39 protein-coding genes (1 of these 39 running past the window's edge) are annotated in these 57,671 nt (G+C 40.7%); 17 read left to right on the top strand and 22 right to left on the bottom strand.

Annotated features, from left to right (window positions below):
- From ADHAQ_RS0114580 to ADHAQ_RS0114550, 7 genes are all read right to left on the bottom strand, one after another.
- Positions 1 to 689: the 5' end (the start) of an ABC transporter permease gene (locus ADHAQ_RS0114580; protein ID WP_026463563.1), read on the bottom strand. Its footprint begins 1,669 nt before the window's first position; 689 of the gene's 2,358 nt are visible here — the first part of the coding sequence; it begins with the start codon at positions 687 to 689; its stop codon lies beyond the left edge, outside the window.
- Between the two features lie 114 nt (positions 690 to 803).
- Positions 804 to 3,227 (bottom strand): ABC transporter permease, encoded by a 2,424-nt coding sequence (locus ADHAQ_RS0114575; protein ID WP_026463562.1) that lies wholly within the window; start codon positions 3,225 to 3,227, stop codon positions 804 to 806.
- A 6-nt stretch (positions 3,228 to 3,233) separates the two neighbouring features.
- Positions 3,234 to 3,995 (bottom strand): DUF4097 family beta strand repeat-containing protein, encoded by a 762-nt coding sequence (locus ADHAQ_RS0114570; RefSeq protein WP_026463561.1) that lies wholly within the window; start codon positions 3,993 to 3,995, stop codon positions 3,234 to 3,236.
- Between the two features lie 41 nt (positions 3,996 to 4,036).
- Entirely contained in the window at positions 4,037 to 6,424 is a 2,388-nt protein-coding gene (locus ADHAQ_RS0114565) for an ABC transporter permease (protein ID WP_026463560.1), read from the bottom strand.
- Between the two features lie 68 nt (positions 6,425 to 6,492).
- On the bottom strand, positions 6,493 to 8,943 hold the full coding sequence (locus ADHAQ_RS0114560; protein WP_211240588.1) for an ABC transporter permease: 2,451 nt from the start codon (positions 8,941 to 8,943) through the stop codon (positions 6,493 to 6,495).
- A 126-nt stretch (positions 8,944 to 9,069) separates the two neighbouring features.
- Entirely contained in the window at positions 9,070 to 9,759 is a 690-nt protein-coding gene (locus ADHAQ_RS0114555; RefSeq protein WP_026463558.1) for an ABC transporter ATP-binding protein, read from the bottom strand.
- Between the two features lie 199 nt (positions 9,760 to 9,958).
- Positions 9,959 to 11,221 (bottom strand): efflux RND transporter periplasmic adaptor subunit, encoded by a 1,263-nt coding sequence (locus tag ADHAQ_RS0114550; protein WP_026463557.1) that lies wholly within the window; start codon positions 11,219 to 11,221, stop codon positions 9,959 to 9,961.
- A gap of 315 nt (positions 11,222 to 11,536) precedes the next feature.
- On the opposite strand from ADHAQ_RS0114550, the gene ADHAQ_RS0114545 reads away from it, so the two are divergent.
- The 6 genes from ADHAQ_RS0114545 (at position 11,537) to ADHAQ_RS0114520 (ending at position 22,673) form a co-directional block, all read left to right on the top strand.
- A complete protein-coding gene (locus ADHAQ_RS0114545; RefSeq protein ID WP_026463556.1) occupies positions 11,537 to 12,916 on the top strand; it encodes a sigma-54-dependent transcriptional regulator in 1,380 nt (459 codons plus the stop codon).
- Positions 12,906 to 14,258 (top strand): sensor histidine kinase, encoded by a 1,353-nt coding sequence (locus ADHAQ_RS0114540; protein WP_026463555.1) that lies wholly within the window; start codon positions 12,906 to 12,908, stop codon positions 14,256 to 14,258. Before ADHAQ_RS0114545 ends, ADHAQ_RS0114540 begins: the two co-directional genes overlap by 11 nt.
- An 87-nt stretch (positions 14,259 to 14,345) precedes the next feature.
- Positions 14,346 to 14,846 (top strand): MOSC domain-containing protein, encoded by a 501-nt coding sequence (locus tag ADHAQ_RS0114535; protein WP_084523854.1) that lies wholly within the window; start codon positions 14,346 to 14,348, stop codon positions 14,844 to 14,846.
- 456 nt (positions 14,847 to 15,302) lie between these two features.
- The gene (locus tag ADHAQ_RS27300; protein ID WP_051359943.1) at positions 15,303 to 18,404 is read left to right on the top strand and encodes a PAS domain S-box protein; all 3,102 of its coding nucleotides are present in this window, start codon (positions 15,303 to 15,305) and stop codon (positions 18,402 to 18,404) included.
- A 3-nt stretch (positions 18,405 to 18,407) separates the two neighbouring features.
- Complete coding sequence (locus ADHAQ_RS25815; RefSeq protein WP_026463553.1) at positions 18,408 to 22,163, top strand: ATP-binding protein; 3,756 nt, start codon at positions 18,408 to 18,410, stop codon at positions 22,161 to 22,163.
- 114 nt (positions 22,164 to 22,277) lie between these two features.
- Positions 22,278 to 22,673, top strand: coding sequence for a response regulator (locus ADHAQ_RS0114520; RefSeq protein WP_026463552.1), 396 nt, complete (start codon positions 22,278 to 22,280; stop codon positions 22,671 to 22,673).
- Positions 22,674 to 22,835: 162 nt separating this feature from the next.
- On the opposite strand, the gene ADHAQ_RS0114515 is transcribed toward ADHAQ_RS0114520, so the two are convergent.
- From ADHAQ_RS0114515 to ADHAQ_RS0114500, 4 genes are all read right to left on the bottom strand, one after another.
- Entirely contained in the window at positions 22,836 to 23,411 is a 576-nt protein-coding gene (locus ADHAQ_RS0114515; RefSeq protein WP_051359942.1) for a hypothetical protein, read from the bottom strand.
- Positions 23,412 to 23,437: 26 nt separating this feature from the next.
- Entirely contained in the window at positions 23,438 to 25,834 is a 2,397-nt protein-coding gene (locus ADHAQ_RS0114510; RefSeq protein ID WP_071781119.1) for a TonB-dependent receptor, read from the bottom strand.
- 167 nt (positions 25,835 to 26,001) lie between these two features.
- Positions 26,002 to 26,328 (bottom strand): hypothetical protein, encoded by a 327-nt coding sequence (locus tag ADHAQ_RS27295; protein WP_051359940.1) that lies wholly within the window; start codon positions 26,326 to 26,328, stop codon positions 26,002 to 26,004.
- 395 nt (positions 26,329 to 26,723) lie between these two features.
- Positions 26,724 to 27,965, bottom strand: a complete 1,242-nt coding sequence (locus ADHAQ_RS0114500; RefSeq protein ID WP_026463549.1) for a serpin family protein — start codon at positions 27,963 to 27,965, stop codon at positions 26,724 to 26,726.
- A gap of 326 nt (positions 27,966 to 28,291) precedes the next feature.
- Between ADHAQ_RS0114500 and ADHAQ_RS0114495 the strand changes: the two genes are divergently transcribed.
- Positions 28,292 to 30,436, top strand: a complete 2,145-nt coding sequence (locus ADHAQ_RS0114495) for an outer membrane protein assembly factor BamB family protein (protein WP_026463548.1) — start codon at positions 28,292 to 28,294, stop codon at positions 30,434 to 30,436.
- Positions 30,437 to 30,470: 34 nt separating this feature from the next.
- Positions 30,471 to 31,376 (top strand): sugar phosphate isomerase/epimerase family protein, encoded by a 906-nt coding sequence (locus ADHAQ_RS0114490; RefSeq protein WP_026463547.1) that lies wholly within the window; start codon positions 30,471 to 30,473, stop codon positions 31,374 to 31,376.
- Positions 31,377 to 31,399: 23 nt separating this feature from the next.
- Here ADHAQ_RS0114490 and ADHAQ_RS0114485 read toward each other — a convergent pair whose 3' ends face one another.
- Positions 31,400 to 32,680, bottom strand: a complete 1,281-nt coding sequence (locus ADHAQ_RS0114485; protein WP_245590617.1) for an alkaline phosphatase family protein — start codon at positions 32,678 to 32,680, stop codon at positions 31,400 to 31,402.
- 233 nt (positions 32,681 to 32,913) lie between these two features.
- On the opposite strand from ADHAQ_RS0114485, the gene ADHAQ_RS25805 reads away from it, so the two are divergent.
- Both ADHAQ_RS25805 and ADHAQ_RS0114475 read left to right on the top strand, forming a co-directional pair.
- Positions 32,914 to 35,073: a response regulator gene (locus ADHAQ_RS25805; protein ID WP_051359939.1), complete on the top strand. Its 2,160-nt coding sequence runs from the start codon at positions 32,914 to 32,916 to the stop codon at positions 35,071 to 35,073.
- A gap of 175 nt (positions 35,074 to 35,248) precedes the next feature.
- Entirely contained in the window at positions 35,249 to 37,126 is a 1,878-nt protein-coding gene (locus tag ADHAQ_RS0114475) for a M1 family metallopeptidase (protein ID WP_034256835.1), read from the top strand.
- A gap of 197 nt (positions 37,127 to 37,323) precedes the next feature.
- Here the strand turns inward: ADHAQ_RS0114475 and ADHAQ_RS0114470 are convergent, their stop codons facing one another.
- The gene (locus ADHAQ_RS0114470; RefSeq protein WP_157433426.1) at positions 37,324 to 37,788 is read right to left on the bottom strand and encodes a hypothetical protein; all 465 of its coding nucleotides are present in this window, start codon (positions 37,786 to 37,788) and stop codon (positions 37,324 to 37,326) included.
- A gap of 643 nt (positions 37,789 to 38,431) precedes the next feature.
- Between ADHAQ_RS0114470 and ADHAQ_RS25800 the strand changes: the two genes are divergently transcribed.
- Positions 38,432 to 39,259 (top strand): polysaccharide deacetylase family protein, encoded by an 828-nt coding sequence (locus tag ADHAQ_RS25800; protein ID WP_051359938.1) that lies wholly within the window; start codon positions 38,432 to 38,434, stop codon positions 39,257 to 39,259.
- A gap of 101 nt (positions 39,260 to 39,360) precedes the next feature.
- Positions 39,361 to 40,596, top strand: a complete 1,236-nt coding sequence (locus ADHAQ_RS25795; RefSeq protein WP_071781118.1) for a T9SS type A sorting domain-containing protein — start codon at positions 39,361 to 39,363, stop codon at positions 40,594 to 40,596.
- Between the two features lie 16 nt (positions 40,597 to 40,612).
- Here ADHAQ_RS25795 and ADHAQ_RS0114455 read toward each other — a convergent pair whose 3' ends face one another.
- The 4 genes from ADHAQ_RS0114455 to ADHAQ_RS0114440 all read right to left on the bottom strand — a co-directional run bounded on the left by ADHAQ_RS0114455 (position 40,613) and on the right by ADHAQ_RS0114440 (position 45,189).
- A complete protein-coding gene (locus ADHAQ_RS0114455) occupies positions 40,613 to 41,095 on the bottom strand; it encodes an OsmC family protein (protein WP_026463543.1) in 483 nt (160 codons plus the stop codon).
- A gap of 51 nt (positions 41,096 to 41,146) precedes the next feature.
- A complete protein-coding gene (locus ADHAQ_RS0114450) occupies positions 41,147 to 42,253 on the bottom strand; it encodes a DNA alkylation repair protein (RefSeq protein ID WP_026463542.1) in 1,107 nt (368 codons plus the stop codon).
- A gap of 159 nt (positions 42,254 to 42,412) precedes the next feature.
- Positions 42,413 to 43,951 (bottom strand): alpha-N-arabinofuranosidase, encoded by a 1,539-nt coding sequence (locus tag ADHAQ_RS0114445; protein ID WP_026463541.1) that lies wholly within the window; start codon positions 43,949 to 43,951, stop codon positions 42,413 to 42,415.
- Between the two features lie 35 nt (positions 43,952 to 43,986).
- On the bottom strand, positions 43,987 to 45,189 hold the full coding sequence (locus ADHAQ_RS0114440; protein ID WP_051359937.1) for an aldose epimerase family protein: 1,203 nt from the start codon (positions 45,187 to 45,189) through the stop codon (positions 43,987 to 43,989).
- A gap of 296 nt (positions 45,190 to 45,485) precedes the next feature.
- On the opposite strand from ADHAQ_RS0114440, the gene ADHAQ_RS0114435 reads away from it, so the two are divergent.
- Positions 45,486 to 46,190 carry an NUDIX hydrolase gene (locus ADHAQ_RS0114435; protein ID WP_026463539.1) on the top strand — a complete coding sequence of 235 codons (705 nt, stop codon included), beginning with the start codon at positions 45,486 to 45,488 and terminating at the stop codon, positions 46,188 to 46,190.
- Positions 46,191 to 46,260: 70 nt separating this feature from the next.
- Positions 46,261 to 47,070, top strand: a complete 810-nt coding sequence (locus ADHAQ_RS0114430) for an Fpg/Nei family DNA glycosylase (protein ID WP_026463538.1) — start codon at positions 46,261 to 46,263, stop codon at positions 47,068 to 47,070.
- Between the two features lie 18 nt (positions 47,071 to 47,088).
- Here ADHAQ_RS0114430 and ADHAQ_RS0114425 read toward each other — a convergent pair whose 3' ends face one another.
- Complete coding sequence (locus ADHAQ_RS0114425; RefSeq protein WP_026463537.1) at positions 47,089 to 47,622, bottom strand: DUF4142 domain-containing protein; 534 nt, start codon at positions 47,620 to 47,622, stop codon at positions 47,089 to 47,091.
- 298 nt (positions 47,623 to 47,920) lie between these two features.
- Here ADHAQ_RS0114425 and ADHAQ_RS0114420 point away from each other — a divergent pair, with 298 nt between their 5' ends.
- Positions 47,921 to 50,857, top strand: a complete 2,937-nt coding sequence (locus ADHAQ_RS0114420) for an outer membrane beta-barrel protein (RefSeq protein WP_026463536.1) — start codon at positions 47,921 to 47,923, stop codon at positions 50,855 to 50,857.
- A 92-nt stretch (positions 50,858 to 50,949) separates the two neighbouring features.
- On the opposite strand, the gene ADHAQ_RS0114415 is transcribed toward ADHAQ_RS0114420, so the two are convergent.
- The 3 genes from ADHAQ_RS0114415 to ADHAQ_RS0114405 all read right to left on the bottom strand — a co-directional run bounded on the left by ADHAQ_RS0114415 (position 50,950) and on the right by ADHAQ_RS0114405 (position 52,773).
- Positions 50,950 to 51,450 carry an Mpo1 family 2-hydroxy fatty acid dioxygenase gene (locus ADHAQ_RS0114415; RefSeq protein WP_051359936.1) on the bottom strand — a complete coding sequence of 167 codons (501 nt, stop codon included), beginning with the start codon at positions 51,448 to 51,450 and terminating at the stop codon, positions 50,950 to 50,952.
- 180 nt (positions 51,451 to 51,630) lie between these two features.
- On the bottom strand, positions 51,631 to 52,080 hold the full coding sequence (locus ADHAQ_RS0114410; protein ID WP_026463534.1) for a GNAT family N-acetyltransferase: 450 nt from the start codon (positions 52,078 to 52,080) through the stop codon (positions 51,631 to 51,633).
- A gap of 315 nt (positions 52,081 to 52,395) precedes the next feature.
- Entirely contained in the window at positions 52,396 to 52,773 is a 378-nt protein-coding gene (locus ADHAQ_RS0114405) for a hypothetical protein (RefSeq protein WP_026463533.1), read from the bottom strand.
- 541 nt (positions 52,774 to 53,314) lie between these two features.
- Here ADHAQ_RS0114405 and ADHAQ_RS0114395 point away from each other — a divergent pair.
- Together ADHAQ_RS0114395 and ADHAQ_RS25790 are read left to right on the top strand one after the other, a co-directional pair.
- Entirely contained in the window at positions 53,315 to 56,233 is a 2,919-nt protein-coding gene (locus ADHAQ_RS0114395) for a PAS domain S-box protein (RefSeq protein ID WP_084523850.1), read from the top strand.
- Positions 56,234 to 56,258: 25 nt separating this feature from the next.
- Positions 56,259 to 56,621, top strand: a complete 363-nt coding sequence (locus ADHAQ_RS25790) for a response regulator (RefSeq protein WP_051359935.1) — start codon at positions 56,259 to 56,261, stop codon at positions 56,619 to 56,621.
- Positions 56,622 to 57,448: 827 nt separating this feature from the next.
- Here the strand turns inward: ADHAQ_RS25790 and ADHAQ_RS28350 are convergent.
- Positions 57,449 to 57,671 (bottom strand): hypothetical protein (locus ADHAQ_RS28350; RefSeq protein ID WP_034256834.1); only part of this gene is annotated, 223 nt, incomplete at its 5' end.

Raw genomic sequence — 57,671 nt, 5'->3', positions numbered from 1 at the left:
TTATTGGCGTCGCGCCGGAGCATGACATACGTACGCGGGCCATTATTTTTCCAGTTATTCAGCCACTCATGGCCAGGCTGTTTAATAAGGTCGGCGGCCGGCATTACAAAAGAAAATTCTAGCGATGAGTTTTGCGGCACGTCTTTTACTACCCCACTAACCTTATAGCTATCCTTATTGTCAACTTTAAAAAGTTTACCAAATGCACTGCTGTTACCAAAATATTTTTTGGCTAAGGTTTCGGTTATAATAACAGAATAGGGTTCTGTTAAAGCCGTTTTAGGATTTCCAGTTATGAATTCAAAAGAAAACATCTGAAAAAAATCCGGAGTTGTGTATAAACCCGTTTCTTTAAATGTTTTACCCTGGTAAGTAAAAGGTCCTGCCCCCGGAATTATGGTTACAGCATGCGTTATCTCAGGAAAATCTTTTTTCAATGCTTCTGCCAAAGGCGCCGGAGTCGCCGCCATGGTTAAATCTTCACCCCCTGGATAATGCTGTTCTTCAATAACCCGGTATAAATTATTTAGGTTGCTATGGAATTGGTCATAACTTAATTCGTCTTTTACCCATAGCATAATAAGAATGCTGCACGTCATGCCAAGGGCCAAACCAAAAATATTTATAAAAGAAAAAGCCTTATACCGCAGCAGATTTCGGATAGCTATTTTGAAATAATTATAAAACATAGAAACTTTAATTTGATGGTTATCCTACCAAAGCAATTGCTTGGTTTATGACTAAGCTTTTAATCAATTGGAAAACAAAGATGCTCAAATGGTAAAATACCGGCAGGTGGCACTTTACTCGTTCCGCAACGTTTTTACCGGATTAGCTACCGCGGCTTTAATAGCCTGGTAACTTACCGTAACAAGAGCTATTAAAATGGCTAAAGCTCCTGCCAGTATAAATACCCACCAGCTAATGGAAGTGCGATACTCAAAGTCCTGTAACCATTTATTCATGGCGTACCAGGCCAATGGCCAGGCAATGATATTGGCTAATAAAACCAGTTTTAGAAAGTCGCGGGAAAGCAAGGATACCAGGTTAGGCAGGGACGCTCCCAACACTTTCCGAATTCCAATTTCCTTGGTTCTTTGCTCGGCGGTAAAAGTAGCCAAACCAAACAAGCCTAAGCAAGCCACGAAGATCGTTAAGCCGGCAAATATGCTTAAAATGTAACCGATCTTCTTTTCCTTTTGGTAGGTTTGCATAAAACGTTCATCTAAAAACGTATACACCAACGGCGTGTCTTTAGAAAAACTGGTCCATTCTCCTTTAAGAGCAGTTAGCAAACCGGCTATATCCTTTGTTTTTGCTTTCACCACAATGGATCCACCATTATCGCCTAGCATTAACAAGAGTGGCCCAATACGCTGGTGTAAGGATTTGAAATGAAAATCTTTGACAACGCCAATCACCTTGTAAACGGCTTTATCGCCTTTGTTATTAATAAAACAAGAAACTTCCCGCCCTAATATATTATTGTTCCAACCAAAAGCCCGTACAGCAGCTTCATTGATTATTAATCCCAGTGAATCGGAAGCAAAATCTTTCGAAAAATTACGGCCAGTCACTAACTGGATTCCCAAAGTAGGCAGGTAATTGTAATCCACTCGGAATTGGTTTGTATTCACTGATTTTGAAGCATCATTATCGGCCAAAACTACGGAGTTGTTGGAGTTTGTAGGTCCGGCAGGCAGGTAGGAAGAAATACTGGCATTTAAAACCCGGGGGTCGGCAAGCAGTTTCTGCCGCAATACTTCTTCCTGGCTGCCCAATAAATAAGAATCATGTACAACCAACACCTGTTCCTTATCATAACCCACCTTCTTGTTTTGGATATAGGTTAGCTGCTGGTAAACGACCGTAACACTTACAATAAGCGCAATAGAAATAAAAAACTGAAAAACCACCAGTCCGCTGCGCAAATTCAGGCTTTCTTTGCCTTTAGTTATTGTGCCTTTTAACACAGCCACCGGGCGAAACGAAGACAGATAAAAAGCCGGGTAACAACCTGCCAATATGCCTACTACCAACCCAAACATCAGTAATCCGGGTACCAGCCATATATTATTCGCCAATTGTAAGGTTAAGGCTTTTCCGGCCAGTTCGTTAAAAACAGGTAAAACTAAATACACCAAGGAAATGGCTAATAGCAAAGCCAAAACTGTAAGCAGAACAGATTCCAACAAGAACTGCTGTACTAAATCCCGCTTAACCGACCCAAGCACCTTTCGGATGCCTACCTCCCGGGCCCGTTTGGAGGCTCCAGCCGTAGACAGGTTCATGAAATTTATACCCGCTATCAGCAGCATAAAGATGGCAATGGCGCCAAAAATATACACATACCGGATATCGCCATTCGCCTGCAGGTCATTGGTATAATCCGAATGCAGGTGAATATCTTTTAACGGTTGTAAATAAAGCCCAACCTCGTTGCCTTGCTTTCGGTGTTCGGCCAGGCTTAAACCCATAGATTTTTTAATCTCCGGGCCCATATACTTTTCTACTACGTCTGGTAATTTTGCTTCCAGCTCTTTGTAATTATACCCGGGCGGTAATACCAAATACGTAACAAAATTATTACTCAACCAGGTAGGTTCTTTAGCCGGTGCATAACTAGCCATAGAAACAAAAATGTCGTAATGAAAGTGTGAATTACTTGGAACTTCGTCGATTAAAGCCGTTACTTTATAACTGGTATTTTCACTTTTGTTTTGCAGCACTTTACCAATAGGGTTTTCTTTCCCAAAAAACCGATGGGCTGCCTCTTTTGAAATAACAACGGTATTAGGTTCCGTTAAAGCGGTTTTAGCATTTCCCTGAATAATGGGAATAGTAAAAACCTGAAAAAAATTAGCATCTACATAAGCAATGGCTTCTTCTTTAAAGGTCCTGTTTTCATAGGAAAAAATAACTCCTCCCATTTGCCGTAAACGGGTTGCTTCCTGCACTTCCGAGTAATCAGCTAACAGGGTTTGGGCTGCCGGCGCCGCTGAAGTAGGAAAGCTTAAAAGGTTGCCATTTAGTACCGCCTTAAAGGTAAGGCGCACCATCCGGTCAGCTTTTTTATTATACCGGTCGTAGCTTAGTTCGTCGGCTATAAATAACATAATAACCATGCAGGTAGCCATGCCAATAGCCAAACCAAAAATATTGATTGCTGAGAAAGCTTTATTTCGCCAAAGATTCCGACAGGCAATTTTAAAGTAATTCTTTAGCATAACTTTTTATTTTTCTAAAGTCATCTTAATATTTCCCAAACCCGCACTAACTGTTATGTCTACATTTTGGGCTGATTTGCCGTAGGCGTCATTCACATAGTAGCCGTTTTGTTTGCGCAACCCCTTATTATCAATGCCACCTAATCCTGATACCCGAACCCGAACACCCGAACTGCGAGGCAATACCAACGTTAAGTCACCGATGCCACCAGAAATATCAGCATCCAAATCTCTGGTGCGGGCGCCACCAAGGTTTAGGGTTAAAGCACCCACCCCGGCACTCACTTTTAAACTAGCAACCGAAGTATTAGCTAAATTCACATTAAAGTCCCCCGCGCCTGCTTCCATATCTACCCGGTTTATTTTAGCCCCATGCATATCTACTTTTCCTTCGCCGGCCCCCATGCGGAGTTTTAAACTAGTTTCTAAAGCTTGGGGTATTTTAATAGTATACTTGTTATGCTCCCGCTCACCCATATTGGTATTCTTTTCTTCGGGTTGCCGAATAATCAGGTGGTCCCGGTTAGCTTCTTTAGTAGCTTTTACCAAGGGCTTCCAGTTACTTCGGGAATAAGCAAAATTTAAATCTGCATTGGGTAAAGGATGAGTGGTTAGCGTAAGGGTTCCGGCATTTAACTGCACTTCCGCCAGTAAAGCTTTCGCCCTTTTCAAATCGACACTTTGGGTTGTTTTTTGTTGGCCATGTACTAATGGAGACGAAGTAAGAGCTATTACAAAAAGAAGAAAAAATTTGCTGAAGACGTGCATACTGTTTATTTAAAGGCTTTATACTAACTAATGAAACTAGTCTACTCACTCCGGAGGGCATTTACCGGGTTAGAAATAGCGGCTTTTATGGCATGAAAACTTACCGTAAAAAGTGCAATAAGCAAGGCTATAAAAGCCGATAATCCAAATATCCACCAGGAGATGGCCGTCCGGTACTCAAAGCCCTGCAACCATTGGTTCATTCCGTACCAGGCAAGCGGCCAGGCAATAACATTGGCCAGTAATACTAATTTCAGAAAGTCTTTGGAGAGCATAGCCACTATACCACCTACCGAGGCTCCTAAAACTTTACGGATGCCAATTTCCTTCGTGCGTTGTTCGGTCGTAAAAGAAGCTAACCCAAATAAGCCTAAACAGGCAATAAAAATAGCTAAGGCCGTAAACACACTAAATATTTTACCTAACCGCATTTCGGTCTGATACAGGTTATTCAGGTTTTCATCCACAAAGGAATATTCAAAAGGATGCCTGTCATCAAATTCATTCCATTTTTGCTGCAGAGCACTTAACGTCTGCGCCACCTGGTCCGGACTGATGCGCAATACCAAATACCCTACGTTATTGCGGGCAATGGCAAAAATAGCCGGTTCTACTTTAGCGTGTAAGGTTTGAAAATTAAAATCTTTTACTACCCCTACCACTTTAAAATCAAGACCATTGTCATTATATTCCAGGTGCTTCTCTAAAGCTTCTTTGGTAGATGTCCAGCCAAAAGCTTTTACCATAGCCTCATTAATTAGAACCGCCTGCGTACTATCTTTAGGAAATTTAGTGTCAAATGCCCGTCCATCGGCCAGTTGGATGTCCATGGTGGAGAAGTAATCGAAATCTGTTTCGAATACAAACCCAACGGCATTGTTACCGGGATTTTGGGCCAGGTTAATAATTGTGCGCCACCAGCCCCGATTGCCCGGCATTGTATTGGCTACTGTACCCGCCACCACCCCGGGCAAACGCAGAAATTCATTTTTAATGGTATTGGCTTTAGCTACACCAAATTGCCCATTAAGCGGAATGGAAATGAGCTGTTCTTTCGTAAACCCTAACCGCTTATTCTGGATGTATTCCATCTGGTTGTAAACCACCGCTGTTCCAACAATTAAACCAATTGAAATAGCAAATTGAAGCACCACCAGCCCTTTGCGCAAAACAACCCCTTTAGTAGTGGTACTTAACTGGCCTTTAAGTACCTGAATGGGCTTGAAAGCCGACAAGAAAAAGGCCGGGTATAAACCTGCTGCCAAACCCACCACTACGGTTAGCATTGATAGCCCAACTACTACCGGACCATTTTTAAGTAGCTGCCCCGGAATTACCTTCCCGGAAAGTTCGTTAAAAGCCGGCAATGAAAAATACACCAGGCCAATGGCAATTACCAGACTTACCACCCCTAATAAAATCGACTCGCTCAGAAATTGCCCAATTAACTGCTGGCGCGTAGCTCCAATAACTTTTCGTACCCCAACCTCTTTAGACCGATTCTGCGACCGGGCAGTAGCCAGATTCATGAAATTGATACAGGCCAGCAGAATAATAAATAAAGCTAAAACCGAAAAAAGATAAATGTATTTAAGATCGCCGGGCGGCGAAATCTGAGAACTGATATCATTATCTAAATGCACATTTAGTAAAGGTTGTACATGCAGGGAAGGCGGTGGCGGAGAACCAGCCGGTACGGGCATATATTTTTTTACAAATGCCGGTAGTTTGGATTCAAACTTTTCTGGATTAAAATGGTCATCAACCAACATATATGAGTGAAAGCCAAAGGCCCACCAGTTATTGCGGTTATTCTTCAATAAATCAAAAGGAATTAAATAATTTGGACGGATGTGCGAATTCTCCGGAATGGCAGCTAAAACTCCCGTTACTTTTACCTGGTATATACTATCCAGCTCTATCTCCAGAACTTTACCTATTGGATTAGCATTACCAAAATATTGTTTGGCTAACTCCTGACTTAATACAATGGAATGAGGTTCTACAAGTGCAGTTCTGGGATTGCCAACGGTTAATGGAAACGTAAACACCCGGAAAACAGTGGAGTCTACAAAAAAGCCCTGGTCTGCGTACATTCCCGTGCTTTCTTTTCGGATTAGATTACGGGTATTGTTACTAAACCTGACAACTGCTTTTATTTCCGGAAAATTACGTTTCAGTTCCGGCGCTATGGGCGGTGAGGTTACAGCAGCTTTGTCAATACGGCCATTCTCCATTATTTCAATAGTTAGCCGGTAAATATTAGCTGCCTGCCGGTGGTTTTTATCAAAATTTAACTCATCCTGCACAAACAACATTATAAGGGTACAGCAAGCTATACCTACGGCCAAACCAACCAGGTTTATTAGGGTATAGCCTTTGTGCCTTACTAAATTTCTAACTGCTATTTTGAAGTAATTTTTTAACATAACCATTGGGGTGTATCAGGAACTTCAGAATATAATCGTGAGACTTCAGGTTGATATAAAATAATTCATTATTCAGCCCGAAGGCCATCTACCGGTTTCATAAAAGCTGCCCGAACTGACTGGTAACTAATGGTTAGGATAGCAATAACCACGGCCAGTATACCCGCTATTAAAAAAACATCCAGGTTTATAGTAATTCGGTATTCATAATCTTCTAACCATTTTTGCATCAGGTACCATGCTACCGGCGCTGCAATTACCAAAGCGATAAGCACCAACTTTAAGAAATTCTGGGTAAGCAACCGGAAAATGCTATAACCTGAGGCTCCTAAAACTAACCGGATGCTGATTTCTTTGCTGCGTTGCTCTACCATAAAAGCCGATAAGGCAAATAAACCTAAGCAAGCCACAATAACGGCCAGGATGGCGAAGCTGCTAAAGATGCGGCCCATGCGTTGTACATCGGCGTACATGTTGGCGTAACTCTGATCCAGGAATGTATACCGGATAGCCTGATCGGGCGCAAAGCTTTTCCAGACCGAACTCACCGATTGCACAAATTCCGGCATATCTGCACTTTTCACTTTTACCGCTACCACCGATGGACTATGGCCCAAATCCATTATCATCGGCCGGATATTTTCTTTCAAGGATTCAAAGTGAAAGTCTTCTACTACTCCCACGATGGTCCAATGCTCCCAGGAGTTGGAAATGCGCGCGCCAATCGGATTTTTTAATCCCATTTCTTTTACCAGCGCCTGATTAACAATGGCGGCTCCGGAATCAGTGGCCATTTCCTGAGAAAAATCCCTACCGGCCACTATTTTCATGCCGAGGGTTTTAATATAATCGTGGTCGATGCGCCACATTTGCCCGTAAGTGGCGCTTTCTTCTTTGTGCTTACCTTCTTTCCAGAAACCATTGCCATTCCGCTTCATGCCTTTTATAGGCAGATAATCACTTATGCTTACACTTTTTACCTCCGGCAACCGCAACAGCTCCGTTTTAAATGTTTTTACTTTATCGCCCAGCGTATGCGTACCCTGAATCAGCAGCACCTGGTCTTTCTCAAAACCTATTTTTTTATTCAGAATAAAATTCATTTGTCGGTATATAATAAAAGTACCGACAATAAGAATAATGGAAGCAGTAAACTGAAAAACCACTAAGGCGCTGCGGGTACCTGCACTTTTGCTGCCCCGGCTCACATTGCCTTTCAGTACATTTATGGGTTTAAAGGAAGATAGATAGAACGAAGGGTATAATCCAGCCAGAAAACCAATAACCAAAGCGGCAGATGCCATTGTGGGCAGTAACCACCATTCGCGCCATGGAAAAACCAACGATTTAGCTGCCAGCGTATTAAAGAATGGCAATAGCAGCCAGGCCAATAACAGTCCTACAGCAAAGGAAATAGCACTATATAGGATAGATTCTGCTAAAAATTGCTGAACAAGATTACTGCGGTATGTACCTAAAACTTTGCGTAAGCCTACTTCCTTGGCCCGATTAGCAGATTTGGCGGTGGATAGGTTTATAAAATTGATACCGGCAATAATCAGGATAAAAGCAGCTATAGCACCAAACAACCAAACAAAACGAATATCACTCTGATGATTGGAACCATATTCCATAATATCAGCGGAGTTTAAATGGATATCCGTGATAGGTTGTAAAACAATTTTTCCTTGTTTCGCTACATCTTTAACGTCTACATTACCCGCTTCTATCAAGCTTGGGATTACATATTTTTCTATAATCAGGGGAAATTTTTTCTCTAATGCCGCCGCATCTGCACCGGGACGCAGCATAATATAAGTGGCGTAGTTACTAGCCATCCAGGTTCCTTGTTCGCCGGGCCAAAACTCTACTCCGGTGAGCGTAAGTAAAAAATCAAAATCTAAATGAGAAGTAGACGGAAAATCTTCCATCACGCCGCCTATCTTATAAGGCTTTTTCTCATTGTTATTCAGGATTAAAGTTTTGCCAACTGGGTTCTCATTCGGAAAATATTTGTCAGCTTTGGTTTTAGAAATAACAATGGTATTGGGTTCTGCTAAAGCTTTCTTGGGATCGCCATAAACCATGGGAACCTGAAGAATATCGAGCATTCCCTGGTCGGCATACGTAATTTTTTCTTCGTAAAAATTCTCCCTTTTATCGCCTCTTCTTACTTCGGCACTGCCCGCTCCAAATAATTCATTAGGGTTAAATCTGCCTACCTGTTCAATTTCGGGATAATCATTCTTTAAGGCCTTGGCCATGGGTGCCGGGAACGAAATCCCTTTCGTAATTTTTCCGCTTTTATTCGCTTCACTAATTACCCGGTATAGTCGGTTTTTATTCGGATAATGCTGGTCGTAGCTCAACTCGTCCTGGATAAACAAAGAGATTAACAAACAAGCGGCAATGCCTAAGGAAAAGCCTCCTATTTTTATAGAAGAATACAGCTTTTGCTTCAACAATATTCTCCAGGCGATTTTGAAGTAGTTTCTTACCATTTTCAGATTGTAATCCATGACTTACTGCCACAGCGTTATGTAAACAAGTCTTGACTAATCCAGCATAGCTGCATTATCTACTTTCTCTCCCTCTGTTCCTGAAGAATAGATTCTTCATTAGAAGAATAGATTCTTCATTATAGGTTAAACCGTAAATTGCTCGCGCACATTCTCCATTACCACTTCGCCATCTAACAGCCGGATTACGCGGTGCGCATAACGGGCATCATGTTCCGAGTGAGTTACCATGATTACTGTAGTGCCCGCTTCATTCAGTTCAGTTAATAATTCCATCACCTCATTTCCATTAGCTGAGTCGAGGTTACCGGTAGGCTCATCCGCCAGAATTAATTTAGGATTATTGATAACAGCGCGGGCCACAGCAACCCGCTGCTGCTGACCGCCCGATAATTGTTGCGGGAAGTGGTTGCGCCGGTGCATGATCTGCATCTTTTCCAGCACTTTCTCCACTTTTTCTTTGCGTTCAGAAGCTCCCACACCTAAATAAATTAAAGGCAGCTCCACGTTTTCAAAAACCGTTAATTCATCTATCAGGTTAAAACTCTGAAACACAAACCCGATATTGCGTTTGCGTAAATCTGCCCGGTTACGCTCATTAAACTTAGCTATTTCGGTACCTAAAAATTTAAAACTACCACCGTCCGGTTCGTCTAATAAGCCCAAAATATTTAAAAGCGTTGATTTGCCACAACCCGACGGGCCCATAATGGCAACAAACTCTCCTTCATTTACTTCCAGCGAAACCTTGTTCAACGCTTTGGTTTCTACTTCTTCGGTGCGATATACTTTTTCCAGATTCTCAATCTTAATCATGTTATTAGTGATTAATTGTTAATTATTTGCGGTTAAGGACTAACCATGTATGTCGTAGTTTCTAATTATTTCTAATATTTATTAGTATTGCTGCGTTTCCCCTTCTCTTTCCAGCCGGAGAACATTTTATCTCTAATCTTAAAGCAGCAAACTATAACTTTTCCCTAAATTAAAAAGGGCGGGGATAGTTAGTTACCAGCTACTCCTTGGTATCCTTAATTACCAGCTCGCCCATGTCCTCATAGTTTTCGTAGCTGGAGGTTACTACTTTATCGCCGGGTTGTAAGCCTTCCAGCACTTCATAATATTCCGGGTTCTGGCTACCCAACCGAATATCGATTCTAGTGGCCTTATTTCCACTTTCATCTAGTTTGAAAATCCAGTTTCCACCTGTTTTCTGATAAAACCCGCCTTTGGGCACCATTACTGCTTGTTTCTCAGCGCTTAAAGCTAACCGAACCTGTAAGGTCTGGCCCCGGCGAATTCCCTGTGGAACTTCTTTGGTAAATTCCATATCTACCTGAAACTGCCCATTAGCCACTTGGGTAAATATCTTTTTTACACTTAACTCATAAGTTTTTCCATCAAAAGTAAAATCACCTTTTTGGCCGGCAAAAATACGGGAAATGTAATGTTGGTCGATGTTGGCACGTACTTTAAATCCATTAAGTACATCTATCTGGCCAATTCGCTGCCCACGGGTTTTTGATTCGCCAATTTCAGCATTCAAAGAAGTGATCTGGCCAGAAACAGGTGCCTTAATAGTAAGGTCATCCATCTTCTTGCGCATCAGGGCCAGGTTACTTTTCATACGCCCCACTGATTCCTGCATTTGCTGTATTTGCTGATGCAAAGAAATAGAGTCCTGGCGAAGCGTTTGCTTTGTTAGCAGGAGCTTTCTTTTCTGATAATCGTAATTGTTCTTGCTCTGGAAATACTCTTGTTTGGGAATAACTTTATCTTCGTAAAGCTTTTGGTTCATATCAAAAACCCGTTTTGCTTCGGTTAAATTAAATTCAATATCGGCTAATTGATTTAACTGCTGAATGCGGTTCTGTTGCATTAAATTACGCGTGTGCTGCAGGTTATTAATTAAATCAAAAACAGCTGTTTCACGGTTTACCATTTCCAGTTGCAGGTCTGTGTTAGACAGTTGAATAATAGGCTGACCTGCAGCTAAAGTAGTGCCGTCTTCCACCAATATAGTTTGCACGGTTCCACCTTCTGTAGCATCCAGGTAAATGGTTTTTATAGGCATTACCACCCCATCTATGGGAATAAATTCCTGGAAATTGCCTTTCGTTACTTCACTTATAGTTATGCGCTGGTTATCTACATTGAGTTTGGCTTTGCCACTAGTAGAGAAAAAGCTGGCCAACACCAACAAGACCAAAATGGCGGTACCGGATAGCATCACGATCCTTTTTGGTGTCCACTTTTTCTTCTTTATAATTACGTCCATGATGGTAAGCTAATTGACTAATATTTTGGTAATAACCTAGTAATAACAACAATGCCAAAAATATAAACCATTGAAATAAAGCTAATTATACAGAAAATCACCTAACCTCACTACCAAGACGTCCGGTTATGATACAAGCGTTGTTCGCTTCTGAAACAACAATATACCTGTTTAACGCAAGTACTCTTTTATAAGCTCTAGTAATCAACTGCTTAAAAATATAGCACACTTTGTGCCGCAATAGCTATAGTGCTAAATATTGTATTAATTTTGATATATTGTATTTAATTTTATTGCCAGTTAATAATTTTTGTCATGAATACAAAAAATGCTAGGGTATTAGTAGTAGACGATGAAAGCGATGTGCTTTTTGCAGTAAAAATGCTTCTAAAAACCGAACTAAAAGAAGTGGTAACCGAGAAAAATCCGGAAAACCTGATGTCTTTGCTAAACAAGCAAACTTTTGATGTCATTTTTCTGGACATGAACTACAAAAGTGCCCTTAATACCGGAAACGAGGGCTTTTACTGGCTCAGCCGCATTTTAGAAAAAGACAAAAATGCAACTGTAATCATGATTACAGCCTACGGCGATATAAGTACAGCTGTACGTTCGTTAAAAGAAGGGGCTACTGATTTTATTGTAAAGCCCTGGCACAACGAAAAACTTCTGGAGGCCCTGGAAACTGCCTTACAAAACAAAACCGCTAAAAGTGCACCGGGCGGGCGGGGTAATGCTGCCAAAAAAGCCGGTTCTTTTGATTTTGATATGCTGGGTGACTCGGAAGCCATGCAGGAGGTATTTCATAAAATAGAGAAAATTGCCCCTACCGAAGCTAATATTTTAATATTAGGTGAAAACGGTACCGGAAAAGAATTAGTAGCCAAAGCCCTGCATCAAAAATCCTTTCGGTCAGCTAAACCTTTTATCACGGCTGATCTGGCTGCCATGAGTGAAGGCATTTTTGAAAGTGAGCTTTTTGGGCATAAAAAAGGATCATTTACCGATGCAAAAGAAGACCGCATTGGGCGGTTTGAAGCGGCTTCGGGCGGAACCTTATTTTTAGATGAAATTGGTAATATTTCCTTACCACAACAGGCAAAATTATTAACAGCCCTACAAAACCGGGAAGTTATACCCTTGGGAAGTAACATGCCTGTACCTATTAATATTCGGTTGGTTTCGGCAACCAATGTGCCTATTTATGAACTGGCTTCTAAAAATCAATTCCGGAAAGATTTAATTTACCGCATTAATACCGTTGAAATTACGTTACCTCCTTTACGCCAGCGCGGGGACGATGTCATAATTCTGGCTAAACATTTTGCCCGTATTTATGCCGAACGCAACCATAAAATAACACCTGACTTTGAGGCCGCTACTTTTAAAAAGTTAAAACAACACAGCTGGCCAGGTAATATCCGGGAACTGCAGCACGCTGTAGAACGGGCGGTTATTTTAGCGGAGGGTAATGTATTAAAACCGGAAGACTTCTCCTTCTCGGCCATGGAACAGCCCACTTCTGTTTTGGGGGCGCCGGTTATTATTGATGGGCCTTTGCAGCTTAATGAAGTAGAAAAAAACACAATCCTAAGGGTAATAGAACGCAACAATGGAAACATTACCAAAGCTGCCAAAGAATTAGGCATTACCCGCACTGCCCTTTACCGCCGCCTGGAAAAACATGACATTTAAACGCCTGGAGTTAGGAATATTTATCCGCTTATTGATTCTTTTTGGATTAATGTATGTAGCGGTTTATTACATTATTAACCCCGCTTATGTACAAGTAGTCTTTGCAGCCACTTTATGTATAGCTTTAATAATAGAATTAGCCAATTACGTTACCCGCAGCAACAACGAACTGGCTAAATTCATTATGGCGGTTAAGTATCGGGACTTTTCGCAACAGTTTAATGAGCAACACACTAATCCATCGCTTAAAGAACTGCACCATGCTTTTAACCAGATAAACAAAACTTTCAGAGAGCTTAGCTCCGAAAAAGAAGGCCAGTATCAGTATTTACAAACTATTCTGGAATTAATAGATACGGGCATCCTATCGTATGATGAGAATGGCGATGTAGAATGGATTAATGAATCTTTTAAACAAACAATAGAATTACCTTTCCTCAAAAACATCCATGCTTTAAGCAAGCGAAACGATACCCTGTACCAGGCTATCCAAAATTTAAAAGCCGGGGAAAGTTCGCTGGTAAAATTAACAGTAGGCAAGAAAAACTTACAACTGCTGCTTTCCGCTACTTCGTTCAGGCTACACGGCAAAAACATGTGTTTAATTGCGTTTAAAAACGTGAGCACCGCCCTCGATGAAAATGAAACCGAAGCCTGGCAAAAGCTACTACGTGTAATGACACACGAAATCATGAATTCGGTAGCCCCCATTGCGTCGCTGGCAGATACTTTACGTAAGCACGTGCGCCTGGAAAAAGAAGCCATAACCGAACCTGCCAGCTACAACACAGATTTATTAGATGATGTAGAAGAAGGTATTGGCATTATACAGAGCCGGAGCGAAGGCTTATTAAAATTTGCGCAGATTTACCGAAACTTCAGCAAAATTACGAACCCGCTCCTGACTACTATTTACGTGCAGGAGCTATTTAACAGCATAAAAGCTTTACTTACCCCCCAACTGGATGATAAGCATATAAATCTGATTATTTCAGTAGTTCCGCCCGGGCTTACCTTACAGGCAGATACCCGGCTGATGGAGCAAGTATTAATAAATCTGGTATTAAATGCTGCCAAAGCAGTTCGTAACCGGGATAATCCACAAATTCAGTTAGTGGCTAAATTAGACGAGCAAGATCATGTAGTTTTTGAGGTAATTGATAATGGAACCGGTATACCGCAGGAATTAATGGATAGTATTTTTATTCCTTTTTTTACAACGCATAAAGATGGCTCTGGCATTGGCTTAAGCTTGGCAAAGCAGATTATGCACCTGCATAAAGGCAGCATACAGGTACAATCTGTAGAAGGCGAAGGCAGTGTTTTCCGGCTTCAATTTTAATTATTATAAAAAGGAATATCCTGGCTACACCTATTTCTGAAAAGTTCGGGGTGGCAACCAAATAATTTTTATCCAGTTACTATATACATGGCATTTCCAGCTTCAGAAGGTTCTATTTTAGGTAAACTCATGGATACCTTGCCGCAAACCGGTGTAGTAACCTGGATTGGTATACGGCCGGAACGGAAAAAGCCTTTGCAGCCATTAGCCCAGACACAAGCTATTACAGATCAGGGCCTGGTTAATGATCATTACAAAGGGAAGCCGGGAAGCAAGCGGCAAATTACCTTAATTCAGGCCGAACATATTTCAACAGTAGCTTCTCTGTTACACGTTCCCGAAATTGGTCCGGAATTAATCCGCAGAAACATTGTAGTAAAAGGACTGAATTTACTTGCTTTAAAAGACCGTAATTTTTGGGTAGGCGAGGTTTTACTGCAATATACCGGCCCTTGTCATCCCTGCTCCCGCATGGAAGAAAACTTGGGGCCTGGCGGTTATAATGCCATGCGGGGCCACGGTGGTATTACTGCCCGCATTCTGCAGGGTGGCTTTATAAAATTAAACGATCCAGTACGGGTGGCTTAGTACTAAAATTTTTTAGCTGTTTTAAAACACTTAACCGTTGGTGTTTCCAGTACTTAGTAAACTACTTTCACGTTTTTTCCTTTAACTAAACAATTAAATAAAACCTGAATATAGGCTCGTACGTACGGTTTTGGAATGCTATTCTGGGTTATTTCAATGTGGTGCAAGACCTAACGAATTAACAAAAGCAAGGTTTTAGGGCTGCGCTGGAATCTTTTCTAATAGTTAATTCCGGATAATTATTAATAAAATAAATCCTGTTAGTTAAGTGGCTTTGAAGCTATAATCACTTGATTTATACAAGCCATAACAACACCATAAATAAATTGCGCCTCAAAGAACAGCTATAAGAAAATTCCTTCTTTTATCTGTTAAGTTTTTAGTAAATTTCAAACTAAACTCTGAGTAACAGTTAAAGTTGTCTTAATATTTTAATTTCGAGCTAAAACACCAGGCATGATAACCCAAAATCAAAACGAAAATGATTTGAATAAGAAACTCATTTTTGGTGGAGGAGAACTGGGTGATTGTATCCGAAATTTTGATTGGCAGGCTACCAGCCTGGGTCCTATCTCCGAATGGCCGCTTACCTTACGCACAGCTACTAACCTGATATTGCAATCGCCGGCTCCCCAAATGATTCTTTGGGGCCAGGAAGGCATAGCTATATACAATAGCGCCTATATTTTATTTGCCGGAAACAGACATCCTGCCATGCTGGGCATTAGCATTAAAACCTCCTGGCCAGAAACCGCCCATTTAACCAGCCAAATTATTGAAACCTGCTCCCAGGGAGAGGCGCTATCCTTTAGTCGCTATCCTTTTACTGTTTTACGAAATAATAAACCACAAGAAATTTGGATGGACTTTTACTGCAGTCCTATCCTAAATGAAAGCGGTACTCCGGCTGGTGTATTGTTTACCATTGTGGAAACAACCCACTACATTTTAACAGAAAAAGCGCTTAAAGAAAGTGAAGAACAGTTGAGCCGGGTAATAAATGGAAGTAACGAAGGTATCTGGGATTTAAATATTGAAACCGACGGGGCGTTCTGGAACGACCGCATGTTCCAGATTCTGGGGTATACCCGGGAAGAAGTAGATCAACCAGGCTATAATTTCATAAAAAAAATTGTTCACCCAGAAGACAAAGCCAAAGTAGAAACTGCCTTTACACAAATGTTGCAGCATGGTTCCTTATATGATGTAGAATACCGGGTCCTGCATAAACACGGACATTATATTTATTTACATGCTAAAGGGAAACCTGTTTATAACGAAAACGGAAAAATAGTTGGCGCTGCTGGTATTGCAATAGATATAAACGAACGGAAGAGAACGGATAAAGCTTTGCAGGAAAGCGAAGAGCGTTTCAGCAGCATCTTTAATCAATCCTCGGTAGGTATTGCAGAGGTAGATTTATCCGGAAAATTTGTTTTGGTAAATGACCGCTACTGTCAGATGGTTGGGCGCTCCAGGGAAGACCTTTACCAGATGCGCATGCAGGATATAAGCCACCAGGATGATGTTCCGGGGAATATGTCTAAATTTCAGGCGGCTGTCCAGAAAGGAGTTCCTTTTAGAATAGAGAAACGCTACACCCGGCCCGATGGGACTGAAATATGGGTAAATAACAACGTTTCGCCGGTAAAAAATGCAGCAGGCGAACCTGTTTACGTAGTAGCAATTTGCCTGGATATAACAGAGCGTAAACTAGCTGAGCTGGAGCAGAAACGTTTCCTGGCTTTGTGCGAAAATTCTACTGATTTTATTGGTATTGCCACCCCGGAAGGAAAAGGAGTATACGTAAACCCAGCTGGCCGGAATATGGTTGGTTTAGCCGATTTAGAAGAAGTCCGGCAAACCAATATGATGGATTATTTTACGGAGGAAGACCAGGCTTTTGTAAAAGAAGTCATTCTGCCGGCTCAGTGGCAAACTGGTAATTGGAATGGCGAATTCCGCTTCCGGAATCTTAAAACAGGCCAATCTATTCCTGTATATTATAATCAATTTGTAGTAAAAGATCCGGACTCCGGGGAAATACTGGGGTTAGCAACTGTTAGTCCGGACATATCTAAAAGAAAACAGGCAGAAGAAGCCCTGAAAGAAAGTGAGGCCAGGTTCCGGAGCATGGCCGAAGCCTCCGGCATTCTCATTGCCCAAATTAATGAAAATGGGAAAGCTGTTTATTATAACAAAGAATGGACAAACCTAACCGGTCTGGAAGCAGAATACCTGCTCCAACACGACTGGAGCAGCTTAGTTCATCCCGACGACCGCCCGGGCTTTATAGAAGCGTACAAAAATGCTTTTGATAAAAAAGAGGTATTAAAACATGAGTTCCGGTTATTGAATAAGGCGGCAGAATACCGTTGGCAATTAGCCATTGCTTCTCCCCGCTTTGGCTCTAATGGCACCTTTGCCGGATATATTAGCTCTTGTATAGATATTACAGACCAGAAAGCAGCCCAGGCAGAACTAAAGAAGTTTAAGCTCATGAGCGATTACGCTTTTGATGCCTTTATCTTGATGCGGGAAGATGGCACATTTGCCTACCTGAACGACCTGGCCCTGCAACGGTGGGGATACACCCGCGAAGAATCCTTAAACATTCGGGTACCGGATGTAGACCCGATTTACCAGGAAGATAAATTTAACGAAGTTTTTGCCTTAGCGCAAAAGCAGGGCGCCTTACCTCCTTTCGAAACTTTGCACAAGAGAAAAGATGGCACCATTTATCCCGTGGAAGTAAGCATGGGTGGCATTACCCTGGAAGGGAAACCTCATATGTTTGCCGTAGCCCGGGACATAACCGAAAGAAAGCAATCTGAAGAAATACTTAAAAAAAGAAATACGGAATTATTAAGAATTAATAATGACCTAGATAATTTTATATATACGGCCTCTCATGATTTAAAAGCGCCTATAACCAATATTGAAGGTTTAGTAGAGGTTCTTATAGAGGACTTGCCACCAGCCGTTATAGCGGCACCGGAAACAGGCAGCGTTATAAATTTAATTAAAGGTTCAATAGCCCGATTTAGAAATACCGTTAACGACCTTACAGAACTTACTAAACTCCAAAGAGATGCACAGGACGATGTTAGCCAGGTGCAGCTACCGGATATTTTTGAAGAAATATACCTGGACCTTGCCAATGCTATTCAGCACTCCAAAGCCGAATTTGAAGTAGACTTCAGGCAAGGCGCTTCTTTGCAGTTTTCCCGCAAAAATATGCGGAGTATCCTGTATAATCTGGTATCAAATGCTATAAAGTACCATTCCCCGGACCGGAAACCGCTTATCCGAATAACCTCACAAATTGAGAAAGATTACGTTGTACTTACTGTTGCAGATAATGGTCTGGGCATGAACCTGAAACAGGAAAATAAAATCTTTGGCATGTTTAAACGCCTGCATGATCATGTAGAAGGATCAGGAATAGGGTTGTATATTGTAAAAAAAATAGTGGAAGATAGCCAAGGTAAAATAGAAGTAGAAAGTCAGGTAGGCAGAGGCACCACCTTTAAAGTATTTTTCCCAGCTAAAATCTAAGACATGAGTTCCGTTAATACAAGTAGTACCAATCAGTTCCTTGCCGGTGGGGGTGAAATGGGAAGCCTGATCAGGTCCTACAATTGGTCTGAAACTTCACTTGGCCCTGCTGAAACCTGGCCTCAGAGTCTTAAGACCGCCGTTGGTATGATGCTAAACTGCCCCTATCCTACCTTTGTCTGGTGGGGCAGAGAAATGATTATGTTTCATAATGATGCTTATGTTCCGGTATTAGGAAAAAGGCATCCTGAAGCATTGGGAAAATCAGGTCCGGTGGTATGGGCTGATGTTTGGGAATTTATAGGCCCCCTCATGAATGCGGTGCTGGAAGATGGCCAACCCAGCTACTTTGAAAGACAATTATTAACACCCGAAAGAAAAGGATTTAAAGAAGAAACGTATTTTACCTTTTCCTATAGCCCTATTCCCGACGATACCGGAGGAGTTGGCGGCATATTTTGTGTTTGCTCCGAAGAAACCAGCCAGGTTATTAATCAAAGGCGTTTAACAACCATTCAAAACCTATCGGAAATAAAAGTTTCTGATACGTTAAAAGAGGTTTATGAAAAATGGTCGGAACAATTAAGTCAAAACCCTCAGGACCTGCCTTTTGGTTTGTTCTACCAAATTTCGGATGAAGGAAAATCGGCGACCCTGGCCGGGGCCTTTGGCTTACCTGTTGATGCGCCGGCAGCCCCGCTTCAGATCAACTTAAACTCAACTGAAGAGCAGCTATGGCCTCTCTACAGGGTACAGAAAACCGGCAATAACCCGGTGATTATAGATAACCTGGCGCAACATTTTAACACATTACCTAGACAACCCTGGGACGAAAGTCCCTCCCGGGCTTTTATTATTCCAGTAAAAAAAGCCTCTCAAAATCAATTAATTGGTTATTTTATTGCTGCCATTAGTCCAAGACTTGAGTTTGATGCTGCTTATAAAAGCTTCCTGGAACTGGTAAGCACTCAGTTAGCCAACGCTATTACCAATGTATCTGCCATAGAAGAAGAACGGCAGCGATTAGCAAAAATGGTAGCCTTGGACCAGGCTAAAACCAACTTCTTTAACAACGTTAGCCACGAGTTCCGGACCCCCTTGACTTTGATTCTTGGCCCTCTACAGGATATTATCAAGCACCCAAGCACATCGCTATCAGAAGCCGACCACAAGCAGCTAAAAATTGTTTATCAGAATTCGCTACGTTTATTAAAACTCGTAAACACCCTGCTGGATTTTTCCCGCACAGAAGCAAAACGGGCTCAGGTTTTTTATGAGCCTATGGATATTTGCTCCTTCACTTCTGAAATTGCCAGTGCTTTTGAACCCGCCATGACAAAGGCTGGTCTTACGTATCAGGTTATTTGCGAATCCGGTTCGGAACCGGTGTACGTTGATCCGGAAATATGGGAGAAAATTGTCCTGAATCTATTATCTAATGCCTTTAAGTTTACCCTGGCGGGTCAGATTGTATTAAAACTACAGGAAACTCCCACTCATGTCAGGCTTTCCGTTCAGGATACCGGTGTAGGCATTCCAACAGAAGAATTACCTAATGTATTTAACCGGTTTCATCGCATTCAGAACGGCCTTTCCCGTACCCACGAAGGCACAGGCATTGGTTTGGCGTTAGTAAAGGAATTAGTAGAATTACATGGTGGCACCATAGAAGTAGCCAGCACGCTCGGCGAAGGAACTACTTTTACGGTTAGCATCCCGAAAGAAAAAACACATTTAAATCAGGTTACTATTAAACCGGAAGTAAATGCAGCTCCTCAATCCTTAAATTCAGAAGCTTTTGTAAATGAAGCTAATTTGTGGAACAGCTCTGCAGCTGAAACGGAAGAACCACTGCCAGAAGAGCTGACCAGAAATAATGAAGCCATTGAGCCAGACAAGCATATCCGAATTTTGGTAGCAGACGACAATGCAGATATGCTTCAGTACCTGAAACGGATACTAAGCCCGTATTGGCAGGTAAAAGCAGTAAAAAATGGTCTGGAGGCCCTTGCTGCTGTCCGCCAAGGATTGCCTGACCTGGTTATAACGGATGTTATGATGCCTAACATGAATGGTTTTGAGCTACTCTCAGAAATAAGGAAGGACAGCAATATAAGCCAGGTCCCCGTTATTATGCTTTCTGCCAGAGCCGGCGAGGAAGCTATTTTAGAAGGTTTGGAAAAGGGCGCGAACGATTACCTGCTCAAACCTTTTTCGGCCCCGGAACTGCTGGCTCGCGTAAAAGTACAATTAGAAATAAAACGCACCCGCCAGGACAACGCTATATTAAAAAGAACAGAGGGAGAATTAAAGAAATTTAAGCTCATGAGCGATTACGCTTTTGATGCCTTTATCTTGATGCGGGAAGATGGCTCGTTTGCTTACCTGAATGACCTGGCCCTGCAACGGTGGGGATACACCCGGGAAGAAGCCTTAAACGTTCGGGTACCGGATGTGGACCCGAATCACCAGGAAGATAAGTTTAACGAAGTTTTTGCCCTAGCCCAAAAGCAGGGTGCTTTACCTACGTTTGAAACCCTGCACAAAAGAAAAGATGGCTCCACTTATCCCGTGGAAGTAAGCATGGGCGGTATTACCCTGGATGGTGAACCCCATATGTTTGCCGTAGCCCGGGACATAACCAGAAGAAAACAGTCAGAACAGGCTCTTTCGGAAAGCGAAGATCGCTTCCGGACTTTTGCTAATAATATCCAGAACCTGGCTTGGATGGCTAAGGCGGATGGCTATACTTTTTGGTATAACCAACGCTGGTACGACTATACCGGTACTACCTTTGCAGATATGGAAGGTGCTGGTTGGAGCAAGGTCATTCATCCGGATCATGTAAACCGGGTATCAGCATTTGTGCAACATGCCTTAAGCAAAGGGAAAACATGGGAATTAACTTTCCCGATAAGAGGTACCGATGGGAACTACCGCTGGTTTTTAACGCGTGCCTATGAAGTAAAAGATGCTGATGGGCAGGTAGTACGCTGGATAGGAACCAATACCGACATCCAGGAGCAGAAAAAAGCAGAAGAAGAATTACAGAAAAAGAATAAAGAGCTTCAAAAAATAAACAGCGACTTAGATACTTTTATTTATACGGCCTCTCATGATTTAAAAGCGCCTATCACTAATATTGAAGGTTTAGTAGCTACCTTGGTGGAAGACCTACCCGCTGATTATTGGGAACGGGAGGAAACTCAAATGGTTATTACCATGATCAGGCATTCTATTGGCCGTTTCCGAAACACCATCAGCGATCTTACTGAACTAACTAAATTACAACGGGACGCCCAAGATGATATAAGCCTGGTGCAGCTACCAGACATTTTTGAAGAAGTATGCTTAGATCTTAATACGGCCTTACAAGAATCCGGAGCAACCTTTGAGGTAGATTTTAGTCAGATTTCTGCTTTGCGCTTTTCCCGGAAAAACATGAGAAGCATTTTGTATAACCTGGTTTCAAACGCAGTTAAATACAGGTCGCCGGACCGTAAACCTTTTGTTCGGATAGCAACCAAAGTAGAGCAAAATTTTTGTGTACTTTCGGTAAAAGATAATGGTTTAGGCATTCATCCTTCTCAGGAAAATAAAATTTTTGATATGTTTAAGCGCCTGCACGATCATGTGGAAGGAAGCGGTATTGGCTTATATATTGTAAAAAAAATAGTAGAGGATAGCGGCGGCAGAATAGAACTTGAAAGCCAGCCAGAAGTAGGAAGCACCTTTAAAGTTTATTTCGCCTTGAATTAAACATTTTAAAGTTAATTTAAGTACTACTTTTTATTAAACAAGATTACCTTTTTTTAGTTTTAAGTTTGTAAAATGCGCTTTTTAACCAGAGAAAGCTTTAGATAAAAATATTAAATGAACAAAGTAAATTGTATTTTCTTGGTAGATGATGATATTACCACTACCTACCTGAATGAGCGACTCATCAAAAAGCTGGGCATCGCCAATCAGATTATGGTAGCAAGAAATGGGAAGGAGGGCCTGGAACTGGTTGAGCGTTTTTACAAAGAACAAGGTATTCTTCCTGAATTGATTTTGTTAGATATTAACATGCCTGTAATGGATGGTTTTGAGTTTTTAATAGAATACCGGAAACTAAATATAGAAGATAAAGAGTCTGCTCAAATTGTGATGCTGACTACTTCATCTAATCCATTAGATATTAATAAAGTAAGGAATTTAGGAGTATCCGGCTATTTAAATAAACCACTAAAAGCAGAAGGATTAAATCAGATATTGGGAAATAACTAACTAATTTTAAAGAATGCTGCTGGTATTCTGTTACCTAAATAAGAAAACGGGATGGCAGCTTAACTACCATCCCGAAAAATTTTATAAATAGGCATTAACTAGGTATTTCCCACTTCAATAAACTCCCCACCTAGCCAGGAAAAATTTAATAATACTCTTAATTTAGTTTTGCACTTTAGTAGTAAAATCTATTTCTACATCAGTTTCGCCGGTAGTTATATTATTGTTTTTATTACCCGGTTGGTGCTTTAAAGTTACTTTTAATTTACCTGTACTGGCCGCACCAGTAGTAAACTTTGTTTTCAAACCTAATGGCAGGTTATTTTTGTCTTTATCATCATAGGCTACAGTCAGATTTAAGCCGGCCGCTGGCGTATAAAAGAATTGGTGTTCGTGTGCCTCTTCTTCAATTTCCTTTGTAATATCTTCCGCCAGACTTTTTGATTCATCCATTAAGGTAATAGTTGTATTGTAAACCGCATTTGGCTTTAACACAATTTCGTCGAACTTGGTTGGGGCATTGCCACCTTCCCCGTCCGGGTCGCGGAAAACCGCGGTAACGGTATTGGCGGATCCAACTTCTTGCATGGTTAACGTTACAGTGGTAATTAGCTCTTCTTCATTTTCTGGTTCCTCCACGTCTTTCTTACAACTGCCTAGAGCTCCAGCTACTAAAAACAACAATAAAGAAGATTTTAAAAAAGTCTTTTTAACTAATTGAATTGGATTAGAAATCATAATTTTAAAATTTAAGGTTTATAAAATTAATTATTAGTATTGCTAAAATTTAAAGGTATGCGCAGCCGAACTACTACATTTCTCCCCATTTCATCCGCAAAATACCGGAACCGGTTCAGGTAATCGCGGTATGTGGTGTTTAACAAGTTGTTGCCCGCCAAGCTGATTTCAATGGGTTGTTTACCTGCCATAAAAGTTTTTCCTAAGCTGGCTTGCAGCAAAAAGTAACCAGCAGGCGGAGCAATATAATCGCCGTTAACTGGCACAAAAGTTACTGCAGGCTCCTCTCTTGGTTCTCCATTAAGCACCGGGCTAGCCGGAACTCGATTCTGTCGCCGAACCAACATGCCACCTACCTGGAAAAATGCATTTTTTGCCTGAGCAGCCTCGTAGCGGAGGTGCGCATCAAATCGGTCGGCGGGAGTTAAGATTAAATAATCATTAGCGGTTACATTAAACGCTCGCACTAAGGACGCTTTCGCCTTTACAGACAAAAGCTCCGTTAAATGGTAGGATAAGCTTACATCCATGCCTTTGAAAGTAGCATTGGTCTGAGTGTACCGAAAAGTTGGGAAAGCCCCCCGAATGGTAAGAGTGGCCGGAAAAACAGGCGCCAGAAAAATATAATTCTGGATGTAGTTGTGATAAAAACTTAACTCTCCGTTCAGCTTCTTTTCGCTGCGGTAAGTAGCCGTGGCCACCACATTATACGCATTCTCGGCTTTTAAACTTTGGTCTCCAATTTCGATAGAAGCGGTGCCATGGTGCAGGCCATTGCTGAAAAGTTCATTAACATTAGGCGACCGAAAAGCCGTGCCAGCATTTAGGCTGAAGGATACGTGGTGGTTTAATTCGTATATACCGCCTAAGGTACCCGAAAAATTATGGTAAGTAAACTGCGGCTCGGTGCGTACCCGGTTCTCGTAAAACACTACATCCAGAAAACGGTAATCATAACGGGCGCCCGCTTCCAGTTGCCATTTAGCTTTTCGCCACCGTTCCAACCAAAATACACCCCCGGTATAATTCAAATAGTTTGGAATAAAAAACCGACCACTGTATCGGTTACGTTGGAGCATGCCGGTAACACCAACGGTACCAGTTAAATTTTTAAAAGGCCGATGATCCCAAACTACTTCGTTGTAAAAAGTGCTTAAGGTTAAATCAATTTCCGGCTTGTTCAGGGCCGCACGTTCCTCATTGCGGGGCAAGTGCTTGTCGTATTCAGCCCGGTTATTACTCTGGAAGGAAGACATCCAGGTAATTTTACCTGCCTCACCAGTTCGGAAAAATCCTGAAAGCTTAAGTAAATCGTGGTTTACCTGCTGGTAAGGCCGGTTGATTTTATAGCTGAACCCGGAAGACTCCAGGGGAACCGGACTTTGAATGGCGCGTAGCAAATCGGTTAAATTACCAATGTGCGCCGCTGACAAAATTCCTAAGTTGCTGTTATATTGACTATAATAAACTTCTAATCCGTATCTTTCTTTCTGAAAACCAAGGGAAGCAGAAAAATTTTGCTCAGTAAAACCAGTATTTTTCAGGTAATAATCCGGCGTTTGGGCATTACCTCCTTTTTTTAAAGAGCCTTGTATCCGAAAACTCAGGGCCGGCAATCGGGCAAAATTATGATTCACCGTAGCATTGATATTCCCCATCCGGTTATTGCTCATTCCCACCAGGTTAATGGCCGCATCCGTACCAACAGAATCGCGCAGTGGGGCCGGTTGTACCAAAACCACACCACCAATTGCATCGGAGCCATACCGCACTCCGGCTGCTCCTTTTACTACCGTTAAGGTAGAGGCCACATTGGCATCTATTTCCGGGGCATGTTCGGTTCCCCATTGTTGCCCTTCCTGCCGTACCCCATTATTAAGCAACAGCACCCGGTTACTGTGTAAGCCGTGTATTATCGGTTTAGATATGCTGGGTCCGGTATTTAAAGTAGTAACGCCGGAAATTTGTTCTAACGCTTTGCCCAACGATTCACCGCGGATTTGCTCTAAGGCCTGCCCTGCCAGTACTCCGGTAGCTTGCGTAGCCGGAGGAGGTATCCGATGGCCGGAAATTTGTATCGTTCCTAACTCTGTAGCGGCCGGGTGTAATTTAAAGTTACGGATGACAGAACCAGAAATACGTACTTCCTGTCGTACCGACTCAAAACCTACATAAGTTGTTCTTATATGGTAAGTTCCCGGACATAATTCATGAAAATGGTAATTACCATCTAAATCAGTTTGTACTGCCTGGTTTAATTCTTCCAGTACAATATTAGCGGCCGGCAGAGGAGTTTCCTTGTGCTGGTCGGTTACTTTACCGGCAAGGGTAAGCCCACACTTTTTACTTTGCTGCAAATGCTCCTGCGCAAAGGCAGGGAAGCAACATAGCAATAGCAGTCCTATCAAAAATTGCTTACTCACAATAACGAAATTGAAGAAATAGCCCAAAACTTTTAATTAAGCATTTAGGGCAAATTTAATTTAGAATAATACGAATTGTCCAGAAAACCCGTGTTGCTTTACTGTTACAAGTAACAGCAACCTCAGAAAGGAAATCTACACTTATTCAGGACAAGAATTAAAAATGGTTAGGCAACAGGAGGCCCTCGTAATTCGGTATTATTGGGGAAGGTAAATTTCCATACAAATCCATGACTTACTGAATAAGTATCTGGAAATGTTAGTAAAGGAGAAATTATTGCTGCTAAAGAGGCAGGCGAAAAAGGTGAATTAAATAAATTATCGGTATGGCAGTGAGCGTGTTTTTTATCTAACCTAAAGCCCGTATCTGTTTTTTTCTGCACCTCTTTGGTATGTTCGTGGGCATGGAGTGCCAGCACTGTAGTTTCCGGCACTAATACCCGGACAAACACCAGCAACAGAACAAAGGCGATATAGTTTTTTAACCGATACATGTAGAACGCCAACCTCACAAAGATAAATTGCTTTTATGTAATATTAATATAATAATGATATTTATTAATTTTCTCTTTCTAATACATCCATTTCTGCTAAAATTATTTCTATTATAGAAGCCTTACGTAAAATAAGAGGTTAAAAGTTTAAGATTAATTATGTTAGGCAATTAAACCACAAGCAAGGAACGCGATTAACACCCGTGAATTATAACGGCTTGTAGATAAAGTCCCTATACCGGTGGCCTGCTAAGTTCTTAAATAAAGGAAAAGATTTATAGCCGAAGTACCTACTGTATTATTTTATTACACATTCATAAAAATGGGGCGTTCATACAGACCCTTTCAATCTTTGGTTGATATAGTCAGTTGGCTAAGAATCAGAAACTTTAATTTTAAGGATTCATTAACTGACCAATAAATAATATGGCATTAGTAGATTTTTCTCTGATCAGAAATATAAATGGCTTATTTACCAGAATACTTGGCGGCAAGGAAGTTAAAACAATCCCTACAGAAGTAGCAGCAGCGGCTTCAGTTCCTTCTTCATTTACATCTACAAAGGTTTTGTGCTTAACTTCGCTGATTGCTAAGCCACCCGCCTTGCCTTCAATCATGCGGCTAAAATCAGCAGAAATAGAAAATGCATTTCCCATACCTAATTGAGTTAATGCTTCTTTCAGCTCTTTCTTATATTCCAGCTTAAATTTGGGCATTTTCAGTTCTAACCTGGTCGTATCAGCACTTTTAACCCAGGAAGCTAATTGGGTGCTATTTAAGTTAGCCGCCATACTACTTACCGTATTCTGGCCTTTTGGCACCAGAATAGTCATACTAAACTGGCGGTTTCCATAAGGCAAATCTATTAATTGTTTAGTGGCATCCTGATAATAGAGATATTTCCCATCTTTAAGCGTCATGAAATCCACAGAAGAGGTACTGTTATCTTCTTTGGTGAAAGGCAATTTTTGCGTTAATTTTTTATCAAAAGTATACGTCCAGGCCCCTTTAAAATATATGGCATTGATCAGGAAGAGCACATGGCCTGAATGGATATCTTCTACGATGCTTTCTATTTTACCCTGCGTTTTTTCTTTTACCCAATTGTTAATAGTAGTTTTAGTACCCGGAGCGGCAAAATCCAGACCTTGTATAGTGGCCCCAAAATAAGTTTTGTTTTTCTGCACAAAGGGCGCCTGTAATTGATAAGTTTTGGTGTGCCAGATAGAATTAGCAGACGTGAAAGTTACTTTTTTGTCTATACCGTTTAGTAATTCATTCAAGCTCTTAAATGACTGGTTTATTTCCTCTTCGGTTTGAGGAGCAAAACCTAACGCCTCCTGCATAGCTGCTTTGGTAGCACCATCTGCCCCATTATAGGCCATGGTGAGGGCAGAAGATATACTAAACGGTGAAATAAAAATATTCTGGCGTTCTTCTTTCTGCCTGATGGCTGAGAAAACTTTAAAAGCAAAATCGTTAGAGCTTTCTACAGTTTTTGCTTCCTGATTGGTAAGAGGTCGCAAATCAGGCGTATTATTTTGTTCTGGGGTAGCTAAATCGTTTTGGCAAGAAGCAAACGAAAATAACATGCCGGTTAATCCTAAAAAGATTAGTTGATTTATATATCGTTTCATAGGTTTTGATTTTATTATAGCCTTCTGCAGATCCAGCCTTTACTTATTTGACCCATCACACAAATAATTGGTTGCAAGGTTCTGAAAAATTTAAGGAGTGAATACTTCCGTAACCTTAAGAACGACTCGGCCAAAGGAAGCAGTACATAAATCAGCTCATAAAGAAACCACTATAAGTATTATTTAGCTCATTATGAGACCATACACAACCACCTTACATGAATACTTTTTCTTTTCTTTTATTACCCTTATATTTAAAAAATATAAATCAATAAGCTTTTCCTTTTAGACTACTCTATAGAAAAGCAAAAAACCACCACAACCGCATGAAACGATTTATTCTTCCGGCAGCCATTTTAGGATTTACCGGAGCTTTATTAAGTTTAGCTTTACCCGATAACCCTACTGCTTCAGGACGTGATTGGAGTGAATACCTGGGCGGTCCTGACCGGAACCATTATTCTACTTTAAAGCAGATTACAGCTTCTAACGTAGCGCAATTAAAAGTTGCCTGGCAATACCATACCCTGGACTCAGGCCAAATTCAATGCAACCCAATAATAGTAGATGGCGTGCTTTATGGCATGACGGCTACTACCCAGCCTTTTGCAGTAGATGCCGCCACTGGTAAAGAACGCTGGCGTTTAAAACCAGATGCCGAATCTAATAACTTAAGTAATAGTCGGGGTTTGGTGTATTGGGAAGCCGGCAATGATAAACGTATTTTATATACCAATGGCCCCTGGCTACATGCCGTGGATGCGCGTACCGGAAAAGCTATCAGTGCTTTTGGCGAAAACGGTCGCACCAGCCTGAAAGCAGGTTTAGGCGAAACCGCTAAAGACAAATTTGTAATTTCGAATACTCCGGGAACGGTTTACGGCGACCTGATTATTATGCCGCTCCGGGTTTCAGAAGGTGCGGATGCTTCTTTGGGCAATATTCAGGCTTTTAATATTCGTACCGGAAAATTAGCCTGGGTATTTCATACCATTCCCCGCCCGGGAGAATATGGCTACGACACCTGGCCTAAAGACACTTATAAAAATACCGAAGTAGGTGCTGCCAACAACTGGTCAGGCATGTCCGTAGATCGGCAACGGGGCATTTTGTACGTGCCAACCGGCTCTGCTGCTTTTGATTTTTACGGGGGCAACCGAAAGGGCCAGAATTTATTTGCGAACTGCTTACTGGCCCTGGATGCTAAAACCGGTAAACGGATATGGCATTACCAGATGGTGCACCACGATATCTTGGACCGGGACCCACCTTCCCCACCAAACTTAGTTACGCTAAAAATAGATGGCAAGAAAGTAGATGCGGTAGCGCAGGTAACTAAACAAGGTTATGTTTTTGTTTTTGATCGGGTAAATGGAAAGCCGTTGTTCCCGATTGAAGAAAAAGCCATGCCCGCCACCGACATACCGGAAGAAGAAGCCTGGCCTACCCAACCTGTTCCAACCAAACCGGCCCCTTACGCCCGGCAAACACTTACGGAAAAAGACTTAAACCCATACGCAGAGAATCTGGATGAGCTGAAAAAAACATTAAAAGCCTCCCGATCGGAAGGACCTTTCACGCCTTTAAGCAAACAAGGTACTATTGTTTTTCCTGGCTTGGATGGTGGTGCCGAGTGGGGAGGCGTAGCCGTGGATCCGGATGGCATTATGTATTTAAATAGCAATGAAATGGCTTGGCTAATAGCCTTGAAATCTACTTCAACAGATGCCAAATTAACGAGTTTAAGTTCTGGTGAACGCTTATATACGAACAACTGCTCTTCCTGTCACGGCTCAGAACGCAAGGGCAATCCGGCGAGTGGCTTTCCTTCTTTGGTAGATATTGAAAATCATCGGTCTATGGATTATGTGAACAATATTGTCTCGCGCGGCAAAGGCATGATGCCAGCCTTTACTAAATTTTCAGCGGAAGAGAAAAAAGCGTTAGTAGCCTTTTTATTTGGTACCGAAAGAATTGAACCCGGCATAACGAACTTAAAGGAACCAGGATTAGATAATAAGAAAGGAACCCCGAATGTACCATATCGCATTTCTGGCTATACTAAGTTCCTGGATAAAAATGGAAATCCGGCCGTTGCCCCACCCTGGGGTACTTTAAATGCCATTAATTTAAATACCGGCGAGTACCTCTGGAAAATACCTTACGGCGAAAATCAGGAACTGGCCGCTAAAGGAATCCGGAATACTGGGGCCGAAAGCTATGGCGGCCCGGTAGTAACAGCCAGTGGTTTGTTATTTATTGCCGGTACCAAAGATGGTAAATTCCGGGCTTACGACAAGAAAAATGGTAAGCTTCTTTGGGAAACCACTTTACCTGCGGCAGCATTTGCAACCCCAAGTACCTATGAGGTAAATGGCAAGCAATATTTAGTAGTAGCTTGTGGCGGAACCAAATTAGGCGCCCGTAAAGGCGATAGTTACGTTGCTTTTGCCTTACCCGATAAAAAATAACTCTTTAATTAACCGGGAAGGATACCTTAAGCTGATGTTGGAACAATATTCCCGTCGTCAATTTATCCAGAAATCTTCTGTCGCGGCAGCAGGTCTTTTATTTACAAAAAGTCTTGCTACCGCGGCTTCTTTTGGGAGGCGTGTTCCGGTAAGCGGGCATGTGTGGGTATACGCGAGCAAATACCCGCCCGAATGGGATTGCACTCCCATTTTAGATCAGGTTTTCAGCGATTTCAAATATGCCGGATTAGATGGGGTAGAATTAATGGAATCTATCCTGCGTCACGAGGATGCTGTATCTAGAATCGAGCATTTGATAACTAAATACGGGGTGCCGGTTACCGGCACTTCGTATAATGCCGCCATGTGGGATCGTGCTAAGCACCACCAAATTTTGGAGGATGCCGAAAAAGTGATAGAACGGCTACACCAATTGGGCGGATCTACTTTTGGCATTTCGGTAGGTGACGCCAAAAGACTTAAAACCGAAGCAGAATTGGATGCGCAGGCGGAGTTATTGCTGAAGATTTTACAAATTTGTAAGAAGAACAAAGTAGAGGCAAACCTGCATAATCATACGTACGAGGTAAAGAACAACCTGCACGACCTTAAAGGAACTTTGGCCAGAATCCCGGATATGAAACTAGGGCCCGATATTAACTGGCTGATTCGGGGAGGAGTTGATCCGGTGTGGTTTATTCAATCGTACGGAAAACAAATGGTATACATCCATCTCCGCGATCAGGACGCCAACGGCACCTGGACCGAAGCCGTTGGCGAAGGAAGCACAGATTTCCTGGCCATAGCCCAAGCCTTGAAAAAAGTCAGCTTTAAAGGCCAAGCTGCCATTGAACTGGCTTTCGATACGCCCCCGGTTAATTCCGTGAAAGACGACTGGAAGAAAAGCTGTGATTATGTAAGAACTATTTTTGATTGGTAAACACGGTAGCTAAACTACCACCGCTAGAACACCTTTTTCACTACTCTGTCATCCCCATCAATTTTAAACGAATATTCTAATTCTAACAATCTGGCCACAAACGGATAAACATGCACGTTTTCAAACGGCTTTAACTTTATCCTTTTCTCTATAGCTGGTCCCCAGGCAAAAAATATTGCCCGTAAATCTTTCAGTTTAGGATCAAAGCCGTGCGTACCAGGATTTGCCTTACCGGAACCCACCCGGAAAATTTTCGGGTATTGCGCTAATAATATTATATCCCCAATCCGTTGCAGGGAATCATCTTTTGCCCGGTAATGAAAACGAGCAGGCGTGTTAGTTTTTATATAGGCTTTGTATCCGTTCTGATCCTGTTTCAGCTTTTTATAGGTCTTACTAATTTCCTCCTGATTTTTTGTTTTCGAATAAAGCTCAACCATCACATCATTTATGGCCACTACAAATTGAGCAGTATCAACATAACCAGGTAATAGCATTGTATTTTTATTATCAACCTCCACCATGCCATGATCCGATACCAGTACATAATTAACAGGCAAGCCAGTAGTAGCAACTGCTTCCGTTAACTGCTTAACAGCAGCATCAATGAATCTGACCGCGGCTCCTGTTTCTGGAGCATTTGGGCCATGCGCGTGGCCTGCTTTATCAACTTCAGGCAGATAAAATGAAATCAGGTGCGGACGCTTTTCTGCCGGCAGATTTAGCCAATCTACAATAATCTGAATTCGTTGCTCAATTGGTATTTTCTCGGTATAATTGTAATAATAAGAAGGCCTTACATCTTTAATATTGGCTTCAGAGCCGGGCCAGAATAAACACGCTGATAATACTTGTTGCTGCTCAGCTAATACCCAAAGTGGCGTTCCTCCATACCAGGTTCCGTTGCGCACTACTTTTGGTTTGGCTACTGCATAAAAGCTTTTCTGACTAGGGTTATAGAAATAATTATTAATAATGCCATGATGAGCTGGGTATAACCCGGTAGTTAAAGTATAATGATTCGGAAAGGTTTTAGAAGGGAAAGAAGGAATCAGGTATTTTGCCTGTACACTTTGGCTTTGTAATTTCCGTATGGTTTCAGCTTTATATTTTTCAGCATAATCAGCCCGGAAGCCATCTACCGAAATTAAAATTACATAAGGTTTTTTATAAGCTTCGGGTCCATTCCGCCGATCTGCTAATACATTTTGCTGATTGGGGATTTGGGCTACATTAATATTACATAAAACCAAGCAAACAAAAATAAGGATCTGTTGTTTTATACAGGTGACGTTACCTAACATGAAATATAATTCTCTTTTAAATTTAAGTAAATCATTACGCCCTGGCCTCTAACTTACTTATATTTTAATCTGTTTCATCCGCTAAAATAGTTTTACCTGGTAACGGTAAAACAAATAACCGGTTGAATACTTTAAAATTTCAACTACTTACTATAAATATTATTTACAGATTATTATTTTTATATTTACACATTTTCTCAATTAACTACCATTCCATATATATTTATTAATTAATGAAAGATTTTCGTGGAAATCATTCTATCAAGATTAGCGATAATCTAACTGATTTTAAAGAAACATTAAAAAGAAGCCAGCAAATTATTATAATTGCCTTAACCCTTGTGGCAATTAATGGCATTGTTAAAATTCTGGCAGGGCTCTATATTTCGGCTATTCTACTTACTATTCTATTTGTAATTTTTAGCCTTCTGCTAATCTTCAATTTAAAAGGGTTTGTCAGAGTTACTAAGGCAGGTATAATTTTAAGTTTATGTGTTTTCTTAATTCTAATAGCTTTTTCTGAAGGACTAAAAGCTGGCGCCCATTTATATTTTCTTCCTTTAATGATTGCCACACCAACCTTGGTCGAGGATAAAAGGCTTTATAGTAAAGAGGTTATTTATTACTTTATCTTAATTATAATTTGCTTTTGTGTATGCATTTTCTTTTGCGATGAAATAAGCCAAATGCAAAAAGCGGATGCACATATCTATCAGCTATTAGCTTACATAAATAATACCTGTGTGGCTATTGCCTGTGGCAGCTTTGCGTTATTAAACATCTTGAACGAAAGAAGGTACTCGAAAGCCTTGATTGCTGAAAAAAATAATGCTGAACAGGCACGGGCCGAAGCAGAAAAAGCCAATCAGGCGAAGAGCTTGTTTTTAGCTACCATGAGCCACGAAATTAGAACCCCACTGAACGGGGTTATCGGCATGACCTCTCTTTTAGCTGAAACAGAACTTGATCCGGAACAGCACAATTATACGGAGGTAATTCGTAATTCCGGCAAAAGCCTTTTAGCTATCATTAACGATATTTTAGATTTTTCTAAAATAGAATCTGGCAATATGAAGCTTGATTATGAAGCTTTTGACCTGCGCCAGACCATTGAAGAAGTCCTGGATTTATTTGCCAATAAAGCCGCCTTGCAAAACCTGGACCTGATGTACCAATTAGCTCACAACGTGCCTCAACAAATTTACGGGGATAGCATCCGGCTAAAACAGGTACTTATTAACCTATTGGGCAATGCTATTAAGTTTACTACCAGCGGCGAAATTTTTATTGGCGTGCGACAACTGCAGCAATTAGCCAATGAGCAACTGGAGTTAGAATTTGAAGTACGTGATACAGGCATTGGCATTCCGGCAGATAAACTTGATCGGCTGTTTAAAGCCTATTCTCAGGTAGACTCTTCTACTACCCGTAAGTATGGCGGCACTGGTTTAGGGCTTGCTATCTCCAAAAGGTTAGTTACGCTAATGAATGGAGAAATTACTGCTGAAAGTGTAGCCGGCCAGGGTACAGTTTTTCGCTTTACCATTCGCACCCAGGCCAGCACCCAGGCATTTCAGACTTATGTGCATGTAAACACAGAAGACCTGCACGGCAAAAAAATATTGGTGGTAGATGATAATGCTACGAACAGAAAAATTCTGGAAAGCCAGCTCCTGCAATGGAAATTTACTCCTACTCTAGCCTCCTCCGCTAAAGAAGCTTTAAAGTTGATTAAATTAAAAGATTTTGATCTGGTAATTACAGATATGAGCATGCCCGAAATGGATGGCGTAGACCTGGCAGAGTTTATTCTGAAATATAATGATCAAATGCCATTAATCTTGCTCAGCTCTATTGGAGATGAAACCCAAACTGACTACAAGCATTTATTCTATAGCATTCTTACAAAACCTGTAAAACAACAGCAATTGTATAAGCAGGTAATTAACTGTCTGAAACGGCTGCAAAAAACGGAAAAGCAAAAATACGAAGAAAAATTATTGTCTCCTGCTTTTGCGCAACAGTACCCGCTTAGAATATTAATAGCCGAAGATTATCCTTTTAACCAACTCTTTGCTCAAAAAGTACTTTCAAAATTAGGCTACGAATCGGACTTAGCTGAAAACGGGTTAGAAACATTGGGGGCGCTGGAAAGAAAGGAATATGATGTTATTTTAATGGATGTGCAAATGCCAGAAATGGACGGATTGGAAGCTACCAGAATAATTCGTACCCGCACCGGTAAACAGCCTTATATAATTGCAACCACTGCTAACGCCATGAAAGAAGACGAGCAGGCATGTCTGCAAACAGGAATGGACGCTTATATTACTAAGCCAATTGATCTTGAGAAGCTAAAAACAGCTTTAAAAATGGCCCCTGCCCCTATATAAAAGTGGTTCAGGAAAGAAGCATTTTGCTAAACCTGTACTTAAGAAAAAAAGCATTGCGAAATAAGGCTTATTTTGTTTTACTGGCATGGTAGTAAAGTATAATTGTTTTCTTTGTAAACTTTACCGAGCTACCCTTACCTAGTCGAAACCGATTGCTATATTTTATTGGTTAAACATGCATTCTTTCAGAAGTATTTATTTTTATTTGTTGCTGTTATTTTGGTCTCCTACCCTGGCTATAGCCCAACAAAAATTACCTGTTCCTAAAAACATACAGGCTACCTTTCTAAAAGGCACCAGAACCGAAAATGGAAAACCAGGCAGCAACTACTGGCAAAATACTGCCGATTATACCATTAAAGTAAACTTTGATCCTAGAACAAGACGGGTGGCCGGCACAGTTGATATTGTGTATGTAAATAACAGCCCGGACTCCCTGAAGCAAATCTGGTTTAAACTGTACCCCAACCTGTACCAGAAAGGCGCTCCCCGGGATGTTTCTATTGATCCAGAAGATATAGGTGAGGGAATAAAAATTGAGCAATTTAGCTTTAACAATAATGCCCTGGACCCCAACAAGCTGGTTATAAACAATACCAACCTGCCAGTTCGCATAAAAACGCTGGCCCCAAAAGCTACCGGCAAATTTTCTATTTCCTATTCATATATCCTGAACAAGGGCTCTCATAACCGAACGGGTCAGGTAGAGGAAGGCGCTTATTTTATAGCCTATTTCTTTCCCCGCATTGCCGTTTATGATGATATTGATGGTTGGAACAAACACGCTTACACGGGCTCTCAGGAATTTTATAACGATTTCTGCAATTTCAGAGCAGAAGTAACAGTACCTCAAAATTATGTTGTCTGGGCTACCGGCGACCTTACCAATGCTAACCAGGTATTAAAAGAGAAATATGTACAGCGTTTGCAGAAAGCCGAAACCAGCGACGCCAGTACAAACATTATTGAGAAAGCAGATATAAAGCAGAAAAATATTACCGCTGCTAATGCTCATAACACCTGGATTTTTGAAGCCAAGGAGGTAACAGATTTTGTATTTGCCACCAGCGATCATTACGTTTGGCAGGCCAGCAGCCTCGTAGTAGATCCACAAACCAAAAGAAGAACCCGGGTAGATGCCGTTTATAACCCGGATCATAAAGATTTTGAGGAAGTAGTAAGCTTTGCCCGTAAAACAGTGGAAGCTATGAGTTTTACTTTTCCCAAATGGTCTTTCCCTTATGCCCACATAACGGTATTTGATGGCTTAGACCAGATGGAATACCCCATGATGGTAAACGATAATCCCCTTAAAGAGCGAAGTGCTACTATTGAGTTAACAGATCATGAGATTTTTCATACCATGTTTCCTTTTTATATGGGTACCAATGAAACTAAATATGGCTGGATGGATGAAGGTTGGGCTACCTTAGGCGAATGGCTGATTTCTCCTATGATTGACCCTGCCATTATAGATGATTACGGAGTGGAGGCTTACGCTAAAATGAGCGGAACAGAAATTGATTCGCCCATTATTACCTTAAGCACCCAACAAGCTGAAGTAGCCTTTTTCCTGAATTCCTATCCCAAGCCAGCCTTAGGCTACCTGTATGTAAAAGATATGCTCGGCGATGACTTATTTACCAAAGCTCTCCACACTTATATAGACAACTGGAAAGGCAAACATCCCATGCCCTATGACTTTTTTAATAGCATGAATGCGGGTGCCGGTCGTAATTTAGATTGGTTTTGGCAACGGTGGTTTTTTGATAGCGGCTCTCCTGATTTGGCCATTGGACAGGTAACTCAAAGCGCGGGAAAATACCAAGTAGTAATAGAAAATAAAGGCACGAAGCCCGTACCTATTGATTTAAAAGTTACGTTCGATGATAAAACCGTCCGTAAAATTCATCACAATATTTCAGTTTGGGAAGAAGGCAACACCAATGTTACTATTACCATAACTACTCCTAAACAAATTAAGCACTTAACGCTAGGCAGCAGTCACGTTCCGGACAGTAATCCGGCTAATAACCAAAAAGAAGTAAAATAATTACTGAATACCAGCATTTAGCTGGGTGCAGCCTCTAGCCTACTCTTAATAAAAAGCTCTTTGGGCAAAGAACTGTAGAAGGCTTACTAAATATTTTGTATTTTATGCTATAAGCCTTAAGAACGGCCCTAAAGTAAAACGCCTTACCAATCTTTATTGGTAAGGCGTTCATGTAGATGTTTTCTCTGATTCATAGACTATAGATTCTTAAAGAAGCTAGCATATCCATCCGGAGAAACTTTAACAACAAAGTTTTCTTTTTCGTTTTTCAAGTTAAAATAATACGCAGTTTCGTCAGTAGAATATTTAACGATACCAGCAATACTGTAACCCGGATAAGATTTAACTAAACTCTTCAAGGCAACCGGAGAAATTTCAGTGTACTCTTCTACTACTTTAGTTGTACCTAATAATTCGCCATCGAAGTTGTAGTAAGCAGAAAGTTTTTCACCATTAAAGATAAAAGTAGCTTTCTGGAATTTAGAAGAAACTTCCCAGGATACATCTTCAGCTCCTTTGAAGGTAGAAGAAAATTGAGACAGCACTACAGAAGAAGCTTTTGCTTCTTTTTTAGCCGATTTTTTGTCTGATACTTTAACTTCTGCAAATGCATTTACTGATAACGCCATTACCAGTAAAGCGGAGTAAATTGTTTTTTTCATGACATTTAATTTTAATGTTCGATACAAATATACGGCAATCATTAAATGTTTGTCAATGAAAAAAGCTTTTATTTAGTAACTTTTCATAAAAATTAATATTTTATTAATAAAACAGCAATTAAGATAATGTTTACTTAATATTAGCTTACAAGAAGCTTTAAGCCTTTAATACTTTTTAAACTTCTCCCCATTTTTTCAGAATGTTTAACAACAGTATGTATTTGTATTTATTTTTCATTTACCAATCTTCACAATCCTTTACAAATTAAATAATATTCAAGAAATTTAATATGTTTAAATGAACTTGAGTGCCAACCTGAAAGTATTCAGAGATTAGCATTAAAAAATGAGATTCAAAACTTTCCTATTCTTATTTATTAACCCTCCGGATATATTTTACAAACCGGTTTATGCAAAACTTTAACAATTCTGGCCTGAAGCCTCACAACTAGTAGAACATAAGGCTGCTTTCGTAGTAAAGCGTTAAACAGAAGAAGTTTTATACTTTGAGTAATTCTCAAAAATGTATTTAATTAGTAAATCTACGGACTCAGAAATAAAGAGCCTTTCTTATTGTTAATTATACAATATATAGATAACTTAAAGGCTTTATTTTACTTAGTACTTTAAATCCACCACAGAAATGAAAATCAAATTTATCTTAACGGGTTGTTTAGCCCTGATAAGCTTATTTGGAAATGCCCAGGACCGGGTATGGAAAAATAAAAAATGTGCTGTTTCGCTTACCTACGACGACGCCCTTAATGTAGACTTAGACCATGCTATACCCGCCCTGGATTCGGCTGGCTTCAAAGGCACTTTTTATTTATCCGGCTATTCCCAGGGTTTAACCAATCGTATACCAGAGTGGCGAACGGCTGCTGCAAACGGCCACGAATTAGGAAACCATACGCTTTTCCATCCGTGTGCTGGCAAACCAACCGGCCGTAGCTTTGTGGTACCGGAGTATGATTTAAATAATTATACGGTAAAGCGTATTGCCGACGAGGTAAAAATGACTAATGCCTTACTTAAATCGGTTGATGGAAAAACGAAACGCACCTTCGCCTATCCTTGCGGCGATACCGATGTAAACGGGGTGCCGTATTATGATGCTATTAAATCGGAGTTTGTGGCTGCCCGGGGCACGAGAACAGAAATGTTAAAAATAAATAATATGAACATGGCCGATGTAGGTTGTTATTTGGTGAACGGACAAACCGGTGACCAACTGATTAGCCTGGTAAAAAAAGCTATGGAAACCAATACTTTATTGGTGTTTTTATTTCATGGGGTAGGCGGCGAACATTCCTTAAATGTATCCAGAAAGGCCCACAGCGAGCTCGTACAGTTTTTAAAGCAAAATGAAAAAGATATTTGGGTAGCCCCTTTTATGGACATTGCTGAATATGCCCAGTCTTTTGACAATACACCAAAAGCAGTTAAACCTGCAAATAAGAAACAAAAGTAAGCCCCCCCGCTACGAGTTACTTTATAGTTAATTAGCCTGGACAAAGCTATTGCGGTTTTGCCCTGGCTAATTATGGCAACTTTTTCTCTGACTTTTTCCTTATGCATAAACTTTTACACCAACTGGTGTTGCCAGTAATATTTTTATTATTGAATGCAGCAGCAATGGGGCAGACCAATCCCATAGCTAAAGGCCACCCCAAATTTTTAGGTAATATTTACAGCAATGCCCAAAGAGCAGGTTTCACAAATTACTGGAACCAGGTAGCGCCCGAAAATGCCGGCAAATGGGGTAGCGTAGAAGCATCCCGCGATGTTATGAACTGGACGGAACTGGATGCCGCCTATAAATTAGCTAAAGATAATAATTTGCCATTTCGCTTCCACGTGTTACTATGGGGCAACCAGCAACCCGCCTGGATCGAGAATTTACCGGCAGCAGAGCAATTAGAAGAAATAAAAGAGTGGTTTGCCGCCGTAGCGCAACGTTATCCGGCTATTGATTTATTAGAAGTAGTAAACGAACCCATTAACGATCCGCCTGGCAGTGCCGGTAACGGTGGCGGAAATTACATAAATGCTTTAGGCGGGACAGGAGCTTCTAATTATGATTGGATTGTGACTTCCTTCCGGTTAGCCCGTCAATATTTTCCCACTACTAAATTAATGCTTAATGAATTCAACATCATTAACAACACCAGCAACCTGAACAAGTATCTTCAGATTATAGATTTACTTAAAGCGGAAAACTTACTTGATGCGGTAGGCTTCCAGGGCCATGCCTTTTCTACCAAAAACACACCGGCATTTACAATTACGAATAACATAAATTTATTGGCAGCCACAGGCTTACCCGTTTATGTTACCGAAATGGATATAGACGGACTTAACGATAATATTCAGTTAACCGAATACCAGAGAGTGTTCCCGCTTTTCTGGGACCATGAAGCTATTAAAGGCGTAACGCTATGGGGTTTCCGCCCGGGTCTGTGGCGCGATGCACAAGGTGCTTATTTAATAACCACAAACGGCACCGAGCGCCCTGCCTTAACCTGGTTAAGACAATATGTTTCTAAATCAGCGCTGGGTATTAAAAAAGCCCCCATTCAAGGATTGGCCATATACCCGAATCCCATAAAAAATAAGAACATCACCATTTCCGGACTTAAGCGTAACACCTCCGTTAAGGTCTATGATGTACTGGGAAACCTGGTACAAAAAGAACAAACGCTTAAGCCGGGCGAGCAGGAATTTGCTATAAACCTGCCGTCGGGCTTATACTTGCTGCACCTGGAGAGCGAAAAAGAGCAAGCTGTTCAGAAGCTTATAATAGAATAGAGAAAAGCCTGTAAAACTACATACTACTTTCGGCTATTTTAATAATTGGCTGATGAAGCACCGGAAACTTCACAGAGTTAGCAATAAAGCACATCCTGTTAGCTTCCTGGTGCAGTTCCAGCGCTATAGCTACCATTTCCGCTTTGGCAACAGAAACAACTGGCTGCAGCATTACTTGGGTAAAAGCTCCGCTGCCCTCAGTTGTTTCCTGCATGGTACCAATTGCTTCATCCACATAATCTACTACTACAACCTGATTAACCGCGCATAAATGCAGATACCAAAGCATATGGCAGGCTGAAAGCGAAGACACCAACAAATCTTCCGGATTATGCCGGCTTTTATCTCCCCGAAAGGCCGGGTCGGAGGATCCTAAAATAGCAGACTTATTTTGGATGAAAATACTATAATCGCGGTCATAGGATTGATAGTTAACTGTTCCTGTCCCTTTGTTACCCGTCCACAACACCGTAGTTTGATAAGTATGTTTCTGTGCCATTTCTCCTTTATTTACTACTTTTTAAAATGCTATCTAACGCTTCCTCAAACGCTATTCTACCAGTAAAAAATCAGCTATGGCTTTTTCCTGACCATTTAAGATAACAGAAAGCCTGTGCTGGCCTGGATAAAATTTACGGGTAGTAATATACTTAAAGCTTTGTTTGCGGGTAACTTTTACCATCTCTGAGGGCTGATATGCTTTCTCGCTTATTTTAAATACTTTCCGGGCAAGTTGGCCATTTGCTTTGTTGTAGTACAAACTGTACTCCAGTCTTACTCTTTGTGAATCCTGATGATTGTTTTGCACCGAAAAAGAAAATATTAAGTCGGAACCTAACTTTACCTCCTCAGTATGAATTTTAAAATTAGTTAGGGACAAAGCTTCTAAATTTTGTAGCTTAAAATAACTTAAAATCTCCGGATGCCCTTGTTTTAGTAAAGTGCGGCAACCATGCTTAATAATTTTATCTGTTTCTGGGCTTACTCCTTTCCATTTATGAGCAATAGATAATACCACTTCCGGATGATCTTTCGCAATATCATTTAAATTATTAGCCACGCTTCTCCGCACGAATTCAGATGGATCGTTTTTCAAAAGTTCCAGTATAGGCAGAATTGGAGAAGGGTCTTTTTTGAGAGCCGGTATGGCCATTGCCCATGGCAGGCGGGGGCGCATTCCTTCGCTGGCCAACCGCCTTACATTTGGGTGTTCATGCAAAGCCCAAGCCTGCATTTGCGCTATCATTAGTTCTGGATATTGGAGCAAAAATGGCCGGACCGCAAATTCACAACTGGTAAATTGCGTTATTTTTTCCATAGCCTGCACCGCCGCATCAAAAGACTCCAGTCCATACTGCTCCAGGTAGTCCGGCAGAAACATGTACTCCAGCGAATTGGGCTTGTGGCCGGCTGCTAATAATTCCTGTATAAGTTTTTCTAATAGCATAACGGCCGCGGGAAAATCCGCAGGCAGAAACTCATGCATTACTGTAGCAACATGCCGCATTCTTTCTTTTAGCTCTCTTGCCTCCCATTGCGCGTCAAACAGCAAAGTCCAAAACTGCTCTTTATTAAGATCAGGAATTACCCGTTTTAACGTATCTGAAAATTGGGTAAAGAAAGCCGGAGAATAAATATCTTTTAAGAGGGTGCTCATGCTAATAGGTGTGGCTTAATACTTTAGAAGCAAAGGAATATAATTTATTTTAAAAAATTAAACTCTCTTTCATGGAGCCTCTTATCTAAGCTTTTCTAAATAAAAAAGACGGGCTTATGGCCCGTCTTTTTGTTCACTTACAACTAATTAAATTATTTTTTAGATCACCTCCAAAACCACTACCGAGAACGGCGGCAATTTAACTTCTAAATTATTTCCTTTTAAGTTGGCGCCTTTAAAGGCAACCGGAACAATTTTGTTTGGGTTTTGGAATGAATTATAATCCTGTAGTTTCTGAGAAGCTAAAATTCTACCTCTAACAGTTTTGTATTTTACTCCCTGCACATTAATACTTACCGTTTGGCTAGTTTTTGCATCTATGTTGGTTAAGGTAATATGTGTTTTACCAGCCGCATCCTTGGATGCAGAACCTGAAACCGCTGGTAATTTATTGCTACCCAACACGTAGTCTTTCGTTTGAATAGTTAGCGGCAGCAACTTAGCATCCTGGTGCACATTATACATTTCCATTACATGATAAGTCGGCGTCAGGATCATTTTTTCTTCGTCGGTTAAAATTACCGCTTGCAGTACATTTATAGCCTGGGCTAAATTAGCCATGCGCACCCGGTCCGCGTGGTTATTAAAAATATTCAAGGTTAAACCCGCAATCATAGCATCGCGCATGGTATTCTGCTGATACAGGAAACCAGGATTGGTGCCCGGCTCTACTTCGTACCAACCACCCCATTCATCTACCACTAAGGCTACTTTTTTCTGCGGATCGTATTTGTCCATAATAGCTGCATGCTTGGTTACCAATTCTTCCATTTTGTACGCTTCCTGCATGGTGTTAAAATATTGCTCTTCGCTAAAAGTAGTAGAAGGGCCTTTTTTATCCCAGTTGATCACTGAGTAATGATGCAGGGCTACACCGCCAAGCATGTTTAAAGGAACATTCTTCATCAGCACTTCAGTCCAGTTATAGTCATTGGAACTGGCGCCCGAAGCAATCCGAAATATTTCTTCTCCGTCTGTAACACCGGTCATATAGGTAGCAAACTGACGATATACGTTAGCATAATATTCAGCCGTCATGTTACCACCACATCCCCAGGCTTCGTTACCAACGCCCCAGTACTTCACATGCCACGGTTTATCGCGTCCGTTCTGCCGGCGCCAGTCCGACATCGGGCTCTTACCACCAAAGTTGGTATACTGTACCCAGTCTTTAAGCTCCTGCACCGTACCGCTACCCACATTACCAGATAAATAAGGTTCAGCTCCCAACATTTCGCACATATTCAGAAAGTCATGCGTACCAAAACTGTTATTTTCCGTTACGCCTCCCCACCAGGTATTTACAATAGTTGGGCGATTAGCTTTCGGGCCTACTCCATCTTTCCAATGGTACGTATCGGCAAAACAGCCACCTGGCCAGCGCAGATTAGGCACTTTCAACGTTTTTAGTGCCGCCACCACATCATTCCGGATACCATTGGTATTGGGTATGCTTACATTGCCTTCGCCTACATAAAACCCGCCGTAAATACAACGACCTAAATGTTCAGCAAAATGACCATAAATATGTTTGCTAATAGTATTGGATGGCGCATCTGCTCTTAAAACAGCCGTATTCTGAGCAAAACTATACTGGGTAAAGAAAAGAGAAGAGAAAAATAAGAGTACTTTCTTCATGATTAGGGTACTACCTTTTACTTAAGTTATATATATTATTTATTTACTGAAAATTGATAAACTGTAGTTGTTTTATAAGTCTGTCCCGGACTTAAAGTAGTGGTTGGAAAAGAAGGTTTATTTGGAGAATCCGGAAAATGCTGGGTTTCCAGACAAAAAGCAGAGCGTAATTCGTCTTTAGCTCCTCCTTTGATAGTATTTTTGCCACCCATAAAATTACCGGTATAAAATTGAATGCCCGGCTCCTGGGTTAATACCGTCATGACAATTCCAGACTTATCGCCAACTACCGTAGCGGCCTGAGTTAGCCCCCCGCCTTTGTTCGCATTTAGCACATAATTATGGTCAATGCCAGTACCAAATTTTATCTGCTCATGATTAGCTTCTATATTGGTTCCTATTGGCGTGGGTTTTCTAAAATCCAGCGGCGTTCCGGCAACCGGTTCTATTTTACCAGTTGGAATAAGAGTAGCATCAACCGGCGTATAGGTATCAGCATTTATTTGCAGACTATGATTTAAGATACTGCCACTACCTGCTCCGTTCAAATTAAAATAAGCATGATTAGTAAGGTTAAGTACGGTTTTTTTATCAGTTGTAGCGGTATAATCTATTTTTAAACCGTTTTTAGCGGTGGCAGTATAGGTAACCTGCGTATTTAAATTTCCCGGATAACCTTCTTCCATATCTTTAGACAAATACGTAAGCAGCAACGTACTATCATTTGGTTGCTCGGCATCCCAAACAACTTTCGAAAAACCTACTTCCCCACCATGCAAGCTGTTTGGTCCATTGTTAGCAGCTAATTTATATTCTTTGCCATCCAACTTAAATTGAGCTTTGCCTATCCGGTTACCGAAACGACCAATAAGGGCACCAAAAGAGCTTTCGCCGCTACCGGTAAAAGGTTCTAACTTATCAAACCCAACAATTACATCAGTAAGTTTTCCTTCCTTATCCGGTACAAACAAACTAACCACGCGCCCGCCGTAATTGGTAATAGCTACTTGTATGTTCTGGTTTTTTAAGAAATACAGGTCGGTTTGCTTGCCATTAATAGTATCCTGAAAGTCTGCTCTACTGGGCATTTGGGCCTGTTGATTAGTAGCGGAAGCCGAATCAGCAGACGCTCCGGTATTTTCTGCTTGTTGGTTAGTTTTGTTACAACTTGTTAAGCCGATAACCAAACCTAAGCCGGTTGCTACCAGGGTGGAGCCAAAAAACTTAGTCTTTTTCATATAGGGTTTATGCGGTGAATATTAAGTGTAATTTTTACATTTATAAATTTGAGTAAATGTAGATGATTCTTAAATATTTTACAATCATAGTTTTATTCATTATTTATATTTTATAAGGTTTACAATAAATGCGCTAGAGTATAAAAAAATCTTTAACTAAAGAGGAAAAACTTTTTACCATTTATCATGGAAAAGCAAAACTTCTCCACTCTGGGCCTGTGCTACTACAATCTCTTAATTAATTTGCTTATAATTGAAGTCATAAAATAAAAGCAAAGCCCTATTTACAGCACAAAATGAAATATTCTGGACAGGCAAGACTGCTGGTAGCAGTAGACTGTATAATTTTTGGGTTTGACGGCGATAATTTTAAAATATTATTGATACAACGGGGCTTTGCGCCCGAAAAAAAGAAGTGGAGCTTGATGGGCGGCTTTATTCAACCAGAGGAAAGCCTGGAAATAGCTGCTAATCGTATATTAAAAAAGCTTACTGGCCTGGAGGGAGTATACATGGAGCAGTTACAGGCATTTAGTAATCCGGATCGCGATCCGGTAGAAAGAACCATTGCTGTAGCTTATTTTGCTTTGATAGATATTCAGAAGTACCAAAAACAATTAAGCACCGATTATCATGCTGAGTGGTTTCTACTGGACAAAATGCCCAAGCTTATTTTAGACCACAATCCAATGGTAGAAATTGCTAAAAACCGTTTGCGCTACAAAGCTGCTTTGCATCCATTATTATTTGAATTGTTACCAGAAAAGTTTACCATTCCGCAATTACAGGCGCTATATGAAGGGCTTTACAGTACTACTTTCGACAAAAGGAATTTCAGCCGCAAATTGTTATCAACGGGTTTGTTAATCCGGCAAAAAGAAAAAGACAAAGAAAACTCACGCAAAGGCGCCTTTTACTTCAAGCTCGATAAACTTAAATACTCTGACAACTTTGATGCTTTTTTAAAGTTTATTCCTAACCCGGATAAATTTATTTCCTAAAACACCAAAGCTGTCACCCTTGTAAATTTTTATAGAGAGCGGCTTGTTATAACCTGAAAGAGCAGAGCAGATGCCAGAACTCCCCGAAGTAGAAACCTATCGCCGGTATTTTGACCTTACAGCACTAGGCAAAACAATAATCCACCTGGAAGTAGAAGACCACCGCCAGCTAACTACTGATTATGACCTGCTGCAGCAAAGCCTAAAAGGAGCAACATTAACGGACACCTCCCGCATTGGCAAACATTTCCTGATTACGCTTAGCTCCGGCAAAATATTGGTATTGCATTTTGGCATGACGGGTAACCTGATGTATTATCGGGATGCAGAAGACACCCCTCGCTTTGCCCGGGTTATATTTTATTTCAGCAACGGCTATAAACTTGCTTTTATCGATTCCCGCAAATTCGGCCGGGTTGGTTTAGCCGATAGTATAGAAACTTATAAAAAACAGAAAAACCTTGGCCCGGACGCCTTGGATGTAACTTTACCTCAGTTGAAAGCCAGCTTAGAAAAAAGAAAAGCTCCTATAAAGGCTTTACTCCTCGACCAGAGCATACTAGCTGGTGTTGGAAACTGGATTGCAGATGAAGTTTTGTTTCAGGCCCGGATTTTTCCGGCTAAACCAGCTAATACACTTACAAATTTAGAACTAGAGCATCTACATCGGGCTATTCAGGTAGTGCTGCAAACAGCCATTGATGAGGAAGCCATATACCACAACTTTCCCAAAGACTTCCTGATCCATTCCCGAGGTTGGGAAGATTCTCCTAAACCTGTTTTAGAAAGAGAAGTGTGCCCACGGCACCAATCTGCTTTAACCATTGCAAAGATGGGTGGGCGTACAACATACTTTTGTTTGCTCTGCCAGCCGGTATAATAAGTAATTTAAGGTTGCTTATGGTGTGGCCAGTTTATTGCGCAATTCCTCAGCATCTACCAAATGCTCCTTTATCACTGGAAGATTTTTACTAATAAATTCCTGAATATCCGGCTTTTGAATTTCCTGGCTGGCCCGCTCATATAGCGCCAGCGCATCTCGTTGCGCTTTCACCTGTAGGTTAGCAAACTCCAAGTCAAAGCTTTTGCCGGACTTATTACTCAATCGGCTACGTATAACCCGTTGTTCTATATTTAAGGAGTCTTTAGGAAGCAGGCTTCCTTCCTTACTTACCAGCTTAAATAAGTGTTTAGTGTGGTCGGTATAATCGATGATAAGCTGATTGCCAAAAGATTTTATTTCTGGGGTGCCGCTCCGGATGTAGGCTTTTTCGCCTACCTGAAGCTGAAACATAGCATTATACATGGCATTGGATAAAAACTGTTGCGAAGTTAATTGCTCTTCCACTTCTTCAGGCTTGTCACATCCCACCAGCAGCCCAAAAGCTATTATACAAATAATTATATTAAAAAAACTGTACATCTTTTTCATATTTCGTCACATATAATTTAAAAAAATATATGAATAAATCTATATTGTTAAATTAATTTCAACCTAACATCTATTTCTATTCAAATCCGCTAACGTATTGAATAAAAATATGTTATCTTAATAATTCAAATCCGTAATTCTCCGCAGCATATTTAAGTAAGAAAAGACATAGATCACGATAAATACTGAGGAACAAGGGTTTAAATTAAGTTTTTGTTAAACAATTTATTTTTCAATACCCCTTTAAACCTCGTCCTACTACTGGCGTCTAAACAGCAGCCCGCTTAAAACTGCAACTATGAAACATCTTATTACTTCTTTGCTTCTTTTAATACATTTTCAGGTATGGAGCCAGACTATTCCTGTAACAGGTACCGTCGTTGACGGCAAAGACAAATCGGCTATGCCGGGTGCTACTGTTCTTCTTACACGTATCCCAGACTCAGCAAGAACGGTAGCCATTACAGATGGCAGCGGCAAATTCAGGATGGAAGCGCAAAATGGCCGTTTTGTTTTAAAAATTTCTTTTCTGGGTTATGTTAGTCTACAACGGCCTGTTCAGGTTACCGGCCCCGTTGATTTAGGAACGCTTTCCCTAAATAATAATACAAACCAGTTAAGAGAGGTAGAAGTAATTGGCCGGGCACCGGTAGGCGAACAAAAAGGTGATACTGCTCAGTTTAATGCCCGTGCCTTTAAAACAAACCCAGACGCTACCGCCGAAGATATGGTGCAGAAAATGCCCGGTGTAACTATGGAAAACGGTCAGGTAAAAGCCCAGGGCGAAAACGTAGGCCGGGTTTTGGTAGATGGCCGGGAATTTTTTGGAGATGATGCCGCCGCAACGCTGCGAAACTTACCCGCTGAAGTAGTAGATAAAATTCAAGTATTTGATCAGCAAAGCGATCAGGCCCGAATGACCGGCTTTAACGATGGCAATACCATTAAGACTATTAATATTGTAACCCGACCTAATTTTAGAAATGGCAAGTTTGGTAAAGTATATGCCGGCGCCGGCGATGACGGGCGCTACCAGGCAGGAGGCAACCTGAATATTTTTAAAGGCGACCAGCGTATCTCTATTCTGGGGCAATCTAACAGCATTAATCAGCAAAATTTTAGTAGCGAAGATTTAGTAGGCGTAATGGCTGGCGCCGGTGGTGGTGGCCGCAGAGGCGGTGGCGGCCGTGGTGCAGGCGGAGGTGGTAATGGAGGGGGTCCCGGAGGATTTGGCGGGGGTGGTGGCGGTAACTTTGGCGGTGGCGCCGGCAACTTTCAGGTGCCACAAGCTGGAGGCATAAATACTACCCATGCCTTGGGCATTAATTATTCTGATAAATGGGGCAAAAAAATCACTGTAACCGGTAGCTATTTTGCCAACAGAACAGATAATAAATCCAATCAATCCACATTTCGGGATTATATAACTACAACCGGTGATACCACTTATGCGGATAATCAGATTAATTCCAGCACTAATATGAACCATCGGGCTAACCTACGCCTGGAGTATAATATAGATTCTGCCAATACCATTTTTTTCCGTCCCAGATTAAGCTTCCAAACCAATAATGGTAGTTCCAGTTTAACCGGAGAAACTAATTCTGCTGTATCTCTGGTAAATGCTACTTCTAACCTGTTTAACTCTAATTTAACCGGGTACAACCTGGCCGGGGAATTAATCTACCGCCATTTATTTCCCAAAAAAGGCCGTTCTATTTCACTTGGCATAAACTCCAGCTTAAACAATAACAATGGAGAAAATCAATTAGACGCTACTAATAGGTACTCTTCAGAAATGGGCAATAGTACCATTATTCAGAGACAACAGTCTACTTTAGTAAAAAATGGGTACATGCTTTCGCCTAACATTACCTATACCGAGCCCCTAAGCCAGCGTAGCCAGTTGCAGTTAAACTATACCGCCACTTTTCAGCAAAACGATTCCGATAAACGCACTTATGATTATTCAAACGCTGAAGAATCTTATTCAGAACTAAACACGACGCTCTCCAACAGTTTTATCAGCCAAAATCCGCAACAACAGGTTGGAGTAGGCTACCGTTTCCAGGCGCAAAAATATAACTTCTTTACCCGGGTTGCCTATCAATATTCCCGTTTAGAGAACGAAGCCTTATATCCTACTGCCCTTCAGTTTGAAAAAACCTTTAATAATGTGGTGCCTTTTGCCATGTTTCAATACAACTTTACCCGACAAAAGAATTTACGCGTTTTTTATCGCAGTAATACCAATACGCCATCTGTAGATCAGCTGCAGAATGTGTACGATATTTCTAATCCGTTACAACCCAGAATCGGGAATCCTGATTTAGATCAAAGCTTCCAGAATAATGTTACCATGCGGTACTCGGCAAGTAATGTTAATAAATCAAGCACTTTCTTTGCTTTAGTTAGCGGGAATACGGTGCAAAACAGCATTGTGAACCGCACTTTTACTGCACCTGAAGATGTTGTTGACAATACCGGAACCGTAATAGTAAAACGCGGAACTATTGTATCGCAACCAGTTAATTTAGATGGTCAATATAGCATTACCTCATTCCTCACTTATGGTATACCTGTAAAAATTATAAAATCTAATTTAAATTTTAATTTGTCCGGTATGTTTAACCATAGCCCCGGGCTAATCCGGAATCAATTAAATTTTTCTGATTCCAGGACCTTGGGTGGTGGTCTAACCATCAGCAGCAACATTAGCGAAAGATTAGATTTCACCATTTCATCTAACTCCAGCTTTAACCATACCACTAATACCCTGAGCGCTAATAGTCAATTTTTCAATCAGAACAGCCGGGCCCGCTTAAACTGGATTTTCTGGAAAGATTTTGTTTTTCAAACCGATTTAACCCAACTAAGATATACTGGTTTAACCGCGGGTTTTAACCAAAATTTTACGTTGTGGAACCTGAGTTTGGGCAAAAAATTATTTACAGATAAGCGCGGCGATATCCGCATTTCGGTGTTTGATGCCTTGAAACAAAATAATAGTATCCAACGCAACATTACGCCGAATTACATTGAGGACGTGCGTAGCTTGGTACTGCAGCGCTACTTTATGCTTACTTTTACTTATAACATCCGGAGCTTTGGATTAGCAGGTGCCGGTAGTATTCCAGGTGGTGAGAATAACAACCGGGGAAACTTCGGGAACCCGGTACCAGGCTCTTTACCGGGTGGTCCAGGAAGAGTCCCTGGCGGAGGCGGATACCATTAATTTTATTGCAAACGAAAAAGAAATAACCATTAAGACCTAACTTCTCTTAAGTAGGAAGGCTTCATAATGGTTTTTTCTTTATTAGAAGTGGCTTAGTAGGTAATGCCAAGCTTTTTAAAAAGAGATTGCCAAAGATAGATAGGGCCTATTAAAAGAAACTTTAGCTCATCCAGGATAGAAGGCATTTTACCTTCTATCATATGACCAATAAACTGACCAATCCCAGAGAGGATAAATATACTTAAACTTATTTTCCATAATGGCGGCCAACCTGCTAATCGTTCTAGCTTTTCCAGGCTTATAATTATGGTTGAGAAAATTATTATTGATAACCACATAGCCACTGCCAAACGGAAAGACAACCGCCAGTAATAAAGGATAGCAAAAGCTATTAAGAAAGTAGCAAAATTCAGGTACCGCTGGGCGCCTCCTAACCAAGAAAACTGGGGGAAAGAAATACTCCAGACCAACCCGAGAATACTAAAGACAAAAAGTGGAACACAAACCCAGTGAATTCGTTGGTTTACCGGGTGCTGATGACGCTGGCTATATTGAGCAAAATAAACATCAACCGGACGCAAGGCTTTCTCCATAAATAAACTCAGAAAACAATTCTGTACTATTAAAACTGGCCGACGGCGCTTTTCTATACCAGGAGCAGGAATAATTTTTTACTTAAAGAATTTATCCTGAAGAGCAGTATGTATTCTATATTTAGGAAGTATGCTTATTAATATAACAAAAACAAAAGGCCTCAGTTGAGGCCTTTTGTTTTAAAGATGTTTCCCCATACATATACTGCCTTCCAAGCCTACATAAGGCTCAAAATTCTCAATAATTCTAAAGCCATGCTTTTCAAAAAATTTAATGGCTTCGGGTTGTTGTTCCCCTGTTTCTAAAACCGCTTGCTTATAATTTCTTTCTTTCGCCCACTTTTCAAGTTCATCTACAACAGTAGAGGCCACCCCATAATAACGATAGTGCGGATTTACATACATCCGTTTTATTTCTACTGTATCTTTATCAATTTCCTTAAAACAACCACAACCAATAGATACTTCATTTATTTCAGCAACTACAACGGTATCTAAATGATCAATATTGATATTTATATCGTAATGATAGTTGCCACCATTATACCGGCCCTGCAAATCATCGTCCAGTTCGTAGATTAGCGTCTGAAAATCCTTATCGTCGCTGTTAGTCCTTTTTATTTTGACCATTTACTTTTTTACTTCACTATACTAGGGGCGAAAGTAGGGACTTATTCCAAAAATGCCTAATACCAAATTCTTTTTGTTTTATACAAATAGAGTCAAAGTACTACCCGGTTTGTATCGACTTCAGTACCTTGATAGCTACAGGACCAGACTTACTTTTAGTTATTCTTATACTACTGCATTTTTAGAAGCAATATTAAACTTCTCTTTTTAAGTACTAAGCTTTACAAATTTTACATAAAAAAAGCCAGCGGTTAGGCTGGCTTATTGGATTTAGGGGTAGGTAAAGTAAAGGTAAAATAGTGGTAGGTAAAGAGGTTACATAGTAGCCAGTAAGTTGGCTTGTTTAGCGGCTAAATAAGCCATGAAAGCTTTCTGCTGGTTTGGGCTAAGTAAAGCTACTACTTGAGCTTTATAAGTTTCCTGTATCTGTTGTAGTTTTACATGCAGTTCTACTGAACCGGCTTCCATTGTTTTCTGTACTGCTTGCACATCCGCTAACTGGGCTTCAGTTAACTTTTTGATCTGGATGTATTCATATTCGTTAAAGCGAAGCAACTCCTGTAACTGACGAACTTCTATACGGGCTGTCTGTTCCAGAGCAGCATCAAACCGTTGCTGATCTTTTGCCCCATTGGCAAAAGTTATAGTAGAAAGGATCAGGGTGAAGGCTAGAAGTAGGAAGTGCTTTTTCATATCACTAATGCTTTTTGTCTTAGTTGATAATCAAAAGTACTGCACAGAATATAGCACTAGTATATATTTAGATAAACCTCTAACTAAACCTGTTAAAGATCCCCTTTTACCCGGTAAACCTCCTCCTTATTTGATGACTGTAAGTAACAAAAAAGAAAATGCAGCTTTAAAAATTTTAAATAAATGATACTTGCTGAATGATTTTGCTTACAAAATATGTTAATCATCAGAAAGATGGCAAAATTGTATTCTTCCACTTTAATGCGGCCTGCTATTTATGCACTTAGAACCCTGTCAAAGCTGTTGTGAAAATTTTATCATTATTTAATAAAAGAATTAAGTTAACTATACTTAATATTAAACCAGAATTAAAAATTTATTAGACTATTCTAATAATTCATTTCAATTAAAAGCTAATAAACCCCAGAGTAAATTAGGGTATAGCATAACAGGTTTATATATAATTTAAGCCTCTACCTTTCAATTGATTTAATGAGAAAACTTATAAATTAAGTAATTCGAGCGGAAGTAAGAGAAGGAAATGAGAGAAGGAAATAGAAGCAATACCCTCCTAAACCATGTGATGGATAACTCCCAGGATCTGATCTGTACCATCGATTCAGAGGGTCGGTTTATACAGGTAAGTCAGGCATGCAGTCAGATTTTAGGCTATAGCCGTCAGGAACTGGAAGGCAAACATTCAAAGAATTTTATCCACCCGGAATTCCGCGCCAAAACCTTAGAGGCTTCACACGCTATAAGTGCAGGGAATGCGGAGAGGAGTTTTGAAAATTGCTACCTGAATAAGAATGGTCAACAAGTGCCGATCCGATGGTCAGTAGTGTGGTCGGAGGAAGACAAGTGTTTTTTATGTATTGGAAAGGATCTTTGTGCTAGTAAGGCCGCCCTAACTGAGACACATAAAAGAGAAGAGTTTGAGCGAATTTTGGCCATGCATGGGGTTGATATGGTGGCGTTATTAGATGAAGAGGGCAATTACCTTCATGTAGTTGGTCCTGTCATACAAAACCTTGGATATGAACCGGATCAATTAATTGGAAAAAATGTTTTCCCCCTGATTCACCCCGAAGATGCAGGCAGGGCTCAGGCAACACTAGCTCAAGTAAAGACTTCCAACGAGCCTCTCAAATTAGCAGATTTTAGATTTAAAACTTCTGATGGGCAATGGTGTTGGGTAGAAACAACGGTTAGTAATCAATTAGAGAATCCGGCTATTCAAGCGATTTTTGTTAGTTCTCAGAACATAACTCAACGTAAAAGGGACGAGTTAAATCTAGAGGAAAGTGAGCAACGCTTCCGGAGTTTATTTGAGAATAACCCGGATTTGATGGTTTACCAGAATGAAGCAGGCTATATACTGGATGCTAATGCAGCCTTTCTTGCTTTCATGAATAAAAAAAAGGAGGAGGTTACCGGTAAGTTAATTTTTGATTTTCTGCCTCCCGATATAGCCCCAATATTCCGGCAGAACTTACAGGAGACTTTTTCCGGCAAAAAGGTAAATTTTCAAGTTAATGCAAATTTCCTCGAACAAGGATCTAAAGTCCTGCAGGTTATCAAGGTTCCCCTGATAGCAAACAATAAAGTAATAGCCGTTCATGTTGTCATAAAGGATATAACAGCGGCTAGCCTGGCACAAAGGACTGTTGAAAATCAAGCCAAAAAGCTCAATACTATTTTTGAAAGCATTACCGAGGCCTTTTTTACCTTAGACAAAAACTGGAACTTCACTTACATAAACCAGGAGTTCTATAAAGTTTTATTTAAAGCTGGTGAAAATTTTACCGGAAGAAACATTTGGGATGTTTTTCCGGAGGAGGTTAACAAGATTTTCTATCAGCAGTACCATCAGGCGGCAAATACGGGTAAAGCTGTTCATTTTGAAGCTTATTTAACTAAACTGGAAAAATGGCTGGAGGTAAAAGCATTTCCATCCGAAGAAGGATTGTCGGTTTACTTTAGTGATATTACAGAACAGGTAAATAACAAAAAGGAGCTGGAGAAGTTGTCCTTAGTAGCCCGGAAAACCACCAATAGCGTTATAATTACTGATGCAGAAGGTTTAACCGAATGGGTTAATGAAGGCTTCACCAACCTGACCGGCTACACCTTATCTGAAATGGCCGGCAAAAAGCCAGGAGAAATTCTACAAGGACCCGAAACGAATTCAGAAACAGTAAAAAGGGTTAGCAAAAAACTTAAAGAACAAATCCCCTTCTCTGATGAAATAATTAACTACAAAAAGTCTGGCGAAAAATTTTGGTTCTACAAAGAGATTACGCCTGTTTTCAATAAGGCGGGGGATTTATCAAAATTTATTGCCATTCAAAAAGATATTACAGAGAGAAAAAAGGTAGAGCAAGAACTTAAAAAGCTATCATTCGTGGCCAGTAAGACCATAAATGGTGTGTTTATTACAAATGCCCAAGGGCAAACCGAATGGATAAACGAAGGCTTTACCCGCATAACAGGATACACCCTGGATGATGTTTCAGGTAAAAGACCAACCACCTTGCTGGAAGGACCTGAGACAGATCCAGCAGAACTAGAGCGGATACGTACCAAATTTCAGGAAGGGGTTGCGTTTAACTCCCAAATTATAATTCACCATAAATCAGGTGAACCTTTATGGGTGTCGATGGATTTTAGCCCGGTTCATAATGAGCAAGGAATAATAACACAGTATATCGCAATTTTTAAAAATATTACCTTCCGCAAAGAAGCAGAAGCTAATCTGCAAAGAATGGCCAAAGATCTGTATGCGCGTAACCGGGATATGCAGCAGTTTACTTATATTATTTCTCATAACTTTCGTTCTCCCGTTGCCAATGCATTAGGTCTTATCAGCATGTTGGAAAGTGTTAGTAAGGACTCCGCTAACTTTGATCAGGCTTTAACTTATTTAAAGAATAGCATTGTTCGGCTGGATGAAATATTGAAAGATATAAACTCCATTTTATCTATCCGGGATAAGATCCATGTGCTGGAAAAGGAGAGTATAAAGCTGGTGGATGTAATTGAGCAAACTATATATGATTTCCAGGCTACTTTAGATTATTGCCAGGGAGAAGTTAGTTTACATATAGAAGAAGAACTGCAGGTTCAGGCAAACCGGGCTTATATGTACAGCATCTTTAATAACCTATTATCTAACGCCATTAAATACCGTTCACCCGAGCGTCCGCTTCAGATTACCATTCAGGCCCATACAAACGCGGCAGGAACAAAAACAATTAGCTTCTCGGATAACGGATTGGGTTTCGACATGAAAAAAGCCAAGGATAATGTTTTCAAACTCTATAAAAGGTTTCATGCCACCAAAGAAGGAAAAGGTATTGGTTTATTTCTGGTAAAGATGCACATAGAAGCTATGGGCGGGCAGATTCAGGTAAATAGCCAGGTAAATAGTGGAACCAGTTTTACTATTATTTTAAAGTAAGAACGCATGCAAGCTTTTATTATTGATGATAAATGAGTCAGCCTATTTCTGGTTAAAAAATAAACTGCAAGCAGAAGGATTTACCGGAACAGTTTCATCTTTTCTTTCTGCCGAAGAAGCCCTGGAGATGATGGTATTGGAAAATGAAACAAAGCTGCCAGAACTAATTTTATTAGATCTTGATATGCCTGGAATGGACGGCTGGGAATTCCTGGAGGAACTGGAACCCTATAAACCGCAAGTTAAAGCCAGCTGTAAAATTTTTATCCTGACCTCTTCCTTGAGTTTGGATGATACGGATAAAGCCTCTACTAACGATTTGATTAGCGGGTTTAAACATAAACCATTGGATGCAACTGATGTACAGGAAATTCTGTCGCATTTATAAGGGCTAGTTAAGAGAATATAAGAAGGAAAGAAGTTAGGTCTGGATATTTATTTCTAAAAGAGAAGCCTGGCAATTGGTGATTTCTCCTTTTTCTAATTGATACTTGATTTACCAATATTCCTTTAAAACCAGATGCATAGAAGTGGCCCATTATCTGCATTGCCCTCTTAGGTATTCTTGATGTTATCTGGTTGTTTAAGAATAATTTACCCGTAGCTCTTTCGATCGCATTTACTTAATTTGCTGGGAGTGTAACCAATCATGGGTTTACAGTTCCGATTAAGAGAGTTTTTTGGGAATGGATGAGAATATTGTGGCCTCTTCTAATTTTAGAAACTTTCCAGTTCCTCGATTAACTTATAATAGGAAGGCGTAACTAAATAAGCCCGACAAAATTATTATTTACCTGTTTGAGCAGATGAGGAACAAACTCACCAAGGTGCAATTTATGATCTTCCATAGTGGCTTTACACCCTTCCCCGAACATCCAATAAATTATGCTTACTAACCTGTTGCAAGAAGAAACCAAATGTTTTGTAATAAGGGCTTCTTAATTAATCAGAGGTAACAGACATAAACTAGTAGCAGATAAAAAAATCAGATCATTTTTATCAGTAAGATAGTACAAATCCTTTTCTGGTATACTTCTAGATTTAGGTCGCTGTTATAAATAATTTTGAATATAAATAAATGCTTAACCTTTTCCTTAGGTTCATAAATCAGCGTATAATTCGGCTAATTATTAGTTATATTTTGTTGGCACAGTTTAAAAACAAAAGCCAGCTTTTTGCTGGCTTCAGGTAAAATAGTGGTAGGTAAAGTAAGTATTATTGAATAGCTAATAAGTTAGCTTGTGTGGCCGCTAAATAAGCAGAGAAGGCTTTCTGTTGTGAATCGTTTAATAATGCACTTACTTTTGCAGTATAAGCATCTTTAATCTGTTGTAACCGGATGTGTAGCTCGGCAGCATCTGTATATGTTTGTTTAGCGGCTTGTAAATCTGCTAACTCAGCTTTGGTTAATTTCTTGATCTGGATGTATTCAAATTCA

The sequence above is a fragment of the Adhaeribacter aquaticus DSM 16391 genome, assembly GCF_000473365.1.
In the GTDB taxonomy this organism is placed as follows: domain Bacteria; phylum Bacteroidota; class Bacteroidia; order Cytophagales; family Hymenobacteraceae; genus Adhaeribacter; species Adhaeribacter aquaticus.
The sequence above is the reverse complement of the archived record's forward strand: the minus strand, read 5'-3'. Positions and strand labels throughout refer to the sequence as shown.

Excerpts from the sequence above, each read along its gene's own strand:
- ADHAQ_RS0114575 (WP_026463562.1), bottom strand. The coding sequence starts at position 3,227 with ATGCTAAAGAATTACTTTAAAATTGCCTGTCGGAATCTTTGGCGAAAT.
- ADHAQ_RS0114570 (WP_026463561.1), bottom strand. The coding sequence starts at position 3,995 with ATGCACGTCTTCAGCAAATTTTTTCTTCTTTTTGTAATAGCTCTTACT.
- ADHAQ_RS0114565 (WP_026463560.1), bottom strand. The coding sequence starts at position 6,424 with ATGTTAAAAAATTACTTCAAAATAGCAGTTAGAAATTTAGTAAGGCAC.
- ADHAQ_RS0114560 (WP_211240588.1), bottom strand. The coding sequence starts at position 8,943 with ATGGATTACAATCTGAAAATGGTAAGAAACTACTTCAAAATCGCCTGG.
- ADHAQ_RS0114555 (WP_026463558.1), bottom strand. The coding sequence starts at position 9,759 with ATGATTAAGATTGAGAATCTGGAAAAAGTATATCGCACCGAAGAAGTA.
- ADHAQ_RS0114550 (WP_026463557.1), bottom strand. The coding sequence starts at position 11,221 with ATGGACGTAATTATAAAGAAGAAAAAGTGGACACCAAAAAGGATCGTG.
- ADHAQ_RS0114545 (WP_026463556.1), top strand. The coding sequence starts at position 11,537 with ATGAATACAAAAAATGCTAGGGTATTAGTAGTAGACGATGAAAGCGAT.
- ADHAQ_RS0114540 (WP_026463555.1), top strand. The coding sequence starts at position 12,906 with ATGACATTTAAACGCCTGGAGTTAGGAATATTTATCCGCTTATTGATT.
- ADHAQ_RS0114535 (WP_084523854.1), top strand. The coding sequence starts at position 14,346 with ATGGCATTTCCAGCTTCAGAAGGTTCTATTTTAGGTAAACTCATGGAT.
- ADHAQ_RS27300 (WP_051359943.1), top strand. The coding sequence starts at position 15,303 with ATGATAACCCAAAATCAAAACGAAAATGATTTGAATAAGAAACTCATT.
- ADHAQ_RS25815 (WP_026463553.1), top strand. The coding sequence starts at position 18,408 with ATGAGTTCCGTTAATACAAGTAGTACCAATCAGTTCCTTGCCGGTGGG.
- ADHAQ_RS0114520 (WP_026463552.1), top strand. The coding sequence starts at position 22,278 with ATGAACAAAGTAAATTGTATTTTCTTGGTAGATGATGATATTACCACT.
- ADHAQ_RS0114515 (WP_051359942.1), bottom strand. The coding sequence starts at position 23,411 with ATGATTTCTAATCCAATTCAATTAGTTAAAAAGACTTTTTTAAAATCT.
- ADHAQ_RS27295 (WP_051359940.1), bottom strand. The coding sequence starts at position 26,328 with ATGTATCGGTTAAAAAACTATATCGCCTTTGTTCTGTTGCTGGTGTTT.
- ADHAQ_RS0114500 (WP_026463549.1), bottom strand. The coding sequence starts at position 27,965 with ATGAAACGATATATAAATCAACTAATCTTTTTAGGATTAACCGGCATG.
- ADHAQ_RS0114495 (WP_026463548.1), top strand. The coding sequence starts at position 28,292 with ATGAAACGATTTATTCTTCCGGCAGCCATTTTAGGATTTACCGGAGCT.
- ADHAQ_RS0114490 (WP_026463547.1), top strand. The coding sequence starts at position 30,471 with ATGTTGGAACAATATTCCCGTCGTCAATTTATCCAGAAATCTTCTGTC.
- ADHAQ_RS0114485 (WP_245590617.1), bottom strand. The coding sequence starts at position 32,680 with ATGTTAGGTAACGTCACCTGTATAAAACAACAGATCCTTATTTTTGTT.
- ADHAQ_RS25805 (WP_051359939.1), top strand. The coding sequence starts at position 32,914 with ATGAAAGATTTTCGTGGAAATCATTCTATCAAGATTAGCGATAATCTA.
- ADHAQ_RS0114475 (WP_034256835.1), top strand. The coding sequence starts at position 35,249 with ATGCATTCTTTCAGAAGTATTTATTTTTATTTGTTGCTGTTATTTTGG.
- ADHAQ_RS0114470 (WP_157433426.1), bottom strand. The coding sequence starts at position 37,788 with ATGAAAAAAACAATTTACTCCGCTTTACTGGTAATGGCGTTATCAGTA.
- ADHAQ_RS25800 (WP_051359938.1), top strand. The coding sequence starts at position 38,432 with ATGAAAATCAAATTTATCTTAACGGGTTGTTTAGCCCTGATAAGCTTA.
- ADHAQ_RS25795 (WP_071781118.1), top strand. The coding sequence starts at position 39,361 with ATGCATAAACTTTTACACCAACTGGTGTTGCCAGTAATATTTTTATTA.
- ADHAQ_RS0114455 (WP_026463543.1), bottom strand. The coding sequence starts at position 41,095 with ATGGCACAGAAACATACTTATCAAACTACGGTGTTGTGGACGGGTAAC.
- ADHAQ_RS0114450 (WP_026463542.1), bottom strand. The coding sequence starts at position 42,253 with ATGAGCACCCTCTTAAAAGATATTTATTCTCCGGCTTTCTTTACCCAA.
- ADHAQ_RS0114445 (WP_026463541.1), bottom strand. The coding sequence starts at position 43,951 with ATGAAGAAAGTACTCTTATTTTTCTCTTCTCTTTTCTTTACCCAGTAT.
- ADHAQ_RS0114440 (WP_051359937.1), bottom strand. The coding sequence starts at position 45,189 with ATGAAAAAGACTAAGTTTTTTGGCTCCACCCTGGTAGCAACCGGCTTA.
- ADHAQ_RS0114435 (WP_026463539.1), top strand. The coding sequence starts at position 45,486 with ATGAAATATTCTGGACAGGCAAGACTGCTGGTAGCAGTAGACTGTATA.
- ADHAQ_RS0114430 (WP_026463538.1), top strand. The coding sequence starts at position 46,261 with ATGCCAGAACTCCCCGAAGTAGAAACCTATCGCCGGTATTTTGACCTT.
- ADHAQ_RS0114425 (WP_026463537.1), bottom strand. The coding sequence starts at position 47,622 with ATGAAAAAGATGTACAGTTTTTTTAATATAATTATTTGTATAATAGCT.
- ADHAQ_RS0114420 (WP_026463536.1), top strand. The coding sequence starts at position 47,921 with ATGAAACATCTTATTACTTCTTTGCTTCTTTTAATACATTTTCAGGTA.
- ADHAQ_RS0114415 (WP_051359936.1), bottom strand. The coding sequence starts at position 51,450 with ATGGAGAAAGCCTTGCGTCCGGTTGATGTTTATTTTGCTCAATATAGC.
- ADHAQ_RS0114410 (WP_026463534.1), bottom strand. The coding sequence starts at position 52,080 with ATGGTCAAAATAAAAAGGACTAACAGCGACGATAAGGATTTTCAGACG.
- ADHAQ_RS0114405 (WP_026463533.1), bottom strand. The coding sequence starts at position 52,773 with ATGAAAAAGCACTTCCTACTTCTAGCCTTCACCCTGATCCTTTCTACT.
- ADHAQ_RS0114395 (WP_084523850.1), top strand. The coding sequence starts at position 53,315 with ATGAGAGAAGGAAATAGAAGCAATACCCTCCTAAACCATGTGATGGAT.
- ADHAQ_RS25790 (WP_051359935.1), top strand. The coding sequence starts at position 56,259 with ATGATAAATGAGTCAGCCTATTTCTGGTTAAAAAATAAACTGCAAGCA.